Origin of the sequence: Nostoc sp. UIC 10630 (assembly GCF_010747425.1) — a bacterium.
In the GTDB taxonomy this organism is placed as follows: Bacteria; Cyanobacteriota; Cyanobacteriia; order Cyanobacteriales; family Nostocaceae; genus Nostoc.
Window position 1 is genome coordinate 1 of record NZ_JAAGOG010000018.1, and the last position, 57,671, is coordinate 57,671.

44 protein-coding genes (1 of these 44 running past the window's edge) are annotated in these 57,671 nt (G+C 40.8%); 27 read left to right on the top strand and 17 right to left on the bottom strand.

Going from position 1 to position 57,671, the window contains the following annotated elements; genetic code table 11:
• Positions 1 to 1,133, top strand: a 1,133-nt coding sequence (locus G1O98_RS07210) for a sulfate/molybdate ABC transporter ATP-binding protein (protein ID WP_163928002.1), incomplete at its 5' end; no start/stop codon positions are given.
• A gap of 120 nt (positions 1,134 to 1,253) precedes the next feature.
• On the opposite strand, the gene G1O98_RS07215 is transcribed toward G1O98_RS07210, so the two are convergent.
• Both G1O98_RS07215 and G1O98_RS07220 read right to left on the bottom strand, forming a co-directional pair.
• A complete protein-coding gene (locus G1O98_RS07215; RefSeq protein ID WP_163928093.1) occupies positions 1,254 to 1,625 on the bottom strand; it encodes a four-helix bundle copper-binding protein in 372 nt (123 codons plus the stop codon).
• Positions 1,626 to 2,161: 536 nt separating this feature from the next.
• A complete protein-coding gene (locus tag G1O98_RS07220; RefSeq protein ID WP_163928004.1) occupies positions 2,162 to 3,226 on the bottom strand; it encodes an alpha/beta fold hydrolase in 1,065 nt (354 codons plus the stop codon).
• A gap of 156 nt (positions 3,227 to 3,382) precedes the next feature.
• Between G1O98_RS07220 and G1O98_RS07225 the strand changes: the two genes are divergently transcribed.
• Positions 3,383 to 4,126: a response regulator transcription factor gene (locus G1O98_RS07225; RefSeq protein ID WP_163928006.1), complete on the top strand. Its 744-nt coding sequence runs from the start codon at positions 3,383 to 3,385 to the stop codon at positions 4,124 to 4,126.
• A gap of 209 nt (positions 4,127 to 4,335) precedes the next feature.
• Here G1O98_RS07225 and G1O98_RS07230 read toward each other — a convergent pair whose 3' ends face one another.
• From G1O98_RS07230 to G1O98_RS07240, 3 genes are all read right to left on the bottom strand, one after another.
• Positions 4,336 to 4,557: a hypothetical protein gene (locus tag G1O98_RS07230; protein WP_163928008.1), complete on the bottom strand. Its 222-nt coding sequence runs from the start codon at positions 4,555 to 4,557 to the stop codon at positions 4,336 to 4,338.
• Between the two features lie 56 nt (positions 4,558 to 4,613).
• On the bottom strand, positions 4,614 to 6,113 hold the full coding sequence (locus G1O98_RS07235; RefSeq protein ID WP_163928010.1) for a cryptochrome/photolyase family protein: 1,500 nt from the start codon (positions 6,111 to 6,113) through the stop codon (positions 4,614 to 4,616).
• A gap of 79 nt (positions 6,114 to 6,192) precedes the next feature.
• Positions 6,193 to 6,984 (bottom strand): SAM-dependent chlorinase/fluorinase, encoded by a 792-nt coding sequence (locus tag G1O98_RS07240; protein ID WP_163928012.1) that lies wholly within the window; start codon positions 6,982 to 6,984, stop codon positions 6,193 to 6,195.
• 155 nt (positions 6,985 to 7,139) lie between these two features.
• On the opposite strand from G1O98_RS07240, the gene G1O98_RS07245 reads away from it, so the two are divergent.
• From G1O98_RS07245 to G1O98_RS07255, 3 genes are all read left to right on the top strand, one after another.
• On the top strand, positions 7,140 to 8,036 hold the full coding sequence (locus G1O98_RS07245; RefSeq protein ID WP_163928014.1) for a hypothetical protein: 897 nt from the start codon (positions 7,140 to 7,142) through the stop codon (positions 8,034 to 8,036).
• Between the two features lie 14 nt (positions 8,037 to 8,050).
• The gene (locus tag G1O98_RS07250; RefSeq protein WP_163928016.1) at positions 8,051 to 9,973 is read left to right on the top strand and encodes an Hsp70 family protein; all 1,923 of its coding nucleotides are present in this window, start codon (positions 8,051 to 8,053) and stop codon (positions 9,971 to 9,973) included.
• Positions 9,974 to 10,205: 232 nt separating this feature from the next.
• Complete coding sequence (locus tag G1O98_RS07255; RefSeq protein ID WP_163928018.1) at positions 10,206 to 11,030, top strand: M90 family metallopeptidase; 825 nt, start codon at positions 10,206 to 10,208, stop codon at positions 11,028 to 11,030.
• 186 nt (positions 11,031 to 11,216) lie between these two features.
• Here G1O98_RS07255 and G1O98_RS07260 read toward each other — a convergent pair whose 3' ends face one another.
• Entirely contained in the window at positions 11,217 to 11,687 is a 471-nt protein-coding gene (locus G1O98_RS07260; RefSeq protein WP_163928020.1) for an EVE domain-containing protein, read from the bottom strand.
• 105 nt (positions 11,688 to 11,792) lie between these two features.
• Complete coding sequence (locus tag G1O98_RS07265) at positions 11,793 to 12,437, bottom strand: class I SAM-dependent methyltransferase (protein WP_163928022.1); 645 nt, start codon at positions 12,435 to 12,437, stop codon at positions 11,793 to 11,795.
• Between the two features lie 137 nt (positions 12,438 to 12,574).
• Here G1O98_RS07265 and G1O98_RS07270 point away from each other — a divergent pair, with 137 nt between their 5' ends.
• The 6 genes from G1O98_RS07270 to G1O98_RS07295 all read left to right on the top strand — a co-directional run bounded on the left by G1O98_RS07270 (position 12,575) and on the right by G1O98_RS07295 (position 20,021).
• Positions 12,575 to 14,233, top strand: coding sequence for a glycosyltransferase family 39 protein (locus G1O98_RS07270; RefSeq protein ID WP_163928024.1), 1,659 nt, complete (start codon positions 12,575 to 12,577; stop codon positions 14,231 to 14,233).
• A gap of 74 nt (positions 14,234 to 14,307) precedes the next feature.
• Positions 14,308 to 14,775 carry a MarR family transcriptional regulator gene (locus tag G1O98_RS07275; protein WP_012410030.1) on the top strand — a complete coding sequence of 156 codons (468 nt, stop codon included), beginning with the start codon at positions 14,308 to 14,310 and terminating at the stop codon, positions 14,773 to 14,775.
• Between the two features lie 158 nt (positions 14,776 to 14,933).
• Positions 14,934 to 16,382, top strand: a complete 1,449-nt coding sequence (locus G1O98_RS07280; RefSeq protein WP_163928026.1) for an HlyD family secretion protein — start codon at positions 14,934 to 14,936, stop codon at positions 16,380 to 16,382.
• Between the two features lie 119 nt (positions 16,383 to 16,501).
• Positions 16,502 to 17,761: an MFS transporter gene (locus G1O98_RS07285; protein WP_163928028.1), complete on the top strand. Its 1,260-nt coding sequence runs from the start codon at positions 16,502 to 16,504 to the stop codon at positions 17,759 to 17,761.
• A 73-nt stretch (positions 17,762 to 17,834) separates the two neighbouring features.
• A complete protein-coding gene (locus G1O98_RS07290) occupies positions 17,835 to 19,415 on the top strand; it encodes a DHA2 family efflux MFS transporter permease subunit (protein WP_163928030.1) in 1,581 nt (526 codons plus the stop codon).
• Between the two features lie 48 nt (positions 19,416 to 19,463).
• The gene (locus G1O98_RS07295) at positions 19,464 to 20,021 is read left to right on the top strand and encodes a Uma2 family endonuclease (RefSeq protein WP_163928032.1); all 558 of its coding nucleotides are present in this window, start codon (positions 19,464 to 19,466) and stop codon (positions 20,019 to 20,021) included.
• A 34-nt stretch (positions 20,022 to 20,055) separates the two neighbouring features.
• On the opposite strand, the gene G1O98_RS07300 is transcribed toward G1O98_RS07295, so the two are convergent.
• A complete protein-coding gene (locus tag G1O98_RS07300) occupies positions 20,056 to 21,282 on the bottom strand; it encodes a tetratricopeptide repeat protein (protein ID WP_163928034.1) in 1,227 nt (408 codons plus the stop codon).
• 776 nt (positions 21,283 to 22,058) lie between these two features.
• Here G1O98_RS07300 and G1O98_RS07305 point away from each other — a divergent pair.
• Genes G1O98_RS07305 through G1O98_RS07320 form a run of 4 tightly spaced genes read left to right on the top strand, consistent with a single transcriptional unit; the run spans position 22,059 to position 27,567 of the window.
• The gene (locus G1O98_RS07305; protein ID WP_228058202.1) at positions 22,059 to 23,552 is read left to right on the top strand and encodes a CHASE3 domain-containing protein; all 1,494 of its coding nucleotides are present in this window, start codon (positions 22,059 to 22,061) and stop codon (positions 23,550 to 23,552) included.
• Positions 23,553 to 23,572: 20 nt separating this feature from the next.
• Positions 23,573 to 24,001: a response regulator gene (locus G1O98_RS07310; RefSeq protein ID WP_163928036.1), complete on the top strand. Its 429-nt coding sequence runs from the start codon at positions 23,573 to 23,575 to the stop codon at positions 23,999 to 24,001.
• An 11-nt stretch (positions 24,002 to 24,012) separates the two neighbouring features.
• A complete protein-coding gene (locus G1O98_RS07315) occupies positions 24,013 to 25,074 on the top strand; it encodes a histidine kinase dimerization/phosphoacceptor domain -containing protein (protein WP_167306185.1) in 1,062 nt (353 codons plus the stop codon).
• Positions 25,075 to 25,095: 21 nt separating this feature from the next.
• Positions 25,096 to 27,567 (top strand): EAL domain-containing protein, encoded by a 2,472-nt coding sequence (locus tag G1O98_RS07320; protein WP_163928038.1) that lies wholly within the window; start codon positions 25,096 to 25,098, stop codon positions 27,565 to 27,567.
• Between the two features lie 206 nt (positions 27,568 to 27,773).
• On the opposite strand, the gene G1O98_RS07325 is transcribed toward G1O98_RS07320, so the two are convergent.
• Positions 27,774 to 28,238 carry a hypothetical protein gene (locus tag G1O98_RS07325; protein ID WP_163928040.1) on the bottom strand — a complete coding sequence of 155 codons (465 nt, stop codon included), beginning with the start codon at positions 28,236 to 28,238 and terminating at the stop codon, positions 27,774 to 27,776.
• A 166-nt stretch (positions 28,239 to 28,404) separates the two neighbouring features.
• Between G1O98_RS07325 and G1O98_RS07330 the strand changes: the two genes are divergently transcribed.
• The 3 genes from G1O98_RS07330 (at position 28,405) to G1O98_RS07340 (ending at position 31,093) form a co-directional block, all read left to right on the top strand.
• Complete coding sequence (locus G1O98_RS07330; protein ID WP_163928042.1) at positions 28,405 to 29,304, top strand: YihY/virulence factor BrkB family protein; 900 nt, start codon at positions 28,405 to 28,407, stop codon at positions 29,302 to 29,304.
• A 309-nt stretch (positions 29,305 to 29,613) separates the two neighbouring features.
• A complete protein-coding gene (locus G1O98_RS07335; protein WP_163928044.1) occupies positions 29,614 to 30,120 on the top strand; it encodes a DUF4112 domain-containing protein in 507 nt (168 codons plus the stop codon).
• A 19-nt stretch (positions 30,121 to 30,139) separates the two neighbouring features.
• Positions 30,140 to 31,093 (top strand): alpha/beta hydrolase, encoded by a 954-nt coding sequence (locus G1O98_RS07340; RefSeq protein WP_163928099.1) that lies wholly within the window; start codon positions 30,140 to 30,142, stop codon positions 31,091 to 31,093.
• On the opposite strand, the gene G1O98_RS07345 is transcribed toward G1O98_RS07340, so the two are convergent.
• Complete coding sequence (locus G1O98_RS07345) at positions 31,073 to 31,738, bottom strand: class I SAM-dependent methyltransferase (protein ID WP_163928046.1); 666 nt, start codon at positions 31,736 to 31,738, stop codon at positions 31,073 to 31,075. The two genes, G1O98_RS07340 and G1O98_RS07345, sit on opposite strands and share 21 nt — an antisense overlap.
• 91 nt (positions 31,739 to 31,829) lie before the next feature.
• A complete protein-coding gene (locus tag G1O98_RS07350; protein ID WP_163928048.1) occupies positions 31,830 to 33,362 on the bottom strand; it encodes a hypothetical protein in 1,533 nt (510 codons plus the stop codon).
• 744 nt (positions 33,363 to 34,106) lie between these two features.
• Here G1O98_RS07350 and G1O98_RS07355 point away from each other — a divergent pair.
• The 6 genes from G1O98_RS07355 to G1O98_RS07380 all read left to right on the top strand — a co-directional run bounded on the left by G1O98_RS07355 (position 34,107) and on the right by G1O98_RS07380 (position 40,818).
• Positions 34,107 to 34,292, top strand: coding sequence for a hypothetical protein (locus G1O98_RS07355; protein WP_163928050.1), 186 nt, complete (start codon positions 34,107 to 34,109; stop codon positions 34,290 to 34,292).
• 342 nt (positions 34,293 to 34,634) lie between these two features.
• Positions 34,635 to 36,512 (top strand): NAD(P)H-quinone oxidoreductase subunit F, encoded by a 1,878-nt coding sequence (locus G1O98_RS07360; RefSeq protein WP_163928052.1) that lies wholly within the window; start codon positions 34,635 to 34,637, stop codon positions 36,510 to 36,512.
• A 61-nt stretch (positions 36,513 to 36,573) separates the two neighbouring features.
• Positions 36,574 to 37,296: a carbonic anhydrase gene (locus G1O98_RS07365; RefSeq protein WP_175586574.1), complete on the top strand. Its 723-nt coding sequence runs from the start codon at positions 36,574 to 36,576 to the stop codon at positions 37,294 to 37,296.
• Positions 37,297 to 37,385: 89 nt separating this feature from the next.
• The gene (locus tag G1O98_RS07370; protein WP_163928054.1) at positions 37,386 to 38,882 is read left to right on the top strand and encodes an NADH-quinone oxidoreductase subunit M; all 1,497 of its coding nucleotides are present in this window, start codon (positions 37,386 to 37,388) and stop codon (positions 38,880 to 38,882) included.
• Between the two features lie 36 nt (positions 38,883 to 38,918).
• Positions 38,919 to 39,509, top strand: coding sequence for a CDP-alcohol phosphatidyltransferase family protein (locus G1O98_RS07375; protein ID WP_163928056.1), 591 nt, complete (start codon positions 38,919 to 38,921; stop codon positions 39,507 to 39,509).
• 1 nt (position 39,510) lies between these two features.
• On the top strand, positions 39,511 to 40,818 hold the full coding sequence (locus G1O98_RS07380; RefSeq protein WP_163928058.1) for a CO2 hydration protein: 1,308 nt from the start codon (positions 39,511 to 39,513) through the stop codon (positions 40,816 to 40,818).
• A gap of 177 nt (positions 40,819 to 40,995) precedes the next feature.
• Here G1O98_RS07380 and G1O98_RS07385 read toward each other — a convergent pair whose 3' ends face one another.
• The 3 genes from G1O98_RS07385 to G1O98_RS07395 form a co-directional block, all read right to left on the bottom strand.
• The gene (locus G1O98_RS07385) at positions 40,996 to 46,659 is read right to left on the bottom strand and encodes a PAS domain S-box protein (protein ID WP_163928060.1); all 5,664 of its coding nucleotides are present in this window, start codon (positions 46,657 to 46,659) and stop codon (positions 40,996 to 40,998) included.
• A gap of 810 nt (positions 46,660 to 47,469) precedes the next feature.
• A complete protein-coding gene (locus G1O98_RS07390; RefSeq protein WP_163928062.1) occupies positions 47,470 to 48,333 on the bottom strand; it encodes a glycosyltransferase family 2 protein in 864 nt (287 codons plus the stop codon).
• Between the two features lie 416 nt (positions 48,334 to 48,749).
• The gene (locus G1O98_RS07395) at positions 48,750 to 49,106 is read right to left on the bottom strand and encodes a Rieske (2Fe-2S) protein (RefSeq protein ID WP_163928064.1); all 357 of its coding nucleotides are present in this window, start codon (positions 49,104 to 49,106) and stop codon (positions 48,750 to 48,752) included.
• Positions 49,107 to 49,394: 288 nt separating this feature from the next.
• Here G1O98_RS07395 and G1O98_RS07400 point away from each other — a divergent pair, with 288 nt between their 5' ends.
• Positions 49,395 to 51,242 (top strand): VWA domain-containing protein, encoded by a 1,848-nt coding sequence (locus G1O98_RS07400; RefSeq protein ID WP_163928066.1) that lies wholly within the window; start codon positions 49,395 to 49,397, stop codon positions 51,240 to 51,242.
• A gap of 317 nt (positions 51,243 to 51,559) precedes the next feature.
• Here G1O98_RS07400 and G1O98_RS07405 read toward each other — a convergent pair whose 3' ends face one another.
• Genes G1O98_RS07405 through G1O98_RS07415 form a run of 3 tightly spaced genes read right to left on the bottom strand, consistent with a single transcriptional unit; the run spans position 51,560 to position 54,040 of the window.
• Positions 51,560 to 52,258 carry a DUF6745 domain-containing protein gene (locus tag G1O98_RS07405; RefSeq protein ID WP_163928067.1) on the bottom strand — a complete coding sequence of 233 codons (699 nt, stop codon included), beginning with the start codon at positions 52,256 to 52,258 and terminating at the stop codon, positions 51,560 to 51,562.
• Positions 52,258 to 52,590 carry a hypothetical protein gene (locus G1O98_RS07410; protein ID WP_163928069.1) on the bottom strand — a complete coding sequence of 111 codons (333 nt, stop codon included), beginning with the start codon at positions 52,588 to 52,590 and terminating at the stop codon, positions 52,258 to 52,260. The genes G1O98_RS07405 and G1O98_RS07410 overlap by 1 nt, the downstream gene beginning before the upstream one ends.
• A gap of 31 nt (positions 52,591 to 52,621) precedes the next feature.
• Positions 52,622 to 54,040, bottom strand: coding sequence for a DUF4157 domain-containing protein (locus tag G1O98_RS07415; RefSeq protein ID WP_163928071.1), 1,419 nt, complete (start codon positions 54,038 to 54,040; stop codon positions 52,622 to 52,624).
• Positions 54,041 to 54,859: 819 nt separating this feature from the next.
• Between G1O98_RS07415 and G1O98_RS07420 the strand changes: the two genes are divergently transcribed.
• Both G1O98_RS07420 and G1O98_RS07425 read left to right on the top strand, forming a co-directional pair.
• Positions 54,860 to 55,477 carry a PEP-CTERM sorting domain-containing protein gene (locus tag G1O98_RS07420; protein ID WP_163928073.1) on the top strand — a complete coding sequence of 206 codons (618 nt, stop codon included), beginning with the start codon at positions 54,860 to 54,862 and terminating at the stop codon, positions 55,475 to 55,477.
• Positions 55,478 to 56,983: 1,506 nt separating this feature from the next.
• Positions 56,984 to 57,671, top strand: partial view of a glycosyltransferase family 4 protein gene (locus tag G1O98_RS07425; RefSeq protein ID WP_163928075.1) — the 5' portion only. It continues 386 nt past the right edge of the window; only the first 688 of its 1,074 coding nucleotides appear in the window; its start codon is at positions 56,984 to 56,986; its stop codon lies beyond the right edge, outside the window.

A 57,671-nucleotide genomic window follows, 5' to 3' on the forward strand; every position in this document is an offset into this window, starting at 1 on the left:
GAGCAGGGGGAGCAGGGGAAGCAGGGGGAGAAAATCTTTATACGTTGGACTCTAGCTTTGAATCTGCTAGATTGTTTGTCAACATTGAAAAAATACTTCCTAGCTTTGATTTAAAAGTTGCTTTTACTTCTGATGAGCAACCCTTGGGATTGTTAGGAAGCTCTGGAGCCGGTAAGAGCATGATTTTGCGCTGCCTTGCGGGGATAGAAACGCCCTCTAGTGGACGCATAGTTTTAAATGACAGAGTACTGTTTGACTCCGAACAAGGAATTAATTTACCCAGCCGCGATCGCCGCATCGGTTTTTTGGTGCAGAATTACGCTCTTTTTCCGCACTTGAGTGTGGCGCAAAATATTGCTTTCGGCTTGCCCAAAAAACTATCGGCTGGAAGTATTAGAGTACAGGTAGAAGAACAATTATTAGCGATGCAGTTGCAGGGATTAGGCGATCGCTATCCGCACCAACTTTCTGGAGGTCAACAACAACGGGTAGCCTTAGCAAGAGCATTGGCAAGTCAACCGGAAGCATTGCTTTTAGATGAGCCGTTCTCGGCACTTGACACCCATTTGCGTAGTCAATTAGAGCAGCAAATGACTGAAACTCTAGCTGACTACCAAGGTGTGACTCTATTTGTCACCCATAATATGGAAGAAGCTTATAGAATTTGTCCGAATCTATTGGTATTGGAACATGGTAGAGCCGTTCATCATGGCAGCAAATACGATATTTTCCAGCATCCTGCTACCGTTAGTGTCGCTCAACTTACCGGATGTAAAAACTTCTCCCGTGCTGTTCTCCAGTCATCACAAAAGGTGGAAGCGATTGATTGGGGTTGTACTCTTCAAGTCATTGAACCAGTCACGAGCGAATTATCCCACGTTGGCATTCGTGCCCATCAGTTCATTTTTACCAACGACTCATCACAGGAAAATACCTTTCCCTGCTGGATAGTACGAACAAGTGAAACGCCCCACCGAATGACATTATTTCTCAAACTACATTCTGCTGGTAAGAATTCTCAAGATTACCATCTGCAAGCTGAAGTCTTCAAAGAAAAATGGGCGACTATGAAAGATCAACCTTTTCCTTGGTATGTGCGTTTAGACCCTCTGCGCTTGATTTTGATGGAATAAACGCAGAAATATATGGGACATGGGAAATTTTCAAAATCATCTTACTTCAAGCGCCCAGATCCCAAAGAGTCTGAGCGCTTGAATATTAGGTTGCAGAGAAACTTCTGCTAGTTAGGGGAATTAGGCAGTCATCATTTGCATACTTCTGCAAGACTCTGCACATTTGCGGCAAGCAGCAGCACATTCCATCATTTTCATGTCATCGCTCATCATCTCACACGCCATTGCAGTGCGATCGCACATTTCCGCGCAGAGCATACAAGTGCGTTCCATGAACTCAGAACCACTCATCATCATATTCATGCACATCATGCACATTTCAGAGCAATCGCGCATCATGCTCATCATGCTCATCATGCCCTTGTCCATCTGCATACCACCTTTGGCCATGCAGTAAGTCATGGTTTCCATGCACATTTTATGACAGTCCATACAAACTTCCATACAAGCTTGCATTTCGGCAGTCATGGTTTCAGTCATCATCATCATCATAGGAAATACCTCTTGATTTTTTGATGCATAAAGAGTGTCCTTGTAAGGACTACTCACAACATTAATCCTATCCTTTGAAAGAGTCAATGGGAGTTTTTTGTCCAGAATTTATAAGACTACTATCCCGATATAATTACCGGAAATTTGGGCAAATCCTACAGAAGTTTGGTGCTGTTTTTTTGGTTATTCTTACACATTAAGGCTTAGAAACTCTCGTTGTGGAGTGGGGTTTTATGGAGCAAGTCAACTTTTCTATCAGCAAGCAAAAGTTAGAGCTATAATCTAGATTAAAACTAATGTCATGTTTTCTTGATAAATGCTTTTTTGGAAATATTTATTAAATTATATTAAGTCAGTATTTATTAACTCTAATGAATATTTTTTATATTCTCATCGACTTCATTTCAATAACAAAATCTTAGTATTAAGTAAGCTGGTCTAATAAAAGCAAAATGTGTGAAGAAAGATAAAGAAAGCTAAAACTCTTTTTTCCTTGCCCCTGTTTTATCCCACTGATAATTTTTACGCCAAGCTACTTATCCTTTGCGCTGTTGCTCTAACCATTGTAAAATCCGATTCCATGCCCACCAAGGATCGGAGTCTTGTACTTGACGCTGGCACTCTTTGCTACTCAAATAGCCAACATGACCACCGTACTGAGTTAGTAATAAATCTATTGCGGAATTGCGATCGCAAGCTTCTTGTAATTCCGGTATGATGGCTGGGTCAAAAAGTGGGTCATCAGCAGCATATAAAATCAAAGTCGGTTTTGAGATTTGCGGCAATATTTGTAAAGCACTACTAGCTTGGTAATATGCTTCTACAGAAGAAAAACCTAATCTGTTAATTACCAGTTCGTTATCAAAACCCCAAATACTATTCGCCCGTTCAATCGCTGCTGGGTCAATGCTTCCGGGATGAGCATCATGAATTCGCCATGCTAGTTTTTTTAAATTCTGGGCAATCCCCGCTTCCAAATATCTGCCGAAGGGCTTTGTAACTAGATAAGATAGCGATCGCTCCGAATCCAAACTCGGACAAATCACCATACCACCGCCAATATCGCTGTCTTCTAGTCCTAAATCTTCATATTCCCTAATCACCTCACCAGCTACCTTCACTGCCCATAGTGCCAATTGCCCTCCTAAAGAAAACCCTGTAAACCAAAATTTCCCAGGACATCCCATTGCCTTAGCTGCGGCGGCGATGCGAACAAAATCTTCCCCCTCATACAAACCATCAGAAGTCAGAGTCGGCGATAATTCGGCAGTTTTCCCGTGGGCCCGCCAATCAAATAACACTACAGCGTATCCTTGAGCATAGGCTTTACGCCCTAGTACTCTCAAAAACCATTCCGTTTTTAACTCTCCAGTAATGCCATAAGTGCCGATAATTGTGCTATGAGCATTTTCCGGGATGGCAACCAAGCCAAAAATTGGCACACCTTGGCCACCAATAAAAATTTTCTCGTGATAAGACGGTTCTGGGTCTTTAGTAGTACTTTGCCAGTGACGTTTTCCCCACAAAGCGCTGTATACAGTCATCATCACACCGTTTTGTAAAAACCAAGACGGATTGTAGGGGGGAGCATAACACATCATAGACTATAAGATTTCGTGTAATTGAGTCTTGATTTCACAGTCATTTAATCTTAATATTTATGTAAGATTTAAAAACTTTTTTAGAATCGTTTCAAAAATCTTTGTATCTATCAAAGGTTGTTAATTATCCTTAATAAGTAGTAATAATTTTTAAGAATGCCGAGGATTCTTGTCATAGACGATGACCCAGCGATTTCAGAACTAGTTGCCGTCAACTTGGAAATGGCTGGCTACGATGTTAGTCAAGCTGAAGACGGCATCAAAGGTCAAGCGCTGGCTCTCCAGCTTCAACCAGACTTGATCATGCTCGATTTAATGTTGCCCAGAGTAGATGGGTTTACAGTTTGTCAACGCCTGCGCCGCGACGATCGCACCTCTGAGATTCCCGTGTTAATGTTGACGGCTTTGAGCCAAACTCAGGACAAGGTGGAAGGCTTTAATGCTGGCGCAGATGACTACCTCACCAAGCCTTTTGAAGTTGAAGAACTGCTGGCACGGGTGCGGGCACTTTTGCGACGTACTGACCGCATTCCCCAAGCCGCAAAGCATAGTGAGATTCTGAACTATGGATCATTGACCCTCGTTCCCGAAAGATTTGAGGCAATATGGTTCAATGACACGGTGAAATTGACTCACTTGGAATTTGAGCTACTTCACTGCTTATTGCAACGCCACGGTCAAACAGTTTCTCCTAGCGAAATCCTCAGAGAAGTTTGGGGCTACGATCCCGATGACGACATTGAAACGATTCGAGTCCATATTCGCCACTTGAGAACCAAGCTAGAACCAGATCCCCGCCACCCCCGCTATATAAAGACAGTATATGGTGCTGGATACTGTCTTGAATTACCCGGCGTACCTCCATCAAATGAAGGGGCTTCAGTAACAGTCGTTGAATGAAATCGCTAAATTGCCTTAACTAAGCCATCACTTAGGCAATAACTCTCAGAAACTCTTATTCCTTACCGTTTAGTTAAGGTTAGTGGAATTTTCTGCTGTGTAAAGACGTTGCATTGCAACGTCTTTACAAGCATTATTGACTCGGACATGATATGAAACGGAGTATTGCTGTAAGATACTGAACAACAGTGCTGACACTGTTTATACTACTAGTTTAAGTGCAGAACATGGACTCTAGGGTACTGACTAATTTCAGTTGGTGAATGTTTAATTTTTCCCTCGCAGTAACCCAGTTCGTACATACTAGCAGCTTGAGAATCTTGTTCTGGTGGCACTTTGGCTTTTCCAGCCCAGGCATCAGATTTTCCTAAGTTAAACCAATCTTCATTAATCATCCCTGAATCAAATATGTTCTCCGTTGTATTTGTCATTTTAAGTACCTCTACTGTACTGTTAAGTGACTGGTTCTGATATACCTTTACGATACCTATAATTGGGCGTGCCAATCTTGAGCTTGTTGACGGATAGACTGTAATTCTTCAGCAGACATTTTATCCAAATTATTTAAAATAAAACTCATCCTTCCTTGAGATTGTAGTCGTTGACGGTGTCGGTCAAGAAAATCCCAATAGAAGAAGTTGAACGGACAAGCCTTTTCGCCTACACGTTCCTTATGGTTATAAACACAACTTTTGCAATAGTCACTCATCTTATTTATATAGTTAGCAGAAGCAGCATAGGGTTTAGATGCCAACACACCTCCATCAGCAAATAAACCCATACCAATAACATTTGTCTGCATTACCCAGTCATAAGCATCAATAAACACTGCATGAAACCAGTTTTCTACAGATTGTGGTGAAAGTCCGGCAATCAAAGCAAAATTACTCAACACCATTAGCCGTTGAATATGATGAGCATAGCCAGTGCGTTCCACTTGTGTGAGAATCTGGTGTAGACAATTCATTTCGGTTCTACTTGTCCAGAAAAATTCCGGTAGCGGTTGTGTGTGGCTAAACCAATTTTTATCTGAGTAATCAGCATCTACATAGTGATAGATGCCGTGCATATATTCTCGCCAACCCAACACCTGACGAATGAAACCTTCTACACTATTTAAAGGTAATTGGTGTTGGAAGTATGCTTGTTGTACGGCTTGAATTACCTCCATTGGTTGGAGTAAACCGATATTCAAATAAGGGGAGAGTAGAGCGTGCCACATTGTTTCTTCTCCCGTTACCATTGCATCTTGGTAAGGACCAAAATGTGGTAGACGATTTTGAATAAACCAGTCTAATACTTGAAGTGCCTGTTGGCGATTTATCCCCCAGCGAAAAGGTTTTATTTCCCCATAAGTTGGGCAAGTAAGAGAATTAACCTTGGCAATGACATCAAGGGTAATTTCGTCTGCTTCAAACCATTGTGCAGGTGGTGTATTTAATTTACCTTTGGGCGGTTGACGGTTTTCTTTATCTAAATTCCACTGTCCGCCGACTGGTTTATCTTTCTCCATTAAAATTTGGAAACGCCGCCTTCCTTCCCGATAAAAATCTTCCATTAAGAGACGCTTACGGCCTGATGCCCAATTATTGAATTCTTCTGTACTCCACAAAAAATGATTGTTAGGAATCAAAGTAATTGGGCAAAACAGTTCTAAATTTTGAATCATCTGGGTGAATGGTAAATCATTCGGTGTCATCACCCGTAACTGAGTAATTTCATTTTCCCTAATCCATTCTTGGAGTGGTGTGTTAAAATCTTCAGCTATTTTGTATGTTACTGAATATTTTAGTTGTCGCAACTCTTGGGCAAAATGCCTCATTGCCGACCAAAGTAAGACTAACTTTTGCTGATGGTAAGGTCTTACTTGAACATGACGCAGTGACTCAATCAAAATTACAGGCACATTCTCCTGATGAAAACAACTTTGTAAAGCTGCTTGTTTTACCCAAAGTTGGTCGCCTAATATCCAAACCCCAATCGTCATTGTTACTACCACTAATACCCATACCTACAGATAAACATAGATAGTGCTTATCTGTAGGGTGTGGAGCAGTGAATTTGATTTAGGCAATTTGAGTTACTTGCTGATTCACACGGGGACGGCCAAAGCGCTCCCAAGCACTCCCTCCCCGCAGAAACAATTCTAAAAAGCGCAATGGTTCTCCTGAATCGCCTCTTGACCAACCGGAACTACCAGGAGCAAAGGCTAAAGTTCCTTCAGATACCTTGAAGCTACCATCAGAATACACTGCATCACTGACTACATCTCCAATTCGGATCACAATCTTGGTTTGAGGCTCCAAGTTAAGTGTATGGGCCCCAATAGTTGTTTTGATATTGCCGTAGCCATCAATCCAGGCAATTCGATCTGGTGGAACATCTGGGATTTGCTCACTCTTAAGGCTATCTCCCAGAAGGCTAAAATCTTCATTCATAATAGCAGCCGCAGCTGGAGGAAATACATCCCGTGAGCGAAACTGCGATCCACCACGAGAAACGTTGACCACTCGCAACTCCTTTGTATAGCCTTTGATAAAGGAGAGGGTGTACCCCGCATTTACACCTACTACTTTTACACCATTAGATAAAAGGGCATAAGTTAGTCCTTCACCTTCATTGTCTCGACGGGCTTCGGGATCATCCTGACGAGGGGCACAGTTGTGATAAATTAGGCGATCGCTAGGGCCTGAGTTAAGTCCTAGTTGGGCAATCCAGAATCCCGTTGCCAAAGTACTGAATGCTGGAACCGAAAGTAAATGAATTTGGGCATGAGGAAAAGCCATCAGCAGACGTTGTGTGACTTCTATAAATGCCGGATCTCCTGTACCGTAGTCTGCAATGACGCAGATAAACATTCTGCTCCTCCTTCTGATGGGTAGTAATTTGCAATCAACGTAATTCATAATTATGAATTATGAATTATTCCGTCATTATGTGATTACAGAGTGAAATAAACACTTGTTTGTTAATTTCACTCCTAATTAATAACGTTAAAGTATTAGTTAACGCAATGAAAACAATCAGTTCACTTTTTAACGAAGAACGCAACCAACTTCAGACAGATATTGATAATACAACCAGTATTGAACAGATAGTTAAACTGGTACAAAACCGACTTGATAATCTTGAAAGAATTTACATTGAAAAGCTTAATTTAGCTCAAGTTCGTCTAGCTTCATTTTTCCTAGATACCCTGCGGCAGTCCATTGCCACTCTCGCTGCGGCTAACTATTCTCAAGTTGCTCCAACAGAACAAAAGCAATTTACTAACCCAAGTACAAACCTTTTTTCCAGTAGATTAATCCTGACACTGCTAAAGGGACTAATTTATATAGGCATCTTAGGTTCGTTATTCTCTTTAACTAAAACTACCCCTGGTGCATGGATGGCTATCTTACTAACCTCTCTACTTCTAGGGGTAGAAGTTGTGCTTCAACTCGAATTAAATAACCAGCAAAATTCTATATCTTCAGAACTATTGGAATTACCTAAACCTCTGCTCCGGGTTGATAGCAAAGTATTTTTAGATCATCTTAGCGATGCTCTCAACACTATCGACCTAGCAGTAGCTAGAGTAGAAGATGGGAATAAACATGAAGGCGATTTAGCTATAGAAGAACTACCAGAGCTATTAAATTTTCTGCAAAGGCTAATGGGCGCATCAAAACTTGATAAACCCCAAATGGCTTATGAACTTGCAAAACTTCTGCCACAGATTTTAATGTCTCAGGGAATTAACGCTCAAGTTTACCGATCAAATAGCGATCGCAATTATTTTGACTTTGAGCCAAGTATCGACCCCGATACCAAAGAACACGTGACTCTAACTCCGGCTTTATTAAAAGGCGATCGCTTAATTCGGCGCGGTCGAGTAATTGAACCAGCGTATTCCTCTGCTAGAGAATAATAGACAATAAGGGTATGGAAATTTTAGAAACAATCGGTTTTGATTTGGGGCACGGTGAAACGGCTGTAGCAAAAGCGATAGTGGAAAGCATCGACCCTCCCCAGATGCTGGAGATTAATAACAAGAAGAACCAAATTACAGCCCTGGGTTGGCATCCTAAACTCGGTTATCTTGTTGGCGAACAAGCATTAATTCAAGCTGGCGTTACCCAACTGACGATTTCTTTCAAGCAAAAACCCAATAACGATCCCAAATATCGGGAAACAATTAGCACTTTTGTCGCAACCTACTACCGCCTTTTGAAAGAAAGCAAACAACTTGAAGGGGGAGAAAGTAGCTATTTTTACATAGGTTGCCCTTCCGGATGGTCAGTTAGCGATCGCACCGAATACCAAAAGCTACTTCAAGAAGCTGGTATTCCCCAACTAAATGTTGTACCCGAATCGCGGGCTGCTTTCATGCAAGCTAAGGAAGCCGGGAAACTGGAGTATGACAAACTTGTTGGATCGGTGCTAATTGTCGATATTGGTTCTTCAACCACAGATTTTACTCTGGTTAAGAGCTTAGAAGAGATACCCATAGATTTTGGGAGTAATACTTTAGGTGCATCTCTAATTGACAAGGCTATTTTTGCCCGGACTCTCGCCAACCACGAGCAAAAAGCATTACTCGAAAAAGTATTTCAGGAATATCCGCATCACCAAGCTCGTTGTGAACTTGCTTGTCGCAAAGCTAAAGAAGATTACTTTTCTAATGAGCAGCTATACAGCGATCCTGAATCCTTTGCGCGTGGCTTCGAGTCGATCAACGAACAGATTTATTTTATTCCCCAAGTCAATAAATTGATGATGGAGGAAATTTTAAACCAGCCTTTACCGGAACTGGGGCATCATAGTTGGGTGCGATCGTTTAGCGACTCTTTAACTGAGGCGAAAGAAAAGCTAGAAAAACTTGGAATCGTGCCAAAACTTTTGCTGATGACTGGCGGTGCATCTCGCATGAAGTTTACGCACTCGCTTTGTCAGGAAATGTTTCCCGAACCAGAAACACTGCTTCGCCCCGATCCAGAACCGGAACGGTGTATTGCACTGGGATTAGCACGAGTAGGACGATGGGATCTGCGTGCTGCTGCTTTTAAAGAAGAAGTCAACAAACTATTTACCTCGAATACGCTTAAAGGTTTGATTGAAAGGCATATCCCGGAGTTAATCGAATCACTAACTAAGCCTTTGACAGACGGCTTGCTTGTCAACGCAGTTAAACCAGCTTTAAAAGATTGGCAAAAAAACAAAATACGAACTTTAGCCGATTTGGAAACATCTTTAATCAGTCGTGCAGAACAGTGGCTCAAAAGCGAACGCGCTGTGCAGATAATTAATCATCAATGCGCTTTTTGGTTTAGCAATAAAATCCAACCCGATTTAGCCGCACAAACCGATCCAATCTGTCGAAAGTTTCAGATACCTAGAAGCAGTTTGAGGTTCCAGGATAGCATTGACCCAAATTTTGTTAACCCAGAGTTACGGATTGGAGATGCTATTTTGGCTGAGACAGTGGGCTTTATTGTCAATGTAGTAATTGGTGGAGGCACTGTAGCTAGCATCATCACTCTCATACTAACAGGACATTTAACCTGGCCGATTGCACTAGTATATGGGGCTTCGGTGATGGCGGCAGGAATGGAGCTAAATCGCAAGAGTGTTCAAGAAGTAATCAAGACAAATGTGGATGTACCTAGTTGGGCTCGTTCTAGTTTTTTGAGTGACAAAAAAATCGAGGATATGTGCGATCAAATAAAGCCTGAGTTAGAGAAAGTTCTTCAAGAACAATTGACAGCAGATCAAGAGGCTTTTGATAAACTGATTAGCAAAGTTGAGCAAGGGCTACAAAAAACCCTATCTACCAAAGTCCAATCTTGCATAATTCTGATCCAATAGTGGTGATATATAGCAGTAAATATAGTTTTTATAATCTCAGCGCTCTCTGTGCCTCTGCGGTTTAGAATTTATTTAACCGCAGAGGCGCAGAGAACACAGAGAGAAGAGGTTAAAGAATAATTTATATAAAATTTTTACCCACCTTGAAAGGGCTAGCTTTATAACAGTAAAAAAAGAGGTGAGCTTAGAGACAAAAGTCAGTTAATTAAATATATAAATTACTCAAAATTCAATGATTCAAACAATAGTTGTTTTTATCATCATTGGACTAATTATAGCTGGGATTGTAGCCAATCCCATCCTAGTCAAAAGGCGAAGAGACCGTCTTAAACACCGTCCTTTCCCCCCACTATGGAATTCAATTATTGAAAATAATCTTCCTATTTATCTGTGTCTCTCTCCCGATGAAATCAGACGACTTCAGGGACATATTCAAGTATTTTTAGCAGAAAAGCAATTTATTGGCTGTAGAGGATTACAGGTGACGGAAGAAATGAAACTGACTCTTGCGGCTGTTGCCTGTTTACTTTTATTAAATGAACGTGGGCAATACTTCCCTAGACTTCGTTCAATTCTGATTTATCCCAAAGCTTATTTTGTTGAAGAAACGACTGCCATCGGAAAATATGTTGTTGAAGAAAGGCGTGTAGCCAGACTAGGAGAATCGTGGACAAATGACCAATTAGTACTGTCTTGGGAACAGGTGAAACACGACATTGATAACTGGAGTGATGGAAGTAACGTTGTGCTTCATGAATTTGCCCATCAATTGGATCAAGAAGATGGTAAAGCTGAAGGAGTTCCGATACTGCAAAGCAACTCAGACTATACTATATGGGCGAAGGTGATGACAGAAGAATATCAGCAACTTTGTAATGATGTTCTACAAGGTGCAAAGACGGTAATGGATAGCTATGGCGCAACAAATCCCGCAGAATTTTTCGCCGTAGCGACTGAGACATTCTTTGAGAAACCGCACCAATTATTGTCTAAGCATCCGGCACTTTATGAGCAACTGCAACGTTACTATCAATTAGATCCTGTGCAATGGGTATAAACTAAATAAATAGGCAAGAATCACATTATGCCCCAATACGCTTGGGTTAAACGCTACTTGTACAAAATTGTGAGTTTTGAGACGCGATAAATCGCCGTCTCTACAAGTCTTTTGGTCTTATCTGAAATGTATTGCATTATGGCCAGTTAATCAACCTTCCTTTAAAAATATTTTACGAATTACGAATTACGAATTATTTAAACTATGACTTTTCATCGCCAGAATCTTCAAAGCCACTGCTTCAGGAACGGGCATAACTGATAATCGATTTCCTTGTCTCACTAACATTAAGTCTTCATCGCTAAACTTTTCTTTGAGTATTGATAGCAAGATTGGATTTGAAAAAGTCTCAACGAATTCTACTACAACTGTTTGCCATCGAGGGGATTCGGAAGTCGATTTTGGGTCGTAGTATTTACTTTCTGGCTCAAACTGACTTGGGTCAGCAATATCTTTTTTGACCACACGCATTAAACCTGCAATACCAGGAAAATTAGTGTTTGAATGATAAAAAAAAGCTAAGTCTCCTTCCTCCATTTGGCGCAAAAAGTTACGAGCTTGATAGTTGCGAACACCGTCCCAGATAGTCTGGCTTTGCTGTTGAAGGTCAACAATGCTATAGGCTTCTGGCTCTGATTTCATTAGCCAATAATTCATTTATACAGGTTATGAATATACAAATAACAAGGATTTTTAAGACAAGGGGATTTTGCCCCTTGTCTGAGATAGTACCTGGATTTACGCCGTTCTGTACCAGTGAATTTAACTGCGGTAAGCTATAACGGCATAAAACGGATCTCCTCCAGCTGCACCCAACCACTGAAATAAATTCGGTAATGTTGATTTATGAACTATAACTTCTGCGGTTGTAAATCCTGGAACTGAGGCAAAGTAGGCTTTAACTAATTCTACTCGCTGTGGTTCTGAAGCATCACGCCAAGCTTGAATCGCCTTTTCAAAAAACATCCGGTTAGAAAAGCTGATAATTGCAACACCACCGGGTTTCAAGATGCGGTAAATTTCAGAAAATACTGCTTCTGGATATTGTACATACTGCACAGATACGCAATTGAGAATAGCATCAAAATCTGCATCTGCTAAAGGTAGCTGCGGATTTTCGTTAAGATTTTGCACAAAATAATGATTTAAGCGGGTATTTCGTGCTAATTCCTCAGCGTTGAGTCCGTGTCCTTCTACATGGGCAAACTGCATCTCTTCTGGTAGATGAGACACCCAACTGCTCATCATATCAAGAATGCGGGTGTCGGGTTTGAGGCGATCGCGATATAAATCCGTTAGCTGTTGAATAAATCCTTCATCGACATGGGTAACAAAGCGGGGATAGGCATAGAACAGCTTATCGTCTTTGTCGTCTAATTTCTGGCGTTGATTCGGTCTTAATTGCATAAATCTCTGTTTTGGAGTACTTTTTTCAAAAAATGCGGCAATTTCAGGTATTGTTCAAAAACCACTATGTAACATATTTTAATAACAGCAAGGCACGTAAACGAGTCTAAATAGCAGCATTCAATTTTATCAATTCAATGTTTTATAAATTACATATCTTGCGGCATATTTGGCGACAAACGCGCCTAGTGGGATTATTACCATATTTGAGCTTGTTACTTTGGATACTTCCCTTATTATTATTTACTTCTGGGCACAATAGCCTGATGGCACATGATGAGGCGCTTTACGCTTCGCGTGCGCGTCTGATGTTTGATTCTGGTAATTGGATAACTCCTTGGACAACGGCACACCATAAAACCCCTGGACCTTATTGGTTAATTGCCAGTTTCTACAAGCTGTTTGGTATGAGTGATACTAGTGCGCGTCTTCCTAGTATGATTGCTAGTATTTTTAGCTTATGGCTTGTGTATGAAATTGGCAAAATTATGCTAGGCAAAAAATTAGGTTGGCTAGCTGCTGCTATTTTAAGTGTGGAATTTCTCTGGCTGCAATACTCTCGCTTAAGTACACCTGATATACCGATGGTTCTATTGGTACTTTTAGCTATTTTGTCTTTAATAAAAACAGAATCATATCCTAAATATCGTTATTTTTGGAGTTTTATAGCTGGTTTAAGTTTAGGTTTAGGCTTCTTAGTCAGAAGCTTTATGATTTTTTTGCCAATCATCGCTTTATTCCCTTATTTAATTTGGGAACATCGCCGTCATCATCATCTTACTAACCCATTTTTGTATTTAGGCTTTTTTGTCGGTTTAATCCCTACCTGTGTTTGGCTATATTTAAGCTGGCTGCACTACGGAAATCAGAGTTTTGAAGAGTTACTCAAGTTTGTTATGCAGCTAGGTTCTGAAAATAATTATAGAAATGATCGGCTGTTTTATTTTTGGAATATTCTTTTAAAAGCATTCCCTTGTGCTTTTTTCGGAGTTTTAGGTTTATTTTTGACTATACGTCGTCCAATTCCTCGTTATCAGTTAATATTAGTTGGCTTTCCACTTATCTTATTTTGTGAGCTTAGTTTTTTTAGCACTCGTCTCCCTCATTATAGTCTTTGCCTTTATCCGTTTATAGCTTTGTTTGCATCTGTGGGTTTAAACTGGTTAGGTAGTATTTACCAGACAGGAATTACCCCCCCATTACCTCTTAAAAAAGATAAAATAAATATATTAAACTTTTTTGCAAAAAAGAATCTTCCTCGGAATCTCAGTTATGGCTTTGGTGGGTTAGGTTTTTTGCTTGTTATAGCGAGTATTGGCATTTTTAGTTGGGGTAGTTTTGATTTTCGCAAGTATGCAACTATTGGCTTGGCTATGGGCTTGGGTTGGTTAATTTTACCTGTGGTGTGGATTAGTCGTTACCACTTTGGCAAGAAGTTTCTCACAGCGCGTTATTGGATTGCAGGTTGGTTAATTCCTTGTTGGTTAGCTTTGGCGACGATTGGTAGCATAGGTCTGTTAAGTGACTATAACTCTGTTTTGAAAACTTTTTTACAACAAAGTGCGATCGCCTCAACTCTCCAATCTCATCCTACCTACTATGTGGAAATAGACCAGAAAACCGAAGTATTATTTGAGTTCTATCTTCCTATTCATGCCCAGCAAGTAGCCTCTATTTCGCAAATACCAGCTTTGAGCTATGCTTGGATCTATACTGATCAATCCCCTAAATTATCTAGACCTCACCGTATTCTCGGTACTGTCAAAGAATACCAGTTGATCCAATTTCTTCCCTAAGATAGATGCAAAGCACCTGTTGCTAAAAAATGTTGATTTATATACAATAGTACGTACACTAAGTATTTTGCTAAATGGTTTCTACATCTAATCATTCCCCAGCTTTAGAGTCGTGGCAGCAAAATCTGGCACCATACAATTTGGGCTACAGAATCAAATTAGTCTCACAATTGCTCAGTCGCAAGTTTACAGATAAGCTAGAACCCTTTGGACTTACACCATTTCACTGGTTGGTGTTGTGCTGTTTGTGGCAAGAAGATGGTTTACCTACTTCTAGTATTGGAGATAAACTCAAACAAGTAGGAGGAACTTTAACAGGCGTACTAGATCGGATGGAAGAACGCGGTTTGGTGCGTCGAGAACGCGACACTCACGATCGCCGCATCTGGCGGATCTGGCTAACGGATGCAGGTAAAGAACTAGAAACTATTTTACCCCCAATCGCCGCCGCAGTAAGGGATGAAGCAATGGACGGTATTTCTTTTGCTGACCGAGAACTGTTTTCCCAAATCTTAAATCGGGCGATCGCTAACCTCTCCTAAAGATAACCTCACAATCACCCGACCGGGGGAGGTGCTGTAAAGATTTGTTTTGAGATAATATTACGCATACTAAGGAAATAAAATTTTTTTTCAGAAAATACTACGCATTCTAAATAAACGACTATCAATCAAATCATCGAACAAGAGAGTTAAGACTCATGAAAACCAATACATTTAACGGACGCAACCAAAACAAAACCATAGTTATAGAAAAAGAATTGATTCCTAATTCCGAGACTTTAGAAGCTGTAACCGCAGAAGCACCTGTTGTAACTCCTGAGATCGAGAAAGAAGTTCCACCGAAGCGGAAAAAACCGACTGGTTTGATTTTGGCAGGATTAGGCGTGGGTGCGATCGTCGCAGGTACTTTTGGTTATAACTATTGGCAATACGCCTCCACCCACCAGGAAACAGACAACGCCACCGTTGCGGGAAACATTCACCAAGTTAGTAGCCGAATTCCCGGAACTGTAAGTCAGGTGCTTGTGAATGACAACCAACTGGTGCAACCGGGACAATTGTTAGTGAAGTTAGATCCACGAGACTATGAAAGTAAGGTACAGCAAGCACAAGCAGCCTTAGAAAATGCACGTGGACAAGCCCAAGCTGCCCAAGCAAATATTGCTTTAAGTTCACAAACCACCACTGGTAAGACAACTCAAGCGCAGGGAGATGTTAGCGGTGCGGTAGCAGCAATTTCCACAGCCCAAGCAGCAGTACAAGAAGCCCAAGCTGGGATACCAGCGGCACAAGCTGAGGTCAGATTAGCCGAAGCAGGGATTCCCGCCGCCCAAGCGCAGGTAGCGCAAGCAAATGCGAATTTGGAAAATGCCCAAGCAGATTACAATCGCTACAACGAATTGTATAAAAACGGTGCGATCGCTCGTCAGCAGCTAGATGCAGCCAAGGCCGCTTTTAATGTGGCTACCGCACAAAGAAACGCTGCTGTTCAGGGAGTAGAACAAGCTCAAGCCAAATTAGCCTCTGCGAGAGTTGGTGTTGCCAAAGCCCAGTCTCAACTAGCACAGGCGCAAGAAAATGTCACCAACGCCCAAGCGAAATTGGCAGCATCCAAGGGCGGATTGCAACAAGCTACCGCAGGCGGACAAGATACGACAGTCAAACGTAGCCAATACGAAGCGGCAAAAGCTGCGATCGCGCAATCAGAAGCATCGCTCAAAGACGCACAATTGCAGCTATCCTACGCCAATGTTACCGCCCCCAGTGCCGGACGAGTCGGTAGAAAAAACGTCGAAGTTGGCAACCGAGTTGCAGTAGGAACACCATTAATGGCGATCGTGGATAACGAGTATTGGGTAATTGCGAACTTCAAAGAAACCCAATTAGAAAAGATGCGCCCAGGAGAGACGGCAGAAATCAAGCTCGATGCTTTCCCTCATCATACCTTTGTTGGTCGTGTTGAAAGTCTTTCGCCAGCTTCCGGCGCTCAGTTTGCCTTATTGCCACCGGATAACGCTACAGGTAACTTTACCAAAGTTGTCCAACGCATCCCAGTCAAAGTAGTTTTTGACCAAAAGAGCATTCAAGGATACGAATCGCGGATTACTCCGGGGATGTCTGCGGAAGTAGCTGTGGAAGTCAAGTAATACCAAGTTGTCTGCAAACCTCTTTCTTGTTATGACATTCTCATACATCTATAGAGAGGCGTACAAAGATGAGGTGAAATGATATTTGTGAGAGCAGATTGGTATAAAACAAACCTGACATGAAAAAACCATTACTACCTGCTTTAAGGTCAAAAAACTACCAGTTGTTTTTTGCCGGACAAGGTATTTCCCTAATTGGGACATGGATGACGCAACTTGCGACGATTTGGCTAGTTTATAACTTGACAAACTCCGCATTAATGCTAGGAGTTGTGGGATTTTCGAGTCAAATTCCGAGCTTTTTTCTAGCTCCCTTTGGTGGAGTATTTGTAGATCGATTTTCTCGATATCGTACCTTAATTGGTACACAAGTCTTGGCGATGATTCAATCATTAACATTAGCAGTACTGGCGCTGACTGGTGTGATTGAGGTATGGCACATCATCGCCTTGAGCTTATTCCAAGGATTTATTAACGCCTTAGATGCGCCAGCCCGCCAAGCATTTGTCCCAGAACTGGTTGAACGCAGAGAAGATTTAGCCAATGCGATCGCTATCAACTCTACCATGATCAACGGTGCTAGATTGATTGGCCCTGCGATCGGAGGTTTACTAATTGCTAGAGTTGGAACTGGCTATTGTTTTTTAATAGACGGTTTAAGCTACATTGCTGTACTCGCCGCTTTATTGGCAATGAAAGTTAAGCCTTGGAAAAATGTGGTGACAGACGGTAATCCATTACAAAAAGTCAAAGAGGGATTTGTATATGCCTTTAGCTTTCCACCCATTCGTTCGATTTTGTTGCTATCAACTTTAGTCAGTCTCATGGGACTGCAAAACACTATTCTCGTACCAGTTATTGCAGAACAAGTACTCAAAGGTGGTGCAGAGAGTTTGGGGTTTTTGATGGCTGCATCTGGAGTTGGAGCTTTAACTGGTGGAATTTATCTAGCTACGCGCCAAACAATCTTAGGAATTGGTAAATTGATTGCTTTAGCTCCAGCAATTTTAGGAGTTGGTCTAATTGCCTTTTCTTTATCTCGATATTTACCACTTTCTTTATTTACAATGTTATTTGTTGGCTTAGGTACAATTCTCCAGATTGCTGCTAGCAACACATTTTTACAAACAATTGTTGAAGATGACAAACGTGGGCGATTGATGAGCTTATATACAATGTCATTTTTAGGGATGATTCCCGTGGGTAACTTGTTAGGAGGTGTATTAGCCAGTCGTATTGGCGCACCCAACACTTTAATTATTGATGGGATAGCTTGTATTTTAGGTTCTATAATTTTTAGCAGACAGTTGCCTGCTTTAAGGCAGATCATGCGTCCAATTTATGAGCAAAAGGGCATTGTACTAAGCAATAAATCTTAGGATAAAAACGCAAATAAATGGTATAAGTTTTAATAAAAATTCCGTTGCTTAATTTTGAAACTGGAACAACATTATGGCTAATACAGGTGTAATTCATCAGCAAGCACCACCAGAACGCGTACCGCTAAGAACCTGGATTGGTGTATTAGCCAGTATGCTTGGTGCATTTATGGCGGTATTAGATATTCAAATAACTAATGCTTCACTGCAAGATATTCAAGCAAGTTTAGGAGCAACTTTAGAAGAAGGCTCTTGGATTTCTACAGCTTATTTAGTAGCAGAGATTGTGGTAATTCCTTTAACAGGATGGTTATCGCAAGTGTTTTCTCTGCAACGTTATCTGTTAGTGAATACTGCACTATTTATTTTCTTTTCTATATGCTGCGCTTGGTCGTGGAATCTCAATTCAATGATTTTATTTCGCGCCTTGCAAGGTTTTAGTGGAGGAGTTTTAATTCCCACCGCTATGACAGTTGTATTAACGACTTTACCCCAATCTAAGCAATCAGTTGGGCTGGCTGCTTTTGGGTTTAGTGCAGTTTTTGCACCTTCAATTGGCCCCACATTAGGAGGTTGGTTAACAGAAAATTTTGGTTGGGAATACAACTTTTATATAAATGTAATTCCAGGCGCATTGATGCTAGCTGGAGTTTGGTACGGAATTAAGCAAGAAAAACCCCAAATTAATTTACTGAAACAAGGTGATTGGTGGGGAATTATTGCAATGGCTATTGGGTTAGGTTCCCTGCAAGTTGTTTTAGAAGAAGGTAGCCGCAAAGATTGGTTTAGTTCAGCGCTGATTGTGCGCTTAAGTGCGATCGCAGTAATTTTTCTGGCGATATTTTTCTTTATAGAATTAACTCGTAAGCAACCATTTATTAATTTACGACTTTTGTTTAGGCGAAACTTTGGTTTAGCCAGTATTGTTAATGTGTCGCTGGGTGTTGGATTGTATGGTTCAATTTATATTTTACCGTTGTATCTTGCCCAAATTCAAAAATATAATGCGCTACAAATTGGTGAAGTCTTAATTTGGGCTGGTATTCCTCAACTTTTTATTATTCCACTTATCCCCAAATTGATGCAACGCATTGATGTACGGTTAATGGTTGCCGTTGGCGTAACATTGTTTTCCATCAGTGCATTTATGAACTCTGGAATGACTAATCAAACTGGATTAGATCAGTTACGCTGGTCGCAATTTGTGCGTGCAATGGGACAACCCCTAATTATGGTACCCCTAACTTCTATCGCTACTGCTGGATTGAGTCCAAAAGAAGCAGGTTCAGCAAGTGGTTTATTTAATATGATGCGGAATATGGGCGGTTCTATAGGAATTGCATCTTTAGCAACTTTATTAACTAACAGAGAGCAATTTCACTCGAATAGATTGGGTGATGGGATATCTTTATATAACCCAGAAACTCAACAGCGGATTGACCAAATGACACAGTATTTTGTCAGCAAAGGAGCAGATTTAAATACTGCTCAAAATCAAGCGATCGCATCCATATCTAATATAGTCCGCCGGGAAGCTTATGTAATGGCTTTTAACGATTGTTTTTACTTTATTGGCATTGCATTATTACTCAGTGGACTTGCCGTTTTATTCTTCAAAAAGGTGAAGCCAAGTGGTAATGCTGTCGCTCATTAAATTTGTTGTATGGGTTAAAATATTTGATAAAACTACTAAGGTACTAAAATGGTCATCAGCCAAAGTGAGTACTATATCTCTCCAGAAGAATATTTAGAAGGCGAGAAAGTAAGTGAAATCAAACACGAGTATATTGATGGACAAGTCTACGCGATGGCAGGGGCAAGTGATGCTCATGTCACAGTGAGCATGAATGTATCTATGCTGTTACGAAACCATCTCCGGGGTAGTGGATGCCGTGTCTATATGTTGGACATGAAAGCACAAATTGATGTGATAAATCGCTATTTCTATCCTGATGTTATGGTGACTTGTGATACACGAGATAGGGAATATGAATATTTTAAGTCTTATCCTTGTTTAATTATCGAAGTGCTTTCTGAGTCAACAGAAGGCTATGACAGAGGCAAGAAATTCGCTAGTTATCGACACTTAGAATCACTACAAGAATATGTGCTAATTTCACCAGACCAAATGAGTGTCGAATGCTTCCGCCGCAATGAACAAGGACAGTGGGTACTTTATCCTTATGAACAAGAAGTGCATTTAGCTAGCGTTGATTTTCGGTGTGCGATCGCCGAAATATATGAAGATGTATTAAGCTGAAAAGCATCTAAGTTGAATAATCAATTAATAGGTATTATCGATTAGATGATATTTTTTCAATTTGCTTAGTAAAGTATGCTTCTTCATGTTTTAGTTGTTGTGCTATTTCCAACCCTTTTTTAAAAGCTGTTAATGCTTGAGGAAAATCTTTCTGTTCTAGATACAATTGCCCAATTTGGTCATAAGCTTGCATTATCCCGTAAAAATTGGCAGATTGCGTCTGTATCTGTACAAGGATTTGGCTAGCCTGCAAAGCCTCGTCTATTTGTCCTTGAGAACGGTACAGTGCAATTAACTTCTGCAAAGCGTCGCCAGCACGAACATACTCGCGTAATTGCCAAGCAGTGGTATAAGCTTCTTGATAATTTTGAAAAGCTTCTAGCAGTAAGTTAGGATCTTTCTTGGCTAGAGATTCGTAATTTGCAGCGATCGCTAGCTTTAATTCTGGGATTACAGTAAGATTATTTTCGTTAGTGTAAATTTCAACTAGCTTATTAAGTACATTCAATGACTGCTGCGGTTGTTGTGTCTGCTCGTAAATGTAAGCCAGCCGTTGCAGATATGTTATCTCATTTACACGTTCACCTTGAGATGTAGCTAAACTCAATAATTCCTCGTAGACTGGGGCAGCTTTTGTATAATCAAACCAAGTTAAATGTAGTTCCCCAATTGTTTTAAGCATTTCTACTACTGCTGCTGGATCTTTTTGCTGCCGCACCACTAGCAAAACTTGGTCGTAAGCTTCTACAGCTAGTTTAATTGATCGCACATTTTGGTAAGCTTGGGCTAGCGATCGCCATAATTCCAGATCAACTTGAGCAGTTGTTTTCTGAGATTGCGCCTGCTTTTGAATTGCTTGCAATCGCTGCGTAATATATTGTACTTCTTCCCCATCATTTTGCTTCCAAGCGATCGCCCCGACTCGTGATAGTGCTTGCACCTCTGCTAAAAAACCTAAAAAGCGCCGCAACCGAAGTTCCCGGTTCCAAATTTCAAACGCCGCCACCCGATCCCCTGCTTGCAATTTCGCTGCTGCTTCTTGATTTAAGGCATCCAGCGCTAGTTCTAAGTTTTGCTGTTCTTGGAGAGTTAACGGCTGTTTATCCTTGGGTAAACGTGGCAGCAGTGGGTCGGGTGTGGTGATTTCTAGAGGACTAGGAGGAAATTCATCCGGTGGTTTGGGCTTTTTAGTCTGTGCCAGCGTTAAGGAGTTGCTAAAGAGTATAGCGGCAGTAACAATCACAATTAAGCGCCTGAGCATGAGTACTTCACCTTGCCTTGAGTTAGTTACATGAGGTAATTCCCCATGCCCTATTATTTTTACCTTATTTCAGCAATTCCGAGGCGTAATAGTAATTCACGAAAACTCTGATACATACATATAGATTTGTCGTAGGGGTGTGGCAAGCCCCTATTTCCCTACATTGCTTTATGTCTCTATCTAATCTACGTATCTTATAAATCAAGTCAATATCAAGCTAATACAATCAAAGATTTTTAAGTGTAATTACTGGAGTTTCATATCACATTTGCGTGGCTGATGCAAGCGAAAATCTATTGAATCTAGCTGGGTAAATATACTGAATATTTGAACAAAATTTCTTATTTGCCTTCTTATGAGTCAGAAAATATACGCTCACAATAATTCACTAATTATAGATATCCTTTATTAGAGCTAGTTTGCTCTACTCTAAAAGTTAAAAAATTTAGTATCAGTTAGCACGACTATGATGAGTAATACCGTGAAAAACTTTTGGCATTGCTGAATAAGAAGTATGAATCAAAAGGTAGAGACGCGATATATCGCATCTCTATATGGGTTTTGATATTAAACAAAATCATTTTCATACTTCTTATTCAGCAAGCCAATTTTTTCATGGATATTGTTTGCTGGAACGAAGATATAGCCGCTTGAACTGGGGCACGAAGGGTGATGCTCTAATGCCAATATATAGTGACTATTAACCATCTAAAGAGCTGACTCACCGTTTTTACTACTTTAGTCAACAGCTGCTTTTTCAATTAGGAAGGTAAAAAATGAAATGGGCTATTTACAAAAAGAATACGGGCAGTTTTGTAATAGCAGTAGCAATTATGACTGGTATCGGCGTAGTTTCGTATCTGAGTTTGCTTCAGTATAGAGAAAACGCTCAATGGGTAACACATACACGCGAGGTACTTGAAAAGACAAAAGAAATAATGTCGCAGATCAAGGATGCAGAAACTGGACAACGGGGTTATCTTCTCACGGGCAAAAAGCGGTATCTCGAACCCTATCGCACAGCAACTGGCGAGATTGTTCAAAAACTTAAGGCTCTGCGCCAATTGACTGTGGATAACCCCAATCAACAACGGCGGCTCGATCGCCTTGAACCATTGATTACCAAAAAACTGGTTTTGATTGAACAGGCGATTAATGCAAGGAGCAAAGATTTAGAGTCCGCACTGCAAATAGTTCAGACAGATCGGGGTCAGCAGATTATGGAGGACATCCGAATGCTCACTACAGCTATGGAGAATGAAGAGAATGAGTTGTTGAAACAGCGCTCAATGGAGGCGAACGCCAGCGCTCATCAAACAACTGTGCTGACTATTTTTGGCAGCATTATCGCTTCTGTTATTGTCGGTTTAGCGGCGATGATTACCAATCAGGAACTCGTCAAACGCAGGCGGATGGAAAATTCTCTGCAAAAAGCTCGCGATGAATTAGAAATTGAGGTTAACAAACGGACTGCCGAACTGAGAAACACTAACGAGGAATTGCAAACTGAAATTAATGAGCGCAAAAAGGCGGAGTCAGAAATTCTGCGCCTGAATGTCCAGCTTGAGCAGCGAGTTGCAGAACGCACAGCACAACTCGAAGCGACTAACAAAGAGATGGAAGCATTTAGTTATTCAGTGTCTCACGACCTGCGGGCCCCCTTGCGGAGTATCGATGGTTTTAGCCAAGCACTACTAGAAGATTATGCTGACAAGCTAGACACACTAGGCCAAAACTACCTCCAGCGAGTGCGTGCAGCCACCCAGCGAATGGCACAACTGATCGACGATTTACTGAATCTATCACGATTGACACGCAGTGAGATGCGTTCCGAAAAGGTTGATCTAAGCGCACTGGTGGAGGCGATCGCTACAGAGTTGCACAAAACCCAACCAGAACGCCAAGTAGAGTTTGCGATCGCGCCGGGATTGGTTACTAATGGTGATGCTCATCTGTTACGGATAGTCCTAGAAAACCTACTGGGTAATGCGTGGAAGTTTACAGGAAAACATCAAAAAGCCCGAATAGAATTTGGGCTTTTGCAGCAAGATGACACTCATGTGTATTTTGTCCGTGATGATGGCACAGGCTTTGATATGGCCTATGTTGAGAAACTCTTCGGTGCTTTTCAGCGCCTGCACGCCATGACTGAGTTTGAAGGCACTGGTATCGGATTAGCTACTGTGCAAAGGATTGTTCACCGTCACGGTGGTCGTGTCTGGGCAGAAAGCGCAGTGGAGCAAGGCGCAACATTTTACTTCACCCTTTAAGTATAAGGAAAATATACAACATGATTCTATTAGTAGAAGACAATCCTGATGATGAAGCGTTAACCTTACGGGCACTGAAGAAAAACAACATTATGAACGAGGTGGTAGTGGCACGCGATGGGGTACAAGCCCTAGATTATCTCTTTGGTAAAGGTGTTTACACTGACCGCGATATGAGCGTTATGCCGAATCTCATCCTGTTGGATTTGAAGTTGCCTAAAATGGATGGTCTGGAAGTTTTGCGACACCTGCGGGCCGACGAAAGGACAAAAATCCTTCCCGTCGTGATTCTCACTTCGTCCAAGGAGGAGCAAGACTTAATCAATGGTTACAGCTTGGGTGCCAACAGCTATGTTCGGAAACCAGTAGACTTTTCCCAATTCAGTGAAGCAGTGCGACAACTAGGGTTGTACTGGTTTGTCTTAAACGAATCACCGCCAAGAGTATAGTTTAGATGGGTATGGGTACACCTCTGCGCGTATTACTTGTTGAGGATTCAGAAGATGACGCTTTGTTGCTGCTACGTGAACTGCAACGTGGTGGCTATGAAGTAACCTTTGAAAGGGTTGATACACCCACAGCCATGAAAGCTGCGATCGCCGAAGGCGGGGCTTCGCCCATCGCAGAGCAAACATGGGATATTGTCATCTGTGATTATTCCATGCCCACCTTTAGCGCCCCTGCTGCATTAAAGCAGGTTAAGGAAAGTGGACTTGACCTGCCATTCATTATCGTCTCAGGCACGATTGGTGAAGATACCGCAGTAGCTGCCATGAAAGCTGGTGCCCATGACTACATTATCAAAGGCAATTTAGCGCGACTTATCCCTGCTGTTGCCCGCGAGTTGCGTGAGGCACAGGTGAGACGAGAGCGTAAACAAGCAGAGGAGCAGATTAAAGCATCGCTTCAAGAAAAAGAGGTGCTATTGAAAGAAATTCATCACCGGGTAAAAAATAATTTGCAGATTATTTCTAGTCTGCTCAACCTGCAAGCAGAATATCTCAAGGACAATCAAGCTCTTGAGGTATTCAAAGATAGCCAGAATCGGATTGAATCAATGGCTTTGATCCACGAGAAACTATATCAATCTCAAGACTTGGCAAAGATTAATTTTGCTGACTATATCCAAGATTTAGTAACTAATTTATTTTATTCATACAACGTTAATTCCAGCGCTATTAACTTGAAAATGAACGTTGAGGAGGTTTTTCTCGCCATTGATGCAGCTATTCCTTGCGGGTTGATTATCAATGAACTTATTTCAAATTCCTTAAAATATGCTTTTCCCCAAAGAGAAACGGGAGAAATTTGTATTGCCTTTTGCTCCATAGAAGCAAATTTATTTACACTTACTATCAGTGATAATGGTGTTGGTTTTGCCCAAGATTTTGACTTTCAAGCTACAGAATCGTTAGGACTGCGATTAGTAAAAGGTCTAACACATCAGCTACAAGGCAATATTGATTTTATCAGTTATAACGGAGTGAAGTATAAAATTATATTTCCGGCTAAAAATATCTAATTTCATAAGATAAATAAAATCATGAACCCAGTAAATATATTAGTTGTTGAAGATGAAATCATCGTGGCAATGGATATACAAAGTCGGCTAAGAAAATTTGGATACACTGTTTTGGGGCTTGCCGATTCTGGAGAAGAAGCAATTAAGAAAGCAGCAGATGATTCTCTAGATTTAGTTTTAATGGATATTCATCTCAAAGGAAAGATGGACGGTGTGGAGGCGGCTCAGATAATTCATAATATTTTTAATATTCCAATCATATATCTTACTGCTAATGCAGATGAATCAACATTGGATCGGGCAAAGATAACAGAGCCGTTTGGCTACATTCTTAAGCCTTTTAAAGAAAAAGAATTAAAGTTCACTATTGAAATTACCCTTTCCAAACATCGGACGGAAAAAAAATTAAAACAGAATGAACAATGGCTGACTACTGTACTTAAAAGTATTGGAGATGCTGTGATTACTAGCGACGCATCTGGAACTGTGACTTTTATGAATCCTATTGCGGAGGAACTGACGGGCTGGAATTATTCAGATGCGTTTGGTAAAGAAGCAACAGAAGTATTCAATATTGCTCATGAAGAAACTCGGATAATAATTGAAAGTCCGATAACGCAAGTCCTTCAGTCGGGTATTACTGCTGGTCTACCAGAACAGACTATACTTATTACTAGAAACGGTGCAGAAATCCCAATTGATGATAGTATTGCAGCGATTAAAGATGACAACGGTAACATCACGGGTGCAGTTCTTGTCTTTCAGGATATCACCGAGCGCAAGCAGATATTGGAGGCACTAGCGCGTCGCCAGCAAGAATTCAAAGCACTAGTTGAAAATGCACCTGATATTATTTCCAGATTTAACACTCAATTGCGCTACATTTACGTTAATCCAGCTATTGAAAAGGTTACAGGGATATCAGCCGAAACATTTATTGGCAAAACAAACGCAGAGTTAAATCTACCGGAAGAATTTTGCCGGATGTGCGATCGCAAGCTTGGGCAAGTTTTCCAAACTAAGCAAGAAACAGAGTTTGAATGTACTTTAGCGATCGCTGCCCAAACAAGACATTACCATACCCGTCTTGTGCCTGAATTGGCTAGCGACGGCTCAGTATACTTTGTCTTGAGTATTTCTCGCAATATTACTGCTCTAAAACTTGCGGAGGCACAATTAATTCATGATGCTTTTCACGATATACTAACCAGTCTGCCAAACCGCGCCTTGTTTATGGAACGGCTAGAACGGGCGCTGATGTTGACAAAACGACGTGCGGACTATACATTCGCTGTTCTCTTTCTAGATTTAGATCGCTTCAAAGTTGTCAACGACAGTCTCGGTCACATGATTGGCGACCAACTACTAACTGCCCTTGCTCGCAGACTGGAAAACTGTGTGCGTGCTGGAGACACAGTTGCCCGTCTAGGGGGAGATGAGTTTACAATTTTGCTTGATGATATCAACAGCATCAATGACGCAATAGGCGTAGTGGAGCGGATACATGAAGCTCTGACATCTGCGTTCACACTCAGAGGATATGAGGTTTTTACCACCGTCAGCATTGGCATCGTCGTGAGCAAGGGTAGTTACAACCTACCAGAGCAACTCCTGCGCGACGCTGACATTGCAATGTATCGCGCTAAAGCATTGGGTAAAGCACGCCATGAGATATTTGACTCAACCATGTACACCCAAATAACGAAGCTATTAGAGTTAGAGATGGATCTACGACGGGCAGTTGAACGCCAGGAGTTTCAGGTTTACTACCAGCCAATTGTTTTGTTAGAAACTTACAAAATTGTTGGCTTCGAGGCTCTCGTTCGCTGGCAACACCCGCAACACGGATTAGTTCCTCCAGACAGCTTTATTCCACTAGCAGAAGAAACTGGGTTGATTATCCCTATTGGTTACTGGGTATTGGGCGAGGCTTGTCGGCAGATGCGTGCTTGGCAAATCCAATTTCCAACCGATCCACCCTTGACAATCAGTGTAAATCTTTCCACTAAACAGTTTTTACAACCCGATCTGATTGAGCAAATTAACCAAATTATGCAAGAGACTGCCCTGGAAGCCAGTAATTTAAAGTTGGAGATTACTGAAAGCGTACTGATGGAAAATATTCAGTCAGCAACTTTTATGCTCTTGCAACTACAACAGATGAATATCCAATTACACTTAGATGATTTTGGCATAGGCTATTCATCGTTGAGTTACCTGCACCGCTTTCCAAGTAATGCTTTGAAGATTGATCGTTCTTTTATTACTAAGATTGGTGCTAATGGAGAAAACTTAGAGATTGTTCAGGCGATCATCACCTTAGCCGAGAGTCTAAATATAGATGTAATAGCAGAGGGCATAGAAACGGTAGAGCAACTGTCACAACTTATAGCCATGAAATGTAAATACGCACAGGGATATTTTTTCTCCCAACCCCTGGATAGCAAGTCGATAGAAACATTAATTGTTTCTGGCATTCAGCCGAGACAATGATAGCGTTATCTACACCACTCTCAATACGGTTCAGTTAAGGTTTATTTTATGAAAATCACAAAGACGCGATAAATCACCATCTCTACAAAGGACTGATTATTGTAAAGACGGCGATTTATCGCGTCTCTTCCCTTTCCCCGTCTCAGTTGTGGTCTAAATACCTGAAAACTGCTGTAAAAATTCAAAATCACCGAAGTTCACGCTGGTCATTGACTCTCTTTTTCTCCTCTGGCTCGTTCCTGTGTCAAGCTATCAATAGCATCACCCAAAGCAGTAGTAAGGCTATTGCGGCTTTGGGCGTGATTATCCTGCTCAGTCTTTAAAGCTTGCAAGAGGCGATCGCGTTCTTTGATTAGGGCGATGAGTTTAGTTTGTAACTCCTCCACAGATTTTAATTGTTCTATCTCTTGTTGAATCGCTGTTAGTGATGTCCCAGCAGCCAGTGTCTCGACCTCAAGACCCCGGAGTTTATGCAAGTCTGCCTTGAGTGATGCGATCGCCTGTTGGGACAGTTGGGCATCTGTGCGGCGTTGTTCTGCTTCTGTGTTGTAAAGCTGTCGCCATTTTTGGGCACTTTCCCAAGCCGTATCGCGATCGCTCTGAAGTACCGCCATCTGCTCTCTGAGTTCCTGGATTTCTGTCAACCACTGTTGTGTAAAATCTTGATTCATAAATTAAATAGTCATTTGTCATTTGTCATTTGTCATTTGTCATTTGTTATTCTGCCCCTGCCTCCCTGCCCCTCACTCGGTATTATTGCGGTAAAAAGATAAATGCGATCGCTACGCAAAATTTGGCACAGTAGTTAAGAAACCTAACCAGTTTTAACTCAAAATTATGCCAAAACCTCGTTTTTTTCGTTTCTTTTACTACCTCAATTGGCGCACGCTCAAAAAAACTTTTGCTAGGACAATGGAAAGACGACTTTTGGGACTAGCTTCAGAAATCGCTTTCAATGCCATGTTATCGCTGTTTCCAGCAATTCTTGCTGTCCTCACAGCCATTGGTTTATTGGCAGAATCTTTACAAGCTACCTTTAAACAACTAGCGGCCCAACTTAGTCAAATCCTACCCGAACAAGCCCTGATTCTAATTCGTGATTTTGCTACCACAGAAATTACCAATTCTAGAAACAGTGGCTTATTTTCTCTGAGCTTTGTATTAGCAATTTGGACTGCTTCTGGGGCGGTGAGTACCGCTATGACAGCCCTCGACCAAATTCATCAAATTCCTTCAGAAAATATGCGCCCCTTTTGGAAAGCCAAGCTTGTCTCTCTGGGATTAACAGTTGGTACTATGTTGCTTTTAGTGCTGGCTTCTTTCTTAGTGTTTACCAGCGATTGGCTTTTGGGAATGGTAGTACGCGAAAATGGTTCCTTGATCGTCTTATTACATCTTTGGCAGCTGTTACGCTGGCCTTTAGCTTTAAGTATTGTTGCTGTTGCTTTTGGCTTTGTCTATCGCTATGGGCCAAGTGTATGGAACTCAGGCACGCCAATGATGCCTGGAGCAATTTTGGCAGCTGTTTTCTGGGCAATATTATCTGCCCTATTTCGGCTTTATGTGGCGAATTTTGGCAATTATAATAAAGTATATGGTGCTGTAGGGGCTGTGATAGTTTTAATGCTCTGGCTGTCGATGAGCGCTGCTGTACTGTTAATCGGCGATCAGTTGAACGTGACAGTCGGTGAAGATATGCGCCTAAAAGCGCAGTCAAAATCTAATGAAAAATATTAATTTTTAAGGAGGCAGAAGGCAGGAGGCAGGAGCCAGAAAGTAGAAGAAATCCCCATAAATAAATATTAGGGGATTTAATAAGAACGCTGTATTTCTTGCGCTGCACGTCTTGAAATACATATTTTTTCTTTTTTTCATAAATAAATTTAGGGACTTTAAACCCTTTTGGCAGAGGGTAAAAATTATATTTTCTTCCTCCTGCCTCCTGCCCCCTGCCTTTCTTCTGTAAATCCTTGAGAAAACTTTTGCAAAAGCTCACTAGGGGAGTAGAATATCTAACGATTCAATGCAAAATTAGCGATCGCTTTCATGCCAGATTCTCCTCCTCGGTTTTCTATGATTGAACCTGATGCTAAAGCACCCACCTTGAAGCGCCTGCGTCAGTTAAGTCGGCTGCTGGATAATGTTATTACTATTCCTGGTACACAGATTGGTTTCGGTCTAGATCCAATTTTAGGACTTATACCTATTGGTGGTGATTTTTTGGGAGTCATGTTTTCTAGCTACATCATCCTAGAAGCAGCGCGGCTGGGTGTCTCTAGAGCCACTTTAGGTAAAATGGTTGTCAATGTGATCCTTGATGGCTTGGTAGGCGCTGTCCCCGTTTTGGGAGACTTTTTTGATTTTGCCTGGAGAGCTAACACTAATAATATCAAGCTATTGGAAGAATACTTAAAGTTTCCTAGCGAGCAAAAGAGTGCAGACAGGTTATTTATCATTGCTCTTTTGGTTGGATTGTTGCTGATATCCATTGTTTTAGTAGCATTACCCGTGATACTAATTAGAATATTCTGGAACGCTTTAACTGGTGGTTAAATTATTGATAGATAATGGAATGAAAGATTGGTGGCAAGCGACTTTTCCCAAAGGACGACAAACTTTAATTATTACTGATGCTAAAGGCTATCCTGTACAAATTTCTTATGGCGAAAAAGGTAGAGGGAAACCGCTAATTTTATTACATGGCATGGGTAGTTGGAGCTATAATTGGCGACACAGTGTAACAGAATTATCTAAATATTTTCGGGTAATTTGTTTTGATGCTAAAGGTTTTGGATTTTCTGAAAAACCATTGTCTCGTCGAGAACACAACGGTCATCAAGTTATTGAGTTTCAAAGAATTATTCAGGCATTATGTGATGAACCAGCAGTGATTGTAGCGGAATCTCTGGGGGGATTAGTTGCCCTTGCTCTTGCTCAAGAAAATCCGCAGTTAATCGGGCAGCTTGTAGTAGTAAATGTACCTGTTTTTGCCCAACGTCTGCCCCATTGGGCTATGGGGTTACTTGCCCAAACTCCTCTAGAAATCATCCAAACAATTGACTCCTTACGTCTGGCATATTTGTTTGCACCTCTATTAAGAGAAATTATGGCAATAGAAAGACGTGGGGTATTATTTGATCCGTCAATTTTGACAAAAGAAGATGTTTATTGGATAACTTACCCCTTTATTCAATTTCCTGGTACGATTGTCAAAGTTGCCGAAGAGTTACAAATAGCAGCGCGAGAAATTGAGAATTGGCAAGCAAGCAAGCCAAATATGCTTACCAAAATTCAAAATAAACTAAGTGCAATTAAGTGTCCTACACTAGTTTTATGGGGCGATCAAGATAGTTGGTTTCCTGCTACTCATGGTGAAAAATTACATCAGCATATCCCAAATTCCAAATTAAAAATTTTGTCTAACTGCTATCATGACGCTTCAAGTGGTTCTTCTAAGGAGTTGAATGCAGCGATTCTGGAATTTTTACGGGATGGTGACACTATATTAAGACCGCTTGATGGCTAAGGTAAGTCCATCGGCAATGGGGACAAGGGAGAGTGTTACCCGTTCATCATGATGTAACTTCTCATTGAGTGCGCGAATCGATTGGGTGCTTTCATCTTGATTTTCCGGGTCAGCAACTTGTCCTGACCATAAAACATTATCAATCGCAATTAAGCCACCTGGACGCAATAATTGCAGCGATCGCTCATAATATCCATCATAATTTTCTTTATCAGCATCAATAAAAGCAAAATCAAATGTCTCAGCTTGTCCAGTTGCCAACAGATGATCTAAAGTTTCTAGACCTGGAGCCAATCGTAGATCGATTTTATGGGCAACTCCGGCTTCTTGCCAATATCGGCGGGCGATCGCAGTAAATTCTTCACTTACATCAGCAGCGATAATTTTACCATCATCAGGAAGTGCTAAAGCCACTGAGAGCGAGCTATAACCTGTAAATACACCAACTTCTAGGGTTTTCTTGGCTCCAATTAGCTGTACTAGCAGTCTCATAAACTGCCCTTGTTCTGGTGAAATCTGCATTGTGCTTCTGGGATGACTGGCAGTTTCTTGGCGCAACTTCAAAAGAATCTCTGGTTCCCGCAGTGAAACGGATAAAAGGTAATTATAGAGTTGATCGTCAAGACCTATAGACTGTTTTGGCATGGTAGATGAGAGAATTGCAATAATCTACAGTTATACTATCGCCTAAAAGTGGTTTATCAAACATCAGACAAGGGGACTTTTAAAATATCCTCTAAATTCTCACTTCGGAGTCTTCCTTCAAGATATACCAAATACCATTATTATCTTGACGTAAAATCTGATATTTTTGCTCAATAAATTCTAGGAGATTTGGAAATTTTTCTTTGATTATAGCCTGCGGTTCGTAATCAATAAAAATATAAGGAGGCTTTGATAAATCCAACTGCTTTATAAGTGCTGACCATTGCTCAGATAAAAAATATTCAAGAGCCCAACCACGTAGTATTGTAGCTTGATTCCGACCAGAAAAATAGTAAATAGATGGATCGCCAGCTACATAAATATCACCAACAAGATTTCCTGGTAGAGATATAAAATTAGCTTCTGAACGAAGAGATAGATATTTTGGTCTAAAGACAGCCTGATATTGCAATCGCGTATCTTCAGTTAAAGCAAAATTATTATTAACCAGAGTAATACTCTTTTTTACGAGAGTGAAAGAGAAAGGTAAGAACAATAAAAATACCAGTAAAATAGTTGGGATTCGAGACTTTAATCCTTTTAAGGAATCCCACAATATATCTAATCCCTTAGTTGCTAAAATACCTATAGGTACAAACAATAGTAAATAATGGTATTCCCACAATGCTGTTCCCTGTAGAAGAATAACAGACAAAGCAAAAATACACCAAATAACAAGTAACAAAGTCAATATATTCTTAGATTTATACAATGATACATAGACTGCAACAGCAGTCATTAAAATTAAAGAATAAAAATTCTGTAATAACCATTTTATTCCCAAAACAAAATTAGTTTTATTAAATGCAGCATTAGCAACAATCATCGGTGGATATATAAAAAATGTCTTAAACACTATCGCAAAACTATTAACCGAGATAAAGTAGCTGGCAACAACCAAAAGAGGAAATGTAACTCCTATAAAAATTGGGATAAAAATCTCAATGAAGTTTTTTTGAATACTGTGGCGTTTTATTAGTATAGAATACATCAATATACTTAGCCAAAATGAAACCAAGATCAGCAGAAATAAGAATTTAAATAAAAGAACAATTCCGCCTAAAAAGCCTGACAGTAAAAGCAGATAAAATCTTTGTTTTCCTTCTTTTGTAAAAGATTTAAAAGTAACCCAAAGACAAAGGAATAAAGGAAACCCGACCAGTGCTTCTACTTGAGTCAGATGCCAAGCACCGGAAACAATATAGTAAACGCCAACTGTTAACAAAGGTACTAGACTTGCAATTATCTGATGTCGAAAATAGCTTTTTAGGGTCAGTAGCAATATTATCGAAAAAAATACCATGTAAATAAGTTCAAATACATGGATGCCAATCTCATTAAAACCAAATAAAGTTCCTGCTAAAAAATAAAATGAGAAAATTCCCGGTTGTTTAATATCCCAAAAATCTCGATAAAGCACCTTTCCTTGTTGCATTTCCAAAGCACCTAGCCTAAAAAATGCTTGATCTCCGTCAAATGGAAAAGGTAAATGTATCAGACCGATAATGACAATAGTAATCAAAACTATAAAGTCAATTTTATTTAATTTAGCAATACTAATCATGGAAATTTAAATTTATAATTAAGTGATTATTTCGCAGTAGTTAATATCCTAATAAGATAACAGAAACTCTGTCGTTTTTTAATTAATAACAATTTCTAAAAGCTGTAATCAAGAAAGATTATGAGTCTATTAGTACTTAAATTTATGCTTAACTTTGCTATGTTTTGCCACACCTTTTAGAGTTTGCAAATGTTTGCAGTGCAAGCAAAACTCTATTTTCATATATGATTGCAATAAGTAGGTGGGTATGAAACAATTGAACTATGTAAAGATACAGTATTTTGCAAATAATTTAGGTACAAATGCAGAACTCACGCATCAGATAAAGTTTCTATCTCTTGCCTTCTCCCAAGGGGAGACGCTAAAAGCGATCTGTCTGCTGCCGTAACGCTGCACTATCCTGCCTCAAAACTTGTAGCTCTTGTACTTCATACAAAAGAAAACTGCTGTAAATAGGTAGGTGCAACGTACTAAACTATTGCTTTGAATAACTATGAGTATATCGGTAACTATGTGGTGTGTATGTGAAGTATTAATGTAGATATAGGCTAATACGCTTGGGTTTGTGATATTTTGTGCAGCCCAGACCACTCACTTGCTTGAATTGGAGGAACCTCTGACCTGGCAGACTCACTAACGCTTTCAGCGTATCCTCTTTTTAAGTAGGGTTAGGACGATCAAGCCTTAACTAGAACTTATTAGGATATAGACACAGCACAATAACTTTAAATATAGGAAATACTGATGGAACGTTCAAAATTAATTGCTATTCTTACAGGTGCGATTTCGGTTATTTTAGCGATCGCTTACCTGATCTTAGTCCAACTGCTGGACTACCGAGATATGAAACCCGCCCCTATCAGCCAATTTGACCAAGCGCCTGTGATTATTTCTGTTTTTTGGCAGGTTGACAAAATTACAATAATATGAATCAAATTTAGTTGACTTATTAGAGACGCAATTAATTGCGTCTTTTGTCATTTACGTCAATAAGTAAAAACTCATGTTCATAGATAAAAAGCAATAGCTATTATTCATTACTCAGATGGTTGATTATATAAGATTTCCTTAGAGTATTTATCTTACATTTGTTTATATAAAGTAATTCCATTTTGACGGATATAACGGTAAGCTATTTTAACAAGATTAAATAAAGATAAAATTGTCTTACCTGCGTAGGCGTAGCCCGTAGTAGACATCGCTGGGTTAATAGGGATCAACGTAAGTTGATTCAAAACCCCAAACTTTTGATGCAAATCTAGAGGTAAGTTGATGGCTCAGTTTCTACTTGAGACTGTTTGGCTAGTTCCTTGCTATGCCTTAATAGGTGGCTTGTTAGCCGTACCTTGGTCGCCGGGAATTATTCGGAAAACGGGGCCAAGACCGGCGGGTTATATAAACTTGGTGATGACATTTTTGGCGTTTGTACATAGTGCGATCGCCTTACAAGCAACTTGGAATCAACCAGCCCAAGAAGTATTTATTCCTTGGTTATCTACAGCTGGTTTAGACCTCACCATTGCTTTAGAAATATCCTCAGTGAGTGTCGGCGCTTTAGTTGTGATTACTGGTTTGAATTTGCTGGCGCAGATTTATGCCATCGGTTACATGGAGATGGATTGGGGTTGGGGACGCTTCTATTCCTTATTAGGATTATTTGAAGCAGGACTATGTGCCCTGGTTCTGTGTAATAATTTGTTCTTCAGCTATGTAATTTTGGAAGTCCTCACACTGGGAACTTACCTACTAGTTGGCTTATGGTTTAGCCAGCCGTTGGTAGTCTCAGGTGCCAGAGATGCTTTCTTAACCAAGCGGGTGGGAGACTTATTTTTGCTGATGGGCGTGTTGGCATTATGGCCCCTAGCTGGAACTTGGAGTTATCCAGAACTAGCTAAGTGGGCGGCGACTGCTAACGTCAACCCGACAACAATGGCACTGGTAGGTTTAGCCTTAATTGCTGGGCCAATGGGTAAATGTGCCCAGTTTCCACTGCATTTGTGGTTGGATGAAGCAATGGAAGGCCCAGTTCCCAGTACAATTTTGCGGAATTCGGTAGTAGTTGCTAGTGGTGCATGGGTGCTGATTAAACTGCAACCTGTGTTAAGCCTGTCGCCCATAGTTTCCTCCGCTATGGTGGCCATTGGGGTAGTGACGGCAGTAGGTGCTTCTTTAATTGCGATCGCTCAAGTTGATATTAAACGCTGCCAATCCTATTCTGTCAGTGCATACATGGGTTTAGTATTCATCGCTGTGGGAACGCAACAAGATGAAGCAGCGCTGTTGTTAGTACTTACCCATGCTATATCCGCAGCCCTATTGGTGATGAGTACCGGCGGAATTATTTGGAATAGCATCACCCAAGATGTTACCCAATTGGGCGGATTATGGACACGTCGCCCGATTTCAGCAATAGCCTTTATCGTCGGGACTTTGGGGTTAATTGGTTTTCCACCATTGGGTAGTTTTTGGGCGTTAGTGAAACTAGCAGATGGGTTGTGGGAAACGCAACCTTGGTTAGTGGGAGTAGTGATAACGGTAAACGCTTTGACAGCCGTGAGTTTAACCAGAGAATTCGGTTTAATTTTTGGTGGTAAAGCTACACAAATGAGTCAGCGATCGCCTGAAGCACACTGGCCAATGATTTTGCCAATGGTAATTTTACTTGCCTTTAGTCTACATCTTCCTTTAGTGTTGCAAAGCTTATCACTTTTACCCGATTGGGCAACTCTAAACAAAGATGTCGTACTACTTTTAATTTGGTCGAGTATTTCCGGTTGCAGCATCACTGGTGTGGTTTATTTAGGCAATATTCCTAAACCAATTCGCCTCCCTTGGAAAGGTCTACAAGACTTGTTCGCATACGACTTTTATACCCCAAAACTCTATCGGATAACCATTATTTTTGGCGTTGCCAAAATTTCCCAACTTGCCGATATGATTGACCGCTTTGTTGTCGATGGCATCGTTAATTTGGTTGGTTTATTTTCGCTATTAGGTGGCGAAAGTTTAAAATACAGCACCTCTGGACAAACCCAATTTTACGCTTTAACTGTCTTACTAGGAGTGAGTGTTTTAGGAATGTGGGTAGCTTGGCCATTTTGGGGAGTGCAGTTTTTAAATTTGATTTTTCCAATTTCAACACTAGGGTAGTTAAACACCCTTTGATTACAAACAAGCAGATAGTTTAGTATAAAATTTGCAGGAGAATTCCATGAGCATACGAAATACCCAAATCAATCTTTCCAGAAGAGGTTTATTGAAGTTTGGTGCAGGTGCGATCGGTACAGGTGTATTGACAGTTGGACTTGGCTCAAACTTACTTGCAGCCGAAAAAAAAGCCCCAGTAGCGCCAGCAGAAGATGATCTTACCCCCGATAAGGCACTGAAAGAATTATTAGAGGGTAATGATAGATTTGTTAAAGCAAAACGTCGCAATCCCAATCAAACTCAATCACGTTTAGTCGAAGTTGCCAAAGGTCAAAAGCCCTTTGCTTCTATTCTAGGCTGTGCAGATTCACGAGTACCTTCAGAGATTGTCTTTGATCAAGGACTTGGAGATTTATTTGTCTGCCGCATAGCTGGTAATATTGCCACAACACAGCAAATTGGTAGCTTAGAATTTGGTAGCTTAGTATTAGGTACTAAAGTCATCATGGTAGTGGGACATGAAAGATGTGGTGCAGTAGATGCCGCAATCAAAGGCGCTCAAGTACCAGGACAAATTGGAAGTTTGCTTGAAGCAATTAAACCAAGTGTAGAAAGCTCCAAAGGAGCATCGGGAGATAAGTTAGAAAACGCCTGTAAAGCAAATATTTTGGCACAAGTTGAAAAATTGAAATCATCTACAGTTTTATCTGAACTAATCAAGGCAGAAAAACTGAAAATAGTTGGTGGATATTACGATTTAGATACTGGCAGAATCAGTTTAGTCTAATTAGTTTTTTGTCCTTTGTCATTAGTCAGTGGTCATTACTAACGTACAAAGGACAAATAACAAAGGAGAAATAACAAAGGACAAATATAATGTTAAGTGTTTTGATTTGGCTCCCTATTTTAGCTGCCGCTATTATAGCAATATTACCTGTAAGTTTCCCTAATCATCGTATTCGTTTAACAGCATTAATTTTTTCTGGAACAGTTCTTGCCTGGAACATATTTATCCTGCTAAAATTTGATATTAGCAATCCAGGAATGCAATTTAAAGAGTATTTGCCCTGGAATGAAACCCTGGGATTGAACTATCAAATCGGTGTTGATGGGCTTTCTATATTAATGTTGGTGCTAAATAGCCTGCTCACCTGGATTTCGATTTATAGCAGCAATAAAGAAACTGAACGCCCCCGGCTGTTCTACTCCATGATTTTATTAGTGAGTGGAGGGGTTGCAGGTGCTTTTCTCGCGGAGAATTTGCTGCTATTCTTCCTATTCTACGAACTAGAATTAATCCCTTTCTACTTACTAATTTCCATTTGGGGAGGGGCAAAACGGGGTTATGCTGGAATTAAGTTCCTGATTTATACTGCCGTTTCGGGAGCATTAATTCTGGCAACATTCTTGGGTATGGTGTGGCTGAGTGGTTCTACCAATTTTGCTTTTGATGCAGTCTCTACAGAAAATCTGTCAACAGCAAAACAAATCCTTTTACTAGCAGGAATAGTCTTAGGTTTTGGAATTAAAATTCCCTTAGTTCCCTTCCATACTTGGCTACCGGATGCTTATGTCGAAGCTTCAGCACCAATTGCCATTCTTCTGGGTGGCGTGTTAGCAAAGCTGGGAACTTATGGATTGCTGCGGTTTGGGTTGGGGATGTTTCCCCATGCTTGGAGTATTATTGCACCGACTCTGGCAATTTGGGGAGCAATCAGCGCTATCTATGGGGCAGTAATTGCGATCGCTCAAAAAGATATCAAGCGCATGGTAGCATACAGTTCCGTCGGTCACATGGGCTATATCTTGCTGGCTGGTGCTGCTAGTACTCCCTTAGCACTTGTGGGTGCAGTCGCCCAAATGTTCAGCCACGGTATCATCCTAGCAATTCTCTTCCACTTGGTGGGAGTTGTAGAAGCCAAAGTCGGAACCCGCGAGTTAGATAAACTCAATGGTTTAATGAGTCCCATCCGTGGTTTACCTCTAATTAGCGCCTTACTAGTTTTAGGCGGGATGGCTAGTGCTGGTATTCCCGGTTTAACAGGATTCATCGCCGAATTTATCGTCTTTCAAGGTAGTTTCTCAATCTTTCCCATTCCAACAATTTTGTGTGTAGTCGCTAGTGGATTAACCGCAGTTTATTTTGTCATCCTCCTCAACCGCACCTGTTTCGGCAGACTCGATAACGTCGCCTACTATCCCAAAGTTCTTTGGTCTGAGAAAATTCCAGCTTTAATTTTGGCAGCTTTTATCATCTTTTTGGGAGTACAGCCCACTTGGTTAGTGCGTTGGAGTGAATCTACAACTACAACAATGGTGGCTGCAATTCCCTCTTTGGAAAAAACCGTAATCTCTGAAGTCGCGCTGAAGTAATCAATCAGAGAGTTACGCATCGATAAAGGAGGAAGGATGAATCTCACATTAATTCCCAGTGGTCTTGTTCTATTTCGCTTTTTGATATCTCCATTCCTCCTATTAGATGCTTTGGATGGCAAAACCAGTATTTGGTTCATCATCGGTTTTGTCGCAGCCTTTCTCTCAGATATTTTTGATGGCATTATTGCGCGACGATTAGGTGTCAGCACTGCCCAATTGCGTCAAGCCGATAGTTGGGCTGATGTTTGTCTTTTTAGCTGTATCTTCATCAGTGCGTGGATAGTTCATCAAGATATTCTCGTTACTTATAGCGTCCCTTTGCTAATGATTGTTTTTGCTCAATTGCTGTGGTGGGTAGTGAATTTAGTGAAATATGGTAAACCCGCTAGCTATCACACTTATTCAGCAAAATTTTGGGGAATCACCCTTTTTATTGCGATTATTGCCCTGTTTGGCTTTGATTACGCCGGAGTTGCCTTATGGCTGACTTGTATTGCTGGCACAATTCATAGCGTTGAAGAAATTGCTATGACGCTAATATTGCCAGTTTGGACACATGATGTTTTAAGCATTTTTCATGCTTTGAATATTCGTCAAAAATCACTAACACCAATTACTAAATAATATGACAGCAATTAAAACAGCACTTAAATTACCTCCTTCAACGCACGAATTTGCCGAAGTAATTCACCGCTTAGAAGCAGGCGGTGCAATGTTACCCGATACTCCAGAAAATTTGATGCAAATCATCGGTTTATATAAAGCTTATGCTGTGCCGATGGATTTTTACTGGCGCGACCTACTTTATATTGCTGAAAACGAGTTTTTAAACCCGGCTCCCTTCTTTAAATACTTCTTACCCAAAGAGTATTTAGAACTGCATAATCACTATGCTGGTGATGATGCCGATTTGCGAATTTGGCGTGGCGAAGCTACTGCACATCCAGAACTTTTGGCATTTATTGAAAAGGGTGAAACCTTCAAAATGCCGAAGTTATTGCATCACTTATTCCACGATCGCATTAACATGGAGTTTGCTGAAGCTTGTATGCGGGCGATGTTGTGGCACAGAGGGATGGGTGGACAATTTGACCCTTATCTAGATTCAGACGAATACAAAGCTAACGCTGACCGAGCAATAAAAGCTTACTTCCAAGGAAACCCAGTAATGCTGGGGCTTTACAAGCTGTTCCCCGATATGTTTTTGGAACAGTGCCGCCAGATGTCGTACTACGCTAATCTGGGCTTATTCTGGGAAGTCATGGCCCCAGTGTTCTTTGAAATGTCCGATCGCTATGATGAAGGTACCATTAGCACCGTCCCAGAGGCAATGAGCTTCTTGGTTAATGGTATATTTGCGATCGCAGGTCGTCCCATTTACCATCACGTTTATATTCGTGGCGAATGCTACGAAATTATCCCTAAATCAAAGGGTTTCATGTGGCTATACGAAGCCGCATTACCTTATGTAGAAGCTGTTTTCTACCGCACCGCACCCTTTCGGGGGACAAAATCTTATAATGCCCAAGCGCGTCAAGTACCGGAAGACCAGAAAGACTTTCACTATGGCATTCTTTACGCTGATGTATTTCCAGTAGGTACTGCTGGCATTCCTCCGACATTATTAATGCAAGATATGCTACATTTTTTGCCCCCATATCTTGTTGATTACTACAGCCAATATTGCCGGGGTGAAGAAGATATGTTGATTCAGTTGGGAGTTAGTTTTCAACGGTCAATGTACTGTGTGACTTCTGCGGTAATTCAAGCTTTGCGAACTGCACTTTTATATCCTTTAGATGACCCAAATCCCAAACATTTACAAGCCAATCGAGATTTTTTTGAAATGCAGCTAAATCGCTTTACTCGACCCGATTACAATATTCGTGATGCTGCTCGTTTAGGGAGCATTCAAAAGCAAGATTATAGATAAGAGATCCCCCCAACCCCCCTTCAAAAGGGGGGCTTTATTTGTTACAAGTGCGGTAAAAACCCCTCAAAGTCCTCCTTTTTAAGGAGGATTTAGGAGGATCTACTACATTTTAGTTTTGTAGAGAGACGTGTCGGGAAGTTAGGATGGATCTTATTACTACTGAGTTAATAATTGTTATTAACTAGATAATACTCCTGCAATACTTGTCAATTCCATAATTTTCTCAAACTGGAAATTATGAGCCAAATTCTGAATAAAATTGCTCAAAGTAGCATTTTCTGAAGGAATTTGTTCAATCAATTCTAAAATTAAGTCATCACTACATTGGGCTGCGGCAGTATACACCTGTTTCACCCATTCAGGCGACATTTCAGACAATAGAGGAACTAAATCTGTAAGCTTCAAAATTGATTCTGTTATTTGTTGGTTTGCATTTTTTATCTGATAGTTATCTTCTTGATAAATATATTGAACTTCTAAATATTCACTCAATTTCTCTAATAATTCTTCTTCACGGAAAGGCTTGTTAATATAATCATCACAACCAGCTTTGATTGTTGCCTCTCGTTGTTCTTCAAAGGCATTAGCGGTTAAGGCAATAATAATCGTCTTGCGATTTGGGACTGAAGTTTCTTCTCTAGCTTTAATAATTTTGGTGGCTTCGTAGCCGTCCATAATTGGCATCCGCATATCCATAAAAATTAGGTGTGGTTGCCATTGTTGCCAAAGTGCGATCGCTTCCGTGCCATTTGCCGCTTCTTGGACTGCAAAACCGATAGATGTCAGAATTTTTACTAGCACTAAACGGCTGTCTGTGGAGTCATCAACCACCAAGATGCGGTATTCGTTTTGAGCGGGTGCTAAACTCAGAACTTGTCGTCTAATTTGTTGGATCTGGATTTCGCTGGCTGTGGCTAGATCAATTTGAATATCAAAGGCAAATGTACTTCCCTCACCAATAATGCTGGTAACGCTAATGTTTCCTCCCATTAGTTCCACATATTTGCGGCTAATTGCTAAACCTAGTCCAGTTCCCTGTTGCGATTTTCTTCCAGTTTCAGTTTGCCCAAATGCTTCAAACAGCAAGTTAATTTCCTGTGGCGCAATACCGCGACCAGTATCTGTAACCTCGAAGAAGAGATGAGGAGGATGAGGTAAAATTTTATCCCCCATATCCTCCATCGCTACGCGTAACATTATTCTTCCAGTATCGGTAAATTTGATTGCATTTCCCAAGAGGTTAAGCAATACTTGACGCAGTTTACTTTCATCAGCTTGGATATACTGTGGAAGGTAAGATGTATATTCAAAATTTAATTCTAAGCCTTTGGAAGTGGCGCGGAAACGCAACATCTCTTCCAGGTTTTCTAAGAGGCGAATTAAGTCAAAACTGTTGAGATTTAATGTTATTCTGCCAGCTTCGATTTTAGACATTTCCAGAATGTCGTTGATTAAGTTGAGAAGATGTTCGCCAGCACGATTGATAATTGCTAGATTTTGCTGATGTTCAGTAGATAAAGCATGATCGTGGCTCATGATTTGGGTAAAACCGAGGATGGCGTTAAGTGGGGTACGCAGTTCGTGGCTCATGTTGGCGAGGAATTCGCTTTTGGCGCGGTTGGCAGCATCAGCTGTGATCACAGCTTCTTGCAATGCTTGTGACTGCCTTTGAGTCTGCGCCAGTAATTGTGCCTGCTGTAAAGCCACACCCAACTGATTGCCAATTTGAACTACGATGTTGATTTCTCCTGGTTTCCATTGGCGGGAATCGGAATTTTGATAACTCGCTAGTAGTCCCCAAATCTGACTACCATATAAAATGGGGACAATGATGTAAGCTTTTGCCTGAAAGCGTTCTAAAAGGCTGATGTAAGAGGGATGAAACTCAGCATTGTAAATATCTGGGACGCAGCGAAAAGTTGCGCCTTGTGTGTAAATGCCATCTTGAATTGCTTGCATATCAGCATCTTCCGCTTGATTATCCGCACTATCCAAAATTTTTGTTAGGCAACGTCCCTCTTGTAAGACACCTTCTGTGAGATGAGGATCGTTGTTATGTTCTTCTATCAGAGAAATCCAACCATTATCTACAGACTCAGAGACAAATTCGCCACTCCATTGGGGATTGAAACGATAGACAACAACCCGATCGCAATTAAGTACTTGCCGTAATTCTTGGGTTGTAGCCGCAAATATAGTCTCTAAATCCAATGTTTGGCGCATCCTTTGAATCACTTGGGCGATCGCTCTTTCCCGTTCTGCACTCTCACGCAGCGCTTCTTCTGCCAATTTTCTCTCGGTAATATCTGTAATCGTACCGATATAACCTTTAATTTCTCCATCATCTCGAAATTCTGGCAAAGCCTGACAAATTACCCAGACAACTGTACCATCATCACGTAAAAAGCGATGTTCGTACTTATACATAATTTTAGCAACTCTTGCTTGATTCCATGTCAACAATAGCTGCTCGCGATCGTCTGGATGTACGGCTTTTGTCCAACCGGTTCCCAGAGACTCTTCTAAATTGCATCCACTAATCTCACTCCAGCGTTGATTAAAATATAAGACATTACCATCCACATCAGTGTGAAATATACAAGCTGGTGAGGTTTCTGCTAGCAGTTGATATCGCTGCCGACCTGTTTGTAAAGCTAATTCTGCCAGTTTAGCATCGTTGATGTCTGTCCAATAACCGACACATTCTATAGGTTTACCAGCTTCGTCACGAATTAACCTCATCTTTTCGTAAAACCAGTGATAAGTTCCGTCAGCGTGTAACCAACGATATTCATAGGAAGTGTATTCTTGCTCAACCAACTGGGAAAATTTTTCTGAAATCAGTTCAATATCCTCTGGGTGGACATGATGCAGCCAGAAATTAGAATTTTCGACAAATTCCTGCGCTTCGTAACCAACCATTGCTTTAACGTTCTTACTAATAAAGGTAGTGCTAAAATTGCCTAATGTTTTTTTGCTGCTATAAATTACCACAGGACTAGAAGTAAGCAGATATTGAAGGCGCTCGTTAGCTAAACGTAGTTCTTGTTCGACATGTTTGCGTTCGCGTAGCGCGGCTTGCCGTTCGCGTAGTGCTGCTTGCAGTTCGCTAATTTCTACTAAAACCGCGCCCACACCAGAAAGGCGATCATCCTCACCAGGAATCGGAAAATAAGAAACTAAGAAGTGGCGGATAATATCTGGTTGTTTAATTGATGCGGCGCTTAATTCTTGATTGAGGATGGGTTTACCTGTCAACAGAACCTGTTGATAAAATGGTTCTACGACACTGGCCGTTTTGGGTAAGGCTTCATGGATGGTCTTACCAATATGAGCTTCCTGGGATATTCCATTAATTTCCGCTAGCACTTGGTTGATTTGGACAAATCGCAGTTGGTTATCTACAATATTCATACCGACGGGAGCCCCCGTAAAAAAGGCATTGAGACGAGCTTCTCTGAGTGCTAATTCTTGTTCTAGGGTTTTGCGCTCAATCAACCCACCTAACTGAGCAGCAACAGCATTTACTAGCAAGAGCAAACGTCTATCTACCAATACTGAACTACGTTTAAAAAACACTAAAACAGCTAATACTTCGTTTCCAGCCAGTATGGGAACACCAAAACCAGCTTTTAATCCTACCTTGGCTGCTTGTTGCGATCGCAAAAAAATTGGCTCTGTAACTTCTGAAACATCTTCTATCCATTCTGGTTCCTGATTCTGCCAAACTCTTCCTGGTAGTCCCACTCCCAGAGGAAATTTCACAATTTGACTGTGGCGGCAAAATTCTTCTAAATTGCTTTGTTCACCATACCAGCCCAGGCTGTGTTCTAAAACAGCTCTATCTTCATTAGGTATCCATGCTTCACCAAAATCCCAGCCAATAGTATGACAAATTAAGCGCAAGACCAGTGCTAAAGAGCTATTGACATCATTGGCGCGAGTGATGGCTTGGGTTGTCAACAGTAACAAACGGCTTTCATTTTCTGCCTGCTTGCGTTCAGTAATATCTTTCGCTGTGCCTAGTACGTACCATTTCCCATCAATCTCGATCATTTCTGCACTCAACAAGGTTGTCCTGATTTCCCCTGTGGACGTGCAGACATCAACCTCATAGTTACGAATAGCTTTAGTTTTTTGCAGCATCTGGGTGAGAAAATTATATTCTTCTGGATTCACCCAAATATTCAATTCTTGATCGGTGCGATCGATAACCTGAGAATGAGAATAACCAAAAAACCGACAAAAACTGTCGTTAACTTCGACGAAGCGTTTGTCAGGAACAGTAATTAAGGCAATGGGATCGGGAGATGACCGAAAAGCTGATGCTAACTTTTCTTCAGAAGCCCTCCGTGCGGCTTCGGCGCGTTGACGTTCTTTTGCTTCTAGCACCAAGGATACTAAATTGCCCAGAGAGCGAGCGAAATTTTGGTCTTCTAGCGTCCAATGATGAGCAACTCCCACTGCCTCCAAACATAAAACCCCTACGGTTTTTCCTTCCTGCCTAATGGGTGTATCGAGTATAGAGGTAATATTTAATCTTGAGTAAGATGGAGAAAATTCTCTAATTCTGGGATCGGTATGGGCATCATCTGCGGCGATTGGTTGATCTTGTTGCAAAGCTGCAAAATAAGCTGGATAGTCTGCCTCTGATAAAGAAAATCCTTCGCTATGTTGATTGCGACTGCCCTCAAACAAGTCAAAACACTCGATTTTCAAGCCTGTTTCGTCATACAACCAAACACTGGCTCGTTCCATTCCCATATTTTTGACAGCTGTTTCTGTAATTTTACCCAAAGCTGCTTTCAAGTCGCCCTGATAAAGGATCTGATTTTGTGCCAGTTGTGTTAGCACTAGGTTATGATTGCGGAGCTTAATCGCGCTTTCTTCCAGTAATCTTTCTATACCTCGGCGCTGTGTAATATTACTAGCAGTGCCTGTCATACCTCTGACTAAACCCTCTTCGTTGCGTAATGCGATCGCATTAAACATTAAATAGAGTAAAGTACCATCTTTCGCTACACAGGTAGTTTCATGCTGAAATATCGGCTTTCCCCGGAAAACACGCTCAAAGGCTACTTTATCTTTAGCAACTTGCTGAGGCGAGATAAAATCAGTCAAGGTACGCCCGATCATCTCCTGGGGTTCATAGCCATAAATCTGCTTGACTGCCGGATTAACAAAAGTAATTAGTCCATCAATATCTACCGACCAGATCATATCCTGGGATGTCTCCACTAGGTGGCGATATTGACTTTCACTTTTCTTGAGAGCAGCTTCGACTAGGAGGCGTTCGTTTTGGTAAACTTCTCTACAAAAGGCTTTGCTAAGGCTAACAGGAATTTCTGTGAAAATTTCTTCTATCTGTTGGTTCCGAAGATTTAACTCAACAGCAACCCGTTGACGTTCTTTAATCTCCTCTTGCAGTTGGGAATTTTGTTCTTTTAACTGTTTTTTCAGCCTTTGGAGAGTTAGTTGATTTTGTATGCGTAATAAAACTTCTTTAGCTTGGAATGGTTGAGTAATATAGTCAACATCGCCTAAATCACAAATATTTACTTCTTCCGATAATTCATCTAAAACACCAAAAAAAATTATCGGAATCTCTTGAGTTTTCTGATGAGATTTTAAATTTTGATAAACCTCATAACCATTCATTTTTGAAATGAGAAAGTTTAGTAAAATCAAATCAGGAGGAAAAGCCAGCGCCCTATTGATTGCCAATTCTCCAGAAAGGGCACTTTGTACCTGATAACCTTGGTTGTGAAGGATGTCTGATAAAAAATGTAAATTTTCTAGCTTATCATCAACTAATAAAATTTTGATTTTTTTAGCATCCATATCAGTTACTAAACTAATTTTCAATCAGGAATAAATTGTTGAATCAAACTGAACATGAAATCAGAAAGCAAAACCTTATTAAAAGATTGTAAATAGAATGATCGTTGCTTACCACCATACTTCACCTTAGAATATAGGTGTGTCAAAGTTAAGGCAAAACTCTCTGTAACTGTGGATCAAACTCTGTAAGAACAACAATTACACTGTAATACAGAAAGTAACTTTTATACAAAAACCATTTGGAAGCGATTATACTATGGCTTAACCTCAATTCTGCATCAGGATTCTAAAATACATGAATGAGCGCATTGTAGGTGATAGCCAACAAAATCGCACGACTAAACTCTCCTATTGTTAAGGCGAGGGTACGCTACAACGTGGCTAGAGTATTTTTTTACTCACAAACTTGAAATCTGCTGTAAGTAAAAAGTAATTTTATCAGGTTCTACTATACTTGTAAGTCTTACGTAAAACTACATACAATAGGGACAAATACCCTACGGCTGATGCTCGAACCTATCTATGAGACACTACGCGTAGCTTGCTTTCCCACAGATTTATACTAAGGCCAAACCCGTCCACCGGAATGGATATCACTGCTTTGCGTCTAAACGAATTGCCCTAAGAGGATGTTTGAAAAGTCTTCTTGTCGGTATCAAAAGTTCTAGATTCTCCTAAATCCCTTTTAAGAAGGGGGATTTTGATTCCGGTTCCCCCTTTTTTTTAGGGGGTTAGGGGGGATCTCAAAGTACCTAAAGTTACAGCAAAACACTTTTCAAACAACCTCTATGGAAAAAATCAAGCTTTGGGTTATTTTTTGCGTAAGTCCTGTTGAGCTAACCGATGCTTAATAGATTCAAGCAATCGTTCTGGATGCTTGGAAAAATAAAAGATTTTTAAGAAGGTAAAATTTATATTCCTAGCTAACCAAATCTGCCATTGTTTCATCAAAGATAGTGTTTTAATATAATCATTAAATAATTTTTCAATTCGCGCTAAACTGCTTCCTGTTGCAGAATCATCAAATGTTTTAGTTCCTGGATAATATCTAAAATTACCCCAAGTTTCATTGAAATACTTAACATGAGATGAACAAACAGCTTTCAAAAGAAAATCTATATCCATTGAATAGTAATCTTCTACTTTATAGAGTCCAATTTTTTGATGTAATGATTTATGATAAAAGTAAGCAGATGGATTTACTGGAAAAGAAGCATCGATAATTCCATCATCATTAAGTCGTCTTCCTAACAGTAAATCTATTGTTCGTAATTGGCTAGGTTTATTGATAAACATTAGCCGCTCTTTCTGATTAATGATGTTACAGTTACCAACAATCAAGCTAGGTTCTGGTAAAGTTTGGAAAACCTCACAGATGCGGTTAAGAAGATTTATCTCATAAAAATCATCAACATTTAAAACACCAATCATCTCTCCTCGTGCCATAGCAATTCCTTTGTTCATAGCGTCAGATTGTCCTTTGTCCTTTTCACTAATCCAACGTATGTGGGGATATTGATTGGCTTTATCTTTAATAATGTCTACTGTCTTGTCACCTGAACCTCCATCAACAATGATATGCTCCACTTCTAAACAATTTTGGTCAATGACAACTTGAAGGCAAGATTCTATAAATTTCTCACCGTTATAAACTGGTGTAATTATACTAATCATTAGCAAGGGTCTTTTATGCGTATTGCAAACAAAAATAATTCAAATAATTGAATTGATCTCCGATCATATAGTTCCCAATTGGCACAAGTTTATAACGTAATCAAAATCAGTGTAAATACGTAAATTGCGTTCGCGTATGTAAGTGATAAATGGAAATTTGTCTAAGGGTATTTCTGATCAATGACAAGATACAACTATTTGATGAAGTGTAGCGATCAATAGAATTCTTGAGATTTAATTGAGGCATTGAGAAGGCCATAGAAACGGAGGTTGTTTTTTGCCAATCCTCCGTTTCTGATATTTCTATTGTCACTCAAAAATGAATAGGCAAAGCGCTGCAAAAAGTTTAGGTAACATTTTGTAGCCTACTGGCAACTTCTGATGTTTGTCCAATGGTATTAAATCGAGAGAGGGTGCTATTCCTCTTGTACATCAACCCAGATACTACCTTCTTCCACACGAAGAGGAAACACCGGCAACGCCTTTGGTTGTGAAACCAATGAGAGTACCTTGCCTACACCAGGTGGCCAAGAACACCAATCTTGTACTTCACCAGTCCGCAGGTCAAAAGCACTGTGATGGAAAGAACAAACAATTGCTCCATCTTTTATTTTGCCACTTTTCAGAGGTAATTTTAAGTGAGGGCAGGTGTTATCTACAGCATAAAGCTGATTTTCGTGATTCAAAAGCAGAATTTTACGGTTGCCAACTTTCACCACTTCTCGCGTACCTGGGGAAAGTGCTTCGACTGCAAGAACTTTAGTCCAGCTCATTAGGTTCTCCTCTCCTAATATATCTGCTTTCAGTTTCTCGCAATTGTGACCAGTGCGATCGCCTTTCAGTAGTAGGAAGGAGTCAGTATATTGCAAACTTCTCCCGAAAAAGCCATGTCTACAATGAGCTTTGCTAACCTTGGCGAGACAGAACCGCTATAAAATCTTACAGTAAAGTTCATTTACACACTGAATAAACTGGTTTCTGGGTAAACTAAAAAAAGCACTTTCTATCCTTGCATCATAAAGCTTGTAGCTCATAACAGACAATATTGAGGGATATAAAAAATGATTAAGACAAGTTACGAATTTGACCAGTCTATTCTTCCCGCCGGATCTTCATTAAAGACTAATATTCTGCTACGTTTTCGTCCTGATATAGCTGAATCTCCCCGACGGAACCTTAACCTTTCTCTTGTAATTGACCGTTCCGGCTCTATGGCAGGCGCTGCCTTACATCATGCACTCAAAGCTGCTGAGTCTGTGGTTGATCAACTTGAGCCAGATGACATTCTCTCAGTAGTTGTTTACGACGATGAAGTAGACAGCGTTGTGCCACCCCAAGCTGTAACTAACAAAGCCACACTGAAAGATTCTATCCGCAAAGTGAGAGCAGGCGGTATTACCAACTTATCGGGGGGATGGCTCAAAGGCTGTGAACACGTCAAAACGCGACTCGATCCGCAAAAAATCAACCGTGTTCTATTGCTTACCGATGGTCATGCCAATATGGGCATTCAAGACCCCAAGGTACTAACGGCGACATCAGGGCAAAAAGCTGAGGAAGGTATCACTACAACAACATTAGGTTTTGCTCAGGGTTTTAATGAAGACCTGCTGATTGGTATGGCAAGGGCCGCCAGGGGAAACTTCTATTTCATTCAAAGCATTGATGAAGCAACTGAAGTGTTTAGTATTGAGCTAGACAGTCTCAGAGCAGTAGTAGGACAAAACCTCACAGTGAAACTTGAGTTGGCTGAAGGTGTCAGTCTTGTTGATACCTTAAGTCTTGCAAAAGTTAGCCAGAATGATTCTGGTCAGGCTGTTATCAGCTTGGGAGAGCTTTACGAGGGTGAAGACAAACTTCTCGGTTTAAGTTTGGTGATATCAAGCGCTCAAGTTGGTGAGTTACCTGTGATGAAACTGCATTACAGCGCCGATGTTGTCCAAAATGACCTCATTCAAAACGTTTCAGGCACAGCAGATATCATCGCTAAAGTTGGCACTGTTGAGGAAGCAGCTTTTGCCTCTACAAGCCATATCACTCTTGAACTGAGCCGCCTCACCATCGCTAAGGCAAAAGAGACTGCCCTCGATTTAGCTGAACATGGCAGACACCAGGAAGCGGAAGAAACCCTGCGTACCCTGGTGAAAGATTTGCGGGATAAAGGGTTAAACGAGAATTTTGAAATTGCTGAAGAGATCGATCAACTTGAGTATTTCGCAAGTCGAATCGCCCAAAAAGCTCTAGGTAATGCCGGACGTAAAGAATTGCGAGATCAGTCTTACCAGACAATGAACCGTAATCGCAACGATCTGGTGGGGCGCGGTGTTACTGCTGGTGATGAAGTCTACGCAATGCCGGTTGTCAATGAAGTTGGCTCAGGTGTTGAATTGTATTGCGTTCGTGAAGGGGGTAAACTACGGGTCAAAGTCATATCTGAAGGCTACGATTCAGCCAAGAATGTCCAGTTTCCCCGGAGTATTCGGGCTGAGAGGGCAAGGTACGTTGTTGAAGGGCTGGAACTTTCAAGCGAAGGTACTTTCTACCGTGTACGTGGCAATATCACTCGTTTTGCTCAACCGGGTGAAGCAGATATCTTCGTTGCCCCTAGACAATCGAATATAGCTTATACAGGCAAAGCCTCTAAAGGCCCTGCCAGCGCTGCCGATCTTCCCACAACTGATGTTGTAAAAGACGGCATTCTTGTTCAGTGTGTCAAAGATGGCAGCAAGCTACGCGCTAGAGTGGTTTCCGACGGCTATGAAGCAGATTGGAATATGCGTTTTCCGCGATCGGTTCGTGAGGAAGGGATGCTTTATGTTGTTGATGAAGTCAAAACAGCACCTGATGGAAAGTCTTATATTGCGTGTGGTGAAATTAAGCGATTTGTCCAACCCACCACTACCAATTAACTCATAAAATCTCTGCGTTCTCTATGCCTCTGCGGTTAATTGAAGAAGGCAGGAGGCAGGAGGCAGAAGGTTTTACCTCAGTTGGGGATTCAAACCCCTCCTGAAGAAGAGCCACCCTTCGGGTTCGCCAGTCCCTCTTTGTTGAAACAACAAGACCGGGCTGGCTCACCAAATTTTCAATTTGCAATTCTTGTCTTAAACCCAAGATCCTATGGTCGCGGCAGGAAGCACCAGCGCTGTTTTCCTCCTGCCTCCTGCCCTCTGCCTCCTGCCTTCCTTGATAAATTGCTTTTAAACCGCAGAGTATTTAGAGCTAACTACGCCTCGATCGCAGGGTGATAATCATCTGGGTTATTAAAGCCCGCAATCCAAGCGGCTGCTTGATGGCAATTCCGCATATAAGGGGGAACCCGCAAGATATGAATATGTCCTGTGGATGGACAGGTGACTTTTAAGACCATAAGCGGCTCGTCATCCTCAAAAGGGATGTAGACTAGTTGACGTTCTCCACCAGCATCACGATCGCGATCGCGGATCAATCCTCCCACTTGCTGCAAAAATGTCTCGTATCCCAGACGCTCAATCAGCACGCGGCGCAATTCAACATTCTCTATATTGAGGATATCTTGTCCTGTTAGAGACTGGGATTCAAAGGCAATTTTATCTGTCACCTGCACGCCTCGCCAGCGCCAGACAAAACCATGTCCCGCAGATACACTAGTAATCCCACTTCCGGCCAACTCGATCCAATAAGTAACGTGGAGTCCTGTTGGAAGGGTTGTGAGGTTTACACAGTCGCTGATATCAAGACTATCACAGGTGAGATTTTCAGGTAGATTGTAAAGATCCAACGCACCCCTTAAATCCAGATGGCCTAAAACGCGCATCCCATCCCAGGCACGATGCTCAAGGATAAGTTTTCGAGCATATTCAGCCGATACAGGCTCGTGGCTTTGGTTTGGGCGCTGCAAAACTTGTTTATTCGGCACACGTCCATTGGACATGATCTTGAGCATTAGTCTACTACCTCCACATAGGCATCAGGGCGATATTCGCGTTGTCTCCAAACGCGGTAAAGCCCTTGTGGTAATTCAATCGCCCGATGTTCTTCATGAACTAAAGTGGCACTTGGTTCTTTAACCTCTAGAAAAAGGTCACTACCATGTACCCACAACTGAACAGCATCAGATTGTTGAATGCGATGGCTATGTCCTGTAATTTCACCATGAGCGAGAGTAGCACCTACACGCTTCTGAGCGCCGACAGGTAAACTAGCAATGTGTCTAATTAAAACGTCGCCATGTCTATAGAGAATACTAGCTTGGGAGTTATTGCTGTTGTTAAACATCTATTTTATTTTTTATTACTAAATCCTATAGTCAGATTAGATCCTGTTGTAGCGTTTTCGGCTCTATCTGTTTAGTTTGAACTTCTATCTGTGCATTTGATTCATCTCCATTTTGAGAAACTTTTTCTGTGCCGCATTGTACCGGGGTTACTCCTGTACCTTGAGTCAGCCCGTGCTTAGTTGTGGTGTCGTAGGTATTGTTATCAGTATTAGCTTTAGTATAAGTATCATTAAAAATCGTGTCAGCTGCTGAGGTTGGTTTGCCAAGAAGCTTTTTGTGTAAATCTTTAAAAGCCTTCTCGTCAATACTAATGTGCCCATTTTCGTGCTGATCCAGAGCGCTATAAAACCTTGCCCATTCTGTTTTAACGGGTTCGCATTGTTTGTCAAGTTCAGTCCAGACGGGCATTGCCTTAGTTTCTGTGACTAGAACGTCTGCTTCATAGATAATTTCAGCAGACCGATCGTCAGCTTGGTAAGTTTTGACACTTTTCTCTGGGGCACAAGTAACACTGCCCGCTTCGCCCTTTCCTTGTGATGTTAAGTTTGTAATTGCTTCGGTGATGTTTTTCCCAGAAGCGGTAATTGTAGTATTCTTGTGGTCAATTTTGGTTGTACCTGTTTTGGGCGGCATACCATTAGATGCCTGGTCAAGAGGGACTGGTGCTGTGGATGTATCGCTTTGTTTTTGCACCTTGCCTGTTTGCTGTACTACATGGGTTAACTCATGGGCTGTCAACTCGTTATTACCAGGTGATTTTCCTGCACCAAAGTAAACATCACTACCATGAGTAAATGCCTGCGCTCCCAACGACTGACTCATCTGCACAGCATTAGAGTCAGTATGTACTCGCACATTGTTAAAGTTACTACTAAAGCGTGGTTCCATAAACTCTCGCACTTCGGCAGATAACGGGCTTCCCCCACCCTTACTACTATTTAACTGACTCTCAATGTTATTCTCACTCTGGACGCTGCCATCAGTCGCCCGTTGTAGTGACAACTTAGTTTGTACTTCCTCTTCTTGCTCACAAGCTGCACATTTTCGTTGCATGATATCTTCTGAACCCATCTCACCTAAATTTATCTTTGGCTCAGGCTTAGTCATCCACATGATTTGGTTGGCAACCGAGTCGGCTTCCTGCTCATACTGGTCTCCTGCCTGGCTAACTGTAAGTTGCCGCTGTGGACGACGCAAAGATATGCGACTAATGTCGTGAACAAGAGGCTTTTCTTTGATAGCTTCTGGTTCTAATGATTGCTCATCAGCAGACTGGACTTCTTGAAGGTCGCCTGCTACCTCAGTGACTGTTTCGAGTGGAGTATTATAGGTTGGTAAACCAAAACCGCGTGTCGCATTTGCCAATGTGGGAATAGTTAATGAGACAAGCGATGGATTTGTAAAATTTGACGTACCTGCGTTGTGTTGCCGAAAAGTGCGATCGCTCATCTCTCACTTCCTACATTAATTTAGCAAACCCCTTATCTCTGGTATTTAGGCATCTTTTATCAAATTTTATAATTATATCTACATAACATTGATATAGACTAAAGTCTAATTTTTAAATCCAACATTTAGCCACCCAAGTTGCTTTATAGCGATATCCAACAATTACCCTTGTCCCTATTTATTAACCCGACGCTTCAGAACAAAAGGCCCCTAGCACATTTTTAAAGTACTCAAAACAATTTTAGTCAGACCTCTGCCCGACATAGTACGCTCACGCTCTCGTAAAAATTGCAGTAACTGTCCATCGCTACTGTTGTGACTGTGCTAAATCGAAAGCACTTCCAAATTAGATTGCTCCATTTTCTTTATTTTTCTCCCCATTTTACTTAACCGAGCAGTGTTGGTATATTCACGGCTTTTTGAGTCACTATAAATTATGATTTCATGAGAGAAAATGCTTACGAATAACCAGCATTATACAGATGACATATTATCATAGTTTTTGAAAAGATAGGTAGCTTTTACGCAAATTTAGCCAACTTATTTATAAAAATATATGAGTAATTAATTATTAAAAATTTGATGAAACTGACACAAAAATAGAGACAATTGTATAGCGATAGACATAAGATCATACTAGCGAGTAAAAGTTTATACAAATTTCATAAGATATTTTATATGCCTACTTTGTATCATAAATGGCTATTAATGCCATATACATAGTAGGCATATAATTCCTGTCGTGAATACACTTATGGGTTGATATAAACATTTCTCTAAAATACAATTTAATTCTTGAAATCTCAGGCAGCATCAAAAGTGAAAAGCAAATTTCTCCATTTATCAGCTTCAGTTGTACTAGCTACCGGAATCAGTGGTGCATTCGTGGCTGCACCAGCACAAGCAGTTGTATGCAGTACCAGCAACATCTCTCTTGGAGGAGTAAATGCCACAGCTTGTGCAGGCGCGTTTTCTGGTAATGATACAGGTGCAGGTAATCCTTTAGAAACTCTCTTGGATGGTGGACTATTTGCCAGTTCTGTGGGTAATGCTGATTGGACACTACTTGCTAAATCTGATCAAGCAAACTCTCTGTTTACAGCAGCTAACGGTACTAATATTGGCAATTGGAGTCTTTCTCAGCCATTAACTAGTAACACTTTTGTAGTAAGTCTGAAGAGCAGCACTAATTACAGTGCCTATCTATTCAAAGATTATGATTGGTCTCATGGTTTGGCAGGAGTTTTCAATACCATTGGTGTTGATTTAAATGGTAGTGGAAATGCAGGGAAAGCTCTATCTCATGCTTCATTATTCGTTTCTAATATCAGTAATAATCCAGCTCCTCAAGCAGTTCCAGAACCAGCTACTTTACTTGGTTTAGGTCTAGCTGCTAGTGGCATGGTAATTTCTCGTCGTCGGAAATCACTAAAATAAGCAGTCAGTAATTTTAATTGGCGCAGAGTATAAGAAACCCGGTTTTTTGAAAAACCGGGTTTCTTAATTTTTTGTTGCGTATAACAATGTCATATACAAAAAAGTAACAAATTATCGAACTTAAGTAGGAGAATAGTTTCCAACCTTAATTCTCGGATGTACAGCCATCTATCTCGGCTCAATGCCAATTATAGTTGCAGATAATCGTCTTGAAAAGTTCAGGAAAGGCGGAAATGACGCGATATACTTTTCGCTGCGGTGTTCTTGTTGCTGGGAGCAATTGCAAAAGGTTCAGCCAATGCTGCCCCCCACTTGGGCGCGACATTAACTTTTTGGCAGGCGATCGCGGAAAATTTCGACCAAATCGCTTACTGACATTGGAGCTAACCGGGAAGGGATGGTCAAACAAGGACTATATAAACCCTCTTGTATAAAGATATCCTCTTGTATAGGGGGTTCAGCCTTGTTCTGTATGTTTCTAACATCATGGTACTTAAATTTTTATTACGCTTTTGTATGGGCATATCCATTATTTTACTAAGGAAACTGCACTAGCAACCCTAAAAGATACAGGGTACGAAGTATTGGATTATTTCTATACATGTCCTTGCTTGGAACTTCAGAATCGTGGTGGATGGAAAAGCAGTTTACTAAACGTACCAAGAAAATTGTTGTTCTCCATTAATCAGGATTTAGCTGTAAGGATTCTTGGAAGATTCTCGCTATTGGTTTTAGCAAAGTAATCGAATCGCCTCGCAGCTTGTCGGAGAACCCACATAACCCGACATTAATCTAGGCGAAATACGATTAAATATCTAATATATGAAGCTTGAGTATTACAAATAGTACTTACATGGGGTAAATCTAGCAAGCGTGTCATGAGGGGCAAGTAGTACAAAATCTGAGTTTGTAGTATGAAAGGATATGGCTAAAATCCTTATTCTTTCGTTCCCCCCTTGTGGTAACTTTGGGTAGATGAGCGCGAACTATGTCTAGACAATTCAATAGACACTGATAACTTAAAAGCATATATAGCAATACTTTCAGTCTATTTTGTCCCTTATGATATGCTCGCTAAATTTACCCAATCAGTTTCATTTAAGCTTTTGTTTACGTATAAAAAAGGATGCATTTCTAGAAATAGAAGCTGAAATTTGGCTCCAATTACGAGATTCAGGTTTAGCTCCCGGAGTCTCCTTGTTTTTGTCAGGCATTAAATATACAAAAACAGCATGTTTTCTCAACTTTAATATCGCAGGGAAATCGAAACGGAAATATTTAGGAGTTACGCCCGAAGGAGGATGATTTATCCTCACAAATTTAGATCCTTTAGAATATCCATAGTCAGATTTTTGTCACAGCTTTGTAATACCTCTACCAATATGATATCTTATCCTAAAACTTGAGTTTAAAAATAGGATTACTCTCTACTATACTAAACCCACAAAACAGGGCGTTAGTTTGAGACTTTAGTTATTCTTTAAAAAGAACCAGAGGTTAACGCCCATGAAGCAACTACAGGTATTAATGCTAGGGCCTAGTTTAGAGCAAAATGGAGGAATAGCAACGGTTGAAAAACTGATAATTAAGCATAATCTTCCTCAGTTCAAAATACAACATATAAGCACCCATGATGAAGGCTCAATTACCTACAGAGTAGTTGTTTTCGCCAAAGCTCTAGCTACATTTTTATGGAAATTATCAAGTCAAGAAATAGATGTTGTACACATTCAGATTTCTGATGGTGGTAGCATTTTCCGAAAAGCGATTTGCTGTGTTATTGCCTTTCTCTTTGATAAGCCCGTCTTGATGCACACTCATGGTGCCGAATTTCATCTAACTTATGCTAAACTTCCTCAAATGGTACAGCAAGTTTTAAGTAAAGTATTTCAGCACTGCCAAGGGTTTGTTGTTCTTTCAGAAAGTTGGCAAGATTACTATGTGTTAAATCTAGGTTTAAATCCCAAGCAAGTTATTGTCTTGCCTAACCCATGCGAATTACCTACAGAGGTTCCTGAACGAAAAAATCGGACTCAAATAAGTTTGGTCTGTTGTGGGCGAGTTGGTCAACGCAAAGGGACATTTGATTTAATTAAGGCATTTGCTAACCTGCCAAATCATCAAAAAAAATATACTCAGCTAATTCTGGCAGGAGATGGTGAAATTGAAAAAGCGCAGCAGTTGGCTGCTAGTC

What these genes read in the sequence shown, in the direction of transcription:
- G1O98_RS07240 (WP_163928012.1), bottom strand. Translation starts at nt 6,984, where the DNA reads ATGTTTATCTGCGTCATTGCAGACTACGGTACAGGAGATCCGGCATTT.
- G1O98_RS07390 (WP_163928062.1), bottom strand. Translation starts at nt 48,333, where the DNA reads ATGATTAGTATAATTACACCAGTTTATAACGGTGAGAAATTTATAGAA.
- G1O98_RS07330 (WP_163928042.1), top strand. Translation starts at nt 28,405, where the DNA reads ATGCCAAAACCTCGTTTTTTTCGTTTCTTTTACTACCTCAATTGGCGC.
- G1O98_RS07305 (WP_228058202.1), top strand. Translation starts at nt 22,059, where the DNA reads ATGAAATGGGCTATTTACAAAAAGAATACGGGCAGTTTTGTAATAGCA.
- G1O98_RS07370 (WP_163928054.1), top strand. Translation starts at nt 37,386, where the DNA reads ATGTTAAGTGTTTTGATTTGGCTCCCTATTTTAGCTGCCGCTATTATA.
- G1O98_RS07260 (WP_163928020.1), bottom strand. Translation starts at nt 11,687, where the DNA reads ATGAATTATTGGCTAATGAAATCAGAGCCAGAAGCCTATAGCATTGTT.
- G1O98_RS07225 (WP_163928006.1), top strand. Translation starts at nt 3,383, where the DNA reads ATGCCGAGGATTCTTGTCATAGACGATGACCCAGCGATTTCAGAACTA.
- G1O98_RS07295 (WP_163928032.1), top strand. Translation starts at nt 19,464, where the DNA reads ATGGTCATCAGCCAAAGTGAGTACTATATCTCTCCAGAAGAATATTTA.
- G1O98_RS07315 (WP_167306185.1), top strand. Translation starts at nt 24,013, where the DNA reads ATGGGTACACCTCTGCGCGTATTACTTGTTGAGGATTCAGAAGATGAC.
- G1O98_RS07335 (WP_163928044.1), top strand. Translation starts at nt 29,614, where the DNA reads ATGCCAGATTCTCCTCCTCGGTTTTCTATGATTGAACCTGATGCTAAA.
- G1O98_RS07275 (WP_012410030.1), top strand. Translation starts at nt 14,308, where the DNA reads ATGGTTTCTACATCTAATCATTCCCCAGCTTTAGAGTCGTGGCAGCAA.
- G1O98_RS07285 (WP_163928028.1), top strand. Translation starts at nt 16,502, where the DNA reads ATGAAAAAACCATTACTACCTGCTTTAAGGTCAAAAAACTACCAGTTG.
- G1O98_RS07320 (WP_163928038.1), top strand. Translation starts at nt 25,096, where the DNA reads ATGAACCCAGTAAATATATTAGTTGTTGAAGATGAAATCATCGTGGCA.
- G1O98_RS07385 (WP_163928060.1), bottom strand. Translation starts at nt 46,659, where the DNA reads ATGGATGCTAAAAAAATCAAAATTTTATTAGTTGATGATAAGCTAGAA.
- G1O98_RS07290 (WP_163928030.1), top strand. Translation starts at nt 17,835, where the DNA reads ATGGCTAATACAGGTGTAATTCATCAGCAAGCACCACCAGAACGCGTA.
- G1O98_RS07415 (WP_163928071.1), bottom strand. Translation starts at nt 54,040, where the DNA reads ATGAGCGATCGCACTTTTCGGCAACACAACGCAGGTACGTCAAATTTT.
- G1O98_RS07310 (WP_163928036.1), top strand. Translation starts at nt 23,573, where the DNA reads ATGATTCTATTAGTAGAAGACAATCCTGATGATGAAGCGTTAACCTTA.
- G1O98_RS07250 (WP_163928016.1), top strand. Translation starts at nt 8,051, where the DNA reads ATGGAAATTTTAGAAACAATCGGTTTTGATTTGGGGCACGGTGAAACG.
- G1O98_RS07280 (WP_163928026.1), top strand. Translation starts at nt 14,934, where the DNA reads ATGAAAACCAATACATTTAACGGACGCAACCAAAACAAAACCATAGTT.
- G1O98_RS07230 (WP_163928008.1), bottom strand. Translation starts at nt 4,557, where the DNA reads ATGACAAATACAACGGAGAACATATTTGATTCAGGGATGATTAATGAA.
- G1O98_RS07340 (WP_163928099.1), top strand. Translation starts at nt 30,140, where the DNA reads ATGAAAGATTGGTGGCAAGCGACTTTTCCCAAAGGACGACAAACTTTA.
- G1O98_RS07270 (WP_163928024.1), top strand. Translation starts at nt 12,575, where the DNA reads ATGTTTTATAAATTACATATCTTGCGGCATATTTGGCGACAAACGCGC.
- G1O98_RS07220 (WP_163928004.1), bottom strand. Translation starts at nt 3,226, where the DNA reads ATGATGTGTTATGCTCCCCCCTACAATCCGTCTTGGTTTTTACAAAAC.
- G1O98_RS07405 (WP_163928067.1), bottom strand. Translation starts at nt 52,258, where the DNA reads ATGCTCAAGATCATGTCCAATGGACGTGTGCCGAATAAACAAGTTTTG.
- G1O98_RS07395 (WP_163928064.1), bottom strand. Translation starts at nt 49,106, where the DNA reads ATGAGCTGGACTAAAGTTCTTGCAGTCGAAGCACTTTCCCCAGGTACG.
- G1O98_RS07235 (WP_163928010.1), bottom strand. Translation starts at nt 6,113, where the DNA reads ATGACGATTGGGGTTTGGATATTAGGCGACCAACTTTGGGTAAAACAA.
- G1O98_RS07375 (WP_163928056.1), top strand. Translation starts at nt 38,919, where the DNA reads ATGAATCTCACATTAATTCCCAGTGGTCTTGTTCTATTTCGCTTTTTG.
- G1O98_RS07355 (WP_163928050.1), top strand. Translation starts at nt 34,107, where the DNA reads ATGGAACGTTCAAAATTAATTGCTATTCTTACAGGTGCGATTTCGGTT.
- G1O98_RS07255 (WP_163928018.1), top strand. Translation starts at nt 10,206, where the DNA reads ATGATTCAAACAATAGTTGTTTTTATCATCATTGGACTAATTATAGCT.
- G1O98_RS07410 (WP_163928069.1), bottom strand. Translation starts at nt 52,590, where the DNA reads ATGTTTAACAACAGCAATAACTCCCAAGCTAGTATTCTCTATAGACAT.
- G1O98_RS07215 (WP_163928093.1), bottom strand. Translation starts at nt 1,625, where the DNA reads ATGATGATGATGATGACTGAAACCATGACTGCCGAAATGCAAGCTTGT.
- G1O98_RS07360 (WP_163928052.1), top strand. Translation starts at nt 34,635, where the DNA reads ATGGCTCAGTTTCTACTTGAGACTGTTTGGCTAGTTCCTTGCTATGCC.
- G1O98_RS07365 (WP_175586574.1), top strand. Translation starts at nt 36,574, where the DNA reads ATGAGCATACGAAATACCCAAATCAATCTTTCCAGAAGAGGTTTATTG.
- G1O98_RS07300 (WP_163928034.1), bottom strand. Translation starts at nt 21,282, where the DNA reads ATGCTCAGGCGCTTAATTGTGATTGTTACTGCCGCTATACTCTTTAGC.
- G1O98_RS07325 (WP_163928040.1), bottom strand. Translation starts at nt 28,238, where the DNA reads ATGAATCAAGATTTTACACAACAGTGGTTGACAGAAATCCAGGAACTC.
- G1O98_RS07400 (WP_163928066.1), top strand. Translation starts at nt 49,395, where the DNA reads ATGATTAAGACAAGTTACGAATTTGACCAGTCTATTCTTCCCGCCGGA.
- G1O98_RS07345 (WP_163928046.1), bottom strand. Translation starts at nt 31,738, where the DNA reads ATGCCAAAACAGTCTATAGGTCTTGACGATCAACTCTATAATTACCTT.
- G1O98_RS07350 (WP_163928048.1), bottom strand. Translation starts at nt 33,362, where the DNA reads ATGATTAGTATTGCTAAATTAAATAAAATTGACTTTATAGTTTTGATT.
- G1O98_RS07265 (WP_163928022.1), bottom strand. Translation starts at nt 12,437, where the DNA reads ATGCAATTAAGACCGAATCAACGCCAGAAATTAGACGACAAAGACGAT.
- G1O98_RS07380 (WP_163928058.1), top strand. Translation starts at nt 39,511, where the DNA reads ATGACAGCAATTAAAACAGCACTTAAATTACCTCCTTCAACGCACGAA.
- G1O98_RS07245 (WP_163928014.1), top strand. Translation starts at nt 7,140, where the DNA reads ATGAAAACAATCAGTTCACTTTTTAACGAAGAACGCAACCAACTTCAG.